At 63.7% G+C, this 56,827-nt stretch carries 50 protein-coding genes (1 of these 50 cut by a window edge); 35 read left to right on the top strand and 15 right to left on the bottom strand.

The features are described 5' to 3' along the window. The 3 genes in view from AX703_RS00425 to AX703_RS00415 are tightly spaced (at most 40 nt apart) and all read left to right on the top strand, a layout consistent with a single transcriptional unit that may run on beyond the window. Nucleotides 1–1,168, top strand: the 3' portion of a protein-coding gene (locus AX703_RS00425) for a bifunctional rhamnulose-1-phosphate aldolase/short-chain dehydrogenase (protein ID WP_062341835.1). 941 nt of this gene lie to the left of the window's left edge; the window shows 1,168 of its 2,109 coding nt (coding positions 942–2,109); its start codon lies off the left edge, out of view; its stop codon occupies nt 1,166–1,168. A gap of 22 nt (nt 1,169–1,190) precedes the next feature. After that, on the top strand, nt 1,191–2,483 hold the full coding sequence (rhaI, locus tag AX703_RS00420; RefSeq protein WP_062341813.1) for an L-rhamnose catabolism isomerase: 1,293 nt from the start codon (nt 1,191–1,193) through the stop codon (nt 2,481–2,483). A gap of 40 nt (nt 2,484–2,523) precedes the next feature. After that, on the top strand, nt 2,524–5,931 hold the full coding sequence (locus AX703_RS00415; RefSeq protein WP_062341833.1) for a glycosyl hydrolase: 3,408 nt from the start codon (nt 2,524–2,526) through the stop codon (nt 5,929–5,931). On the opposite strand, the gene AX703_RS00410 is transcribed toward AX703_RS00415, so the two are convergent. Continuing rightward, the gene (locus tag AX703_RS00410) at nt 5,891–6,895 is read right to left on the bottom strand and encodes a LacI family DNA-binding transcriptional regulator (protein WP_197423568.1); all 1,005 of its coding nucleotides are present in this window, start codon (nt 6,893–6,895) and stop codon (nt 5,891–5,893) included. The two genes, AX703_RS00415 and AX703_RS00410, sit on opposite strands and share 41 nt — an antisense overlap. Before the next feature lie 244 nt (nt 6,896–7,139). Between AX703_RS00410 and AX703_RS00405 the strand changes: the two genes are divergently transcribed. The 4 genes from AX703_RS00405 (at nt 7,140) to AX703_RS00390 (ending at nt 12,335) form a co-directional block, all read left to right on the top strand. Then, nucleotides 7,140–9,353: a glycoside hydrolase family 3 C-terminal domain-containing protein gene (locus AX703_RS00405; protein WP_062341809.1), complete on the top strand. Its 2,214-nt coding sequence runs from the start codon at nt 7,140–7,142 to the stop codon at nt 9,351–9,353. A 2-nt stretch (nt 9,354–9,355) separates the two neighbouring features. Further along, nucleotides 9,356–10,894, top strand: a complete 1,539-nt coding sequence (locus AX703_RS00400; RefSeq protein WP_231735282.1) for a carboxylesterase/lipase family protein — start codon at nt 9,356–9,358, stop codon at nt 10,892–10,894. A 148-nt stretch (nt 10,895–11,042) separates the two neighbouring features. Beyond that, on the top strand, nt 11,043–11,477 hold the full coding sequence (locus AX703_RS00395; RefSeq protein WP_039333968.1) for an Rrf2 family transcriptional regulator: 435 nt from the start codon (nt 11,043–11,045) through the stop codon (nt 11,475–11,477). A gap of 51 nt (nt 11,478–11,528) precedes the next feature. Beyond that, nucleotides 11,529–12,335 (top strand): outer membrane protein assembly factor BamD, encoded by an 807-nt coding sequence (locus AX703_RS00390; protein ID WP_039333970.1) that lies wholly within the window; start codon nt 11,529–11,531, stop codon nt 12,333–12,335. Between the two features lie 7 nt (nt 12,336–12,342). Here AX703_RS00390 and AX703_RS28620 read toward each other — a convergent pair whose 3' ends face one another. From AX703_RS28620 to AX703_RS00375, 3 genes are all read right to left on the bottom strand, one after another. Beyond that, nucleotides 12,343–13,281, bottom strand: coding sequence for a DUF481 domain-containing protein (locus AX703_RS28620; protein WP_062341807.1), 939 nt, complete (start codon nt 13,279–13,281; stop codon nt 12,343–12,345). A gap of 78 nt (nt 13,282–13,359) precedes the next feature. Then, on the bottom strand, nt 13,360–14,424 hold the full coding sequence (locus AX703_RS00380; protein WP_062341805.1) for a glycosyltransferase family 1 protein: 1,065 nt from the start codon (nt 14,422–14,424) through the stop codon (nt 13,360–13,362). Continuing rightward, complete coding sequence (locus tag AX703_RS00375) at nt 14,421–15,332, bottom strand: UDP-2,3-diacylglucosamine diphosphatase (protein ID WP_082734323.1); 912 nt, start codon at nt 15,330–15,332, stop codon at nt 14,421–14,423. The genes AX703_RS00380 and AX703_RS00375 overlap by 4 nt, the downstream gene beginning before the upstream one ends. 146 nt (nt 15,333–15,478) lie before the next feature. Here AX703_RS00375 and recN point away from each other — a divergent pair, with 146 nt between their 5' ends. Genes recN through AX703_RS00355 form a run of 4 tightly spaced genes read left to right on the top strand, consistent with a single transcriptional unit; the run spans nt 15,479 to nt 20,401 of the window. Then, nucleotides 15,479–17,143 (top strand): DNA repair protein RecN, encoded by a 1,665-nt coding sequence (gene recN, locus AX703_RS00370; RefSeq protein WP_062341802.1) that lies wholly within the window; start codon nt 15,479–15,481, stop codon nt 17,141–17,143. 14 nt (nt 17,144–17,157) lie between these two features. Continuing rightward, entirely contained in the window at nt 17,158–17,832 is a 675-nt protein-coding gene (locus AX703_RS00365) for a GNAT family N-acetyltransferase (RefSeq protein ID WP_062341800.1), read from the top strand. Beyond that, nucleotides 17,832–19,898 (top strand): NAD-dependent DNA ligase LigA, encoded by a 2,067-nt coding sequence (gene ligA, locus AX703_RS00360; RefSeq protein ID WP_369820976.1) that lies wholly within the window; start codon nt 17,832–17,834, stop codon nt 19,896–19,898. The genes AX703_RS00365 and ligA overlap by 1 nt, the downstream gene beginning before the upstream one ends. Next, entirely contained in the window at nt 19,898–20,401 is a 504-nt protein-coding gene (locus AX703_RS00355) for a CinA family protein (RefSeq protein WP_062341796.1), read from the top strand. The genes ligA and AX703_RS00355 overlap by 1 nt, the downstream gene beginning before the upstream one ends. Here AX703_RS00355 and AX703_RS00350 read toward each other — a convergent pair. The 3 genes from AX703_RS00350 to bla are packed head-to-tail and all read right to left on the bottom strand — an operon-like array spanning nt 20,386 to nt 23,054. Continuing rightward, the gene (locus AX703_RS00350; RefSeq protein WP_062341795.1) at nt 20,386–21,183 is read right to left on the bottom strand and encodes an enoyl-CoA hydratase/isomerase family protein; all 798 of its coding nucleotides are present in this window, start codon (nt 21,181–21,183) and stop codon (nt 20,386–20,388) included. The two genes, AX703_RS00355 and AX703_RS00350, sit on opposite strands and share 16 nt — an antisense overlap. A gap of 57 nt (nt 21,184–21,240) precedes the next feature. After that, nucleotides 21,241–22,197 carry a 50S ribosomal protein L11 methyltransferase gene (locus tag AX703_RS00345; RefSeq protein WP_062341793.1) on the bottom strand — a complete coding sequence of 319 codons (957 nt, stop codon included), beginning with the start codon at nt 22,195–22,197 and terminating at the stop codon, nt 21,241–21,243. Beyond that, the gene (bla, locus tag AX703_RS00340) at nt 22,194–23,054 is read right to left on the bottom strand and encodes a subclass B3 metallo-beta-lactamase (protein ID WP_062341791.1); all 861 of its coding nucleotides are present in this window, start codon (nt 23,052–23,054) and stop codon (nt 22,194–22,196) included. Before bla ends, AX703_RS00345 begins: the two co-directional genes overlap by 4 nt. 160 nt (nt 23,055–23,214) lie before the next feature. Between bla and sdhC the strand changes: the two genes are divergently transcribed. The 4 genes from sdhC (at nt 23,215) to AX703_RS00320 (ending at nt 26,733) form a co-directional block, all read left to right on the top strand. Continuing rightward, nucleotides 23,215–23,640: a succinate dehydrogenase, cytochrome b556 subunit gene (gene sdhC / locus AX703_RS00335; protein ID WP_039334091.1), complete on the top strand. Its 426-nt coding sequence runs from the start codon at nt 23,215–23,217 to the stop codon at nt 23,638–23,640. Nucleotides 23,641–23,679: 39 nt separating this feature from the next. Continuing rightward, a complete protein-coding gene (sdhD, locus tag AX703_RS00330; RefSeq protein ID WP_039333991.1) occupies nt 23,680–24,063 on the top strand; it encodes a succinate dehydrogenase, hydrophobic membrane anchor protein in 384 nt (127 codons plus the stop codon). A 3-nt stretch (nt 24,064–24,066) separates the two neighbouring features. Continuing rightward, entirely contained in the window at nt 24,067–25,881 is a 1,815-nt protein-coding gene (gene sdhA / locus AX703_RS00325; RefSeq protein WP_039333993.1) for a succinate dehydrogenase flavoprotein subunit, read from the top strand. A gap of 138 nt (nt 25,882–26,019) precedes the next feature. Then, nucleotides 26,020–26,733 (top strand): hypothetical protein, encoded by a 714-nt coding sequence (locus AX703_RS00320; RefSeq protein ID WP_062341790.1) that lies wholly within the window; start codon nt 26,020–26,022, stop codon nt 26,731–26,733. Nucleotides 26,734–26,757: 24 nt separating this feature from the next. Here the strand turns inward: AX703_RS00320 and AX703_RS00315 are convergent, their stop codons facing one another. After that, nucleotides 26,758–27,432 (bottom strand): hypothetical protein, encoded by a 675-nt coding sequence (locus AX703_RS00315; protein ID WP_197423567.1) that lies wholly within the window; start codon nt 27,430–27,432, stop codon nt 26,758–26,760. A gap of 74 nt (nt 27,433–27,506) precedes the next feature. Beyond that, complete coding sequence (locus tag AX703_RS00310; protein ID WP_062341787.1) at nt 27,507–28,364, bottom strand: neutral zinc metallopeptidase; 858 nt, start codon at nt 28,362–28,364, stop codon at nt 27,507–27,509. A 95-nt stretch (nt 28,365–28,459) separates the two neighbouring features. On the opposite strand from AX703_RS00310, the gene AX703_RS00305 reads away from it, so the two are divergent. From AX703_RS00305 to AX703_RS00285, 5 genes are all read left to right on the top strand, one after another. After that, on the top strand, nt 28,460–29,245 hold the full coding sequence (locus tag AX703_RS00305) for a 3-hydroxybutyrate dehydrogenase (protein ID WP_039333997.1): 786 nt from the start codon (nt 28,460–28,462) through the stop codon (nt 29,243–29,245). 119 nt (nt 29,246–29,364) lie between these two features. Continuing rightward, nucleotides 29,365–30,897 (top strand): M28 family peptidase, encoded by a 1,533-nt coding sequence (locus AX703_RS00300; protein ID WP_062341785.1) that lies wholly within the window; start codon nt 29,365–29,367, stop codon nt 30,895–30,897. A 91-nt stretch (nt 30,898–30,988) separates the two neighbouring features. Continuing rightward, nucleotides 30,989–32,446 (top strand): IMP dehydrogenase, encoded by a 1,458-nt coding sequence (guaB, locus tag AX703_RS00295; protein ID WP_039334097.1) that lies wholly within the window; start codon nt 30,989–30,991, stop codon nt 32,444–32,446. Nucleotides 32,447–32,456: 10 nt separating this feature from the next. Then, nucleotides 32,457–33,644, top strand: a complete 1,188-nt coding sequence (locus AX703_RS00290; RefSeq protein ID WP_062341783.1) for an RsmB/NOP family class I SAM-dependent RNA methyltransferase — start codon at nt 32,457–32,459, stop codon at nt 33,642–33,644. Nucleotides 33,645–33,710: 66 nt separating this feature from the next. Then, the gene (locus AX703_RS00285; protein WP_231735279.1) at nt 33,711–34,217 is read left to right on the top strand and encodes a hypothetical protein; all 507 of its coding nucleotides are present in this window, start codon (nt 33,711–33,713) and stop codon (nt 34,215–34,217) included. 12 nt (nt 34,218–34,229) lie between these two features. On the opposite strand, the gene AX703_RS00280 is transcribed toward AX703_RS00285, so the two are convergent. Then, nucleotides 34,230–34,715: an RNA pyrophosphohydrolase gene (locus AX703_RS00280; RefSeq protein ID WP_039334001.1), complete on the bottom strand. Its 486-nt coding sequence runs from the start codon at nt 34,713–34,715 to the stop codon at nt 34,230–34,232. Then, nucleotides 34,712–35,665, bottom strand: coding sequence for an alpha/beta hydrolase (locus AX703_RS00275; RefSeq protein ID WP_062341779.1), 954 nt, complete (start codon nt 35,663–35,665; stop codon nt 34,712–34,714). Before AX703_RS00275 ends, AX703_RS00280 begins: the two co-directional genes overlap by 4 nt. 203 nt (nt 35,666–35,868) lie before the next feature. Here AX703_RS00275 and AX703_RS00270 point away from each other — a divergent pair, with 203 nt between their 5' ends. The 4 genes from AX703_RS00270 to AX703_RS00255 are packed head-to-tail and all read left to right on the top strand — an operon-like array spanning nt 35,869 to nt 40,303. Further along, entirely contained in the window at nt 35,869–37,818 is a 1,950-nt protein-coding gene (locus tag AX703_RS00270; RefSeq protein ID WP_062341776.1) for a 2-oxoacid:acceptor oxidoreductase subunit alpha, read from the top strand. Next, a complete protein-coding gene (locus AX703_RS00265) occupies nt 37,815–38,867 on the top strand; it encodes a 2-oxoacid:ferredoxin oxidoreductase subunit beta (protein ID WP_062341774.1) in 1,053 nt (350 codons plus the stop codon). Before AX703_RS00270 ends, AX703_RS00265 begins: the two co-directional genes overlap by 4 nt. A 49-nt stretch (nt 38,868–38,916) precedes the next feature. Next, nucleotides 38,917–39,309 (top strand): GxxExxY protein, encoded by a 393-nt coding sequence (locus AX703_RS00260; protein WP_062341772.1) that lies wholly within the window; start codon nt 38,917–38,919, stop codon nt 39,307–39,309. Between the two features lie 55 nt (nt 39,310–39,364). Further along, nucleotides 39,365–40,303, top strand: a complete 939-nt coding sequence (locus AX703_RS00255) for a metal-dependent hydrolase (protein WP_062341770.1) — start codon at nt 39,365–39,367, stop codon at nt 40,301–40,303. Here the strand turns inward: AX703_RS00255 and AX703_RS00250 are convergent. Beyond that, entirely contained in the window at nt 40,300–41,040 is a 741-nt protein-coding gene (locus tag AX703_RS00250; RefSeq protein WP_062341767.1) for a phosphatase PAP2 family protein, read from the bottom strand. The genes AX703_RS00255 and AX703_RS00250 overlap by 4 nt on opposite strands. 53 nt (nt 41,041–41,093) lie before the next feature. Here AX703_RS00250 and AX703_RS00245 point away from each other — a divergent pair, with 53 nt between their 5' ends. Together AX703_RS00245 and AX703_RS00240 are read left to right on the top strand one after the other, a co-directional pair. Next, entirely contained in the window at nt 41,094–42,515 is a 1,422-nt protein-coding gene (locus AX703_RS00245) for a deoxyribodipyrimidine photo-lyase (protein ID WP_082734320.1), read from the top strand. Nucleotides 42,516–42,552: 37 nt separating this feature from the next. Next, on the top strand, nt 42,553–43,821 hold the full coding sequence (locus AX703_RS00240) for a cyclopropane-fatty-acyl-phospholipid synthase family protein (protein WP_062341825.1): 1,269 nt from the start codon (nt 42,553–42,555) through the stop codon (nt 43,819–43,821). A 3-nt stretch (nt 43,822–43,824) separates the two neighbouring features. Here the strand turns inward: AX703_RS00240 and AX703_RS00235 are convergent, their stop codons facing one another. The 3 genes from AX703_RS00235 to purF form a co-directional block, all read right to left on the bottom strand. Beyond that, on the bottom strand, nt 43,825–44,178 hold the full coding sequence (locus AX703_RS00235) for a PilZ domain-containing protein (protein ID WP_039334022.1): 354 nt from the start codon (nt 44,176–44,178) through the stop codon (nt 43,825–43,827). Nucleotides 44,179–44,269: 91 nt separating this feature from the next. Then, complete coding sequence (locus tag AX703_RS00230) at nt 44,270–44,977, bottom strand: SDR family NAD(P)-dependent oxidoreductase (RefSeq protein WP_062341766.1); 708 nt, start codon at nt 44,975–44,977, stop codon at nt 44,270–44,272. A gap of 1 nt (nt 44,978) precedes the next feature. After that, nucleotides 44,979–46,484, bottom strand: a complete 1,506-nt coding sequence (purF, locus tag AX703_RS00225) for an amidophosphoribosyltransferase (protein ID WP_230487632.1) — start codon at nt 46,482–46,484, stop codon at nt 44,979–44,981. Between the two features lie 348 nt (nt 46,485–46,832). Here purF and AX703_RS00220 point away from each other — a divergent pair, with 348 nt between their 5' ends. The 9 genes from AX703_RS00220 to AX703_RS00180 all read left to right on the top strand — a co-directional run bounded on the left by AX703_RS00220 (nt 46,833) and on the right by AX703_RS00180 (nt 56,611). Continuing rightward, on the top strand, nt 46,833–47,768 hold the full coding sequence (locus AX703_RS00220) for an MASE1 domain-containing protein (protein ID WP_062341764.1): 936 nt from the start codon (nt 46,833–46,835) through the stop codon (nt 47,766–47,768). Nucleotides 47,769–47,868: 100 nt separating this feature from the next. Further along, the gene (locus tag AX703_RS00215) at nt 47,869–49,110 is read left to right on the top strand and encodes a lipoprotein-releasing ABC transporter permease subunit (protein WP_062341762.1); all 1,242 of its coding nucleotides are present in this window, start codon (nt 47,869–47,871) and stop codon (nt 49,108–49,110) included. Then, nucleotides 49,103–49,792: an ABC transporter ATP-binding protein gene (locus AX703_RS00210; protein WP_039334028.1), complete on the top strand. Its 690-nt coding sequence runs from the start codon at nt 49,103–49,105 to the stop codon at nt 49,790–49,792. The genes AX703_RS00215 and AX703_RS00210 overlap by 8 nt, the downstream gene beginning before the upstream one ends. A 52-nt stretch (nt 49,793–49,844) precedes the next feature. Continuing rightward, a complete protein-coding gene (locus AX703_RS00205) occupies nt 49,845–50,108 on the top strand; it encodes a hypothetical protein (RefSeq protein ID WP_052242298.1) in 264 nt (87 codons plus the stop codon). Nucleotides 50,109–50,172: 64 nt separating this feature from the next. Next, entirely contained in the window at nt 50,173–50,406 is a 234-nt protein-coding gene (locus AX703_RS00200; RefSeq protein WP_039334029.1) for a hypothetical protein, read from the top strand. Then, nucleotides 50,403–50,891 (top strand): glutathione peroxidase, encoded by a 489-nt coding sequence (locus tag AX703_RS00195; protein WP_062341760.1) that lies wholly within the window; start codon nt 50,403–50,405, stop codon nt 50,889–50,891. The genes AX703_RS00200 and AX703_RS00195 overlap by 4 nt, the downstream gene beginning before the upstream one ends. Before the next feature lie 74 nt (nt 50,892–50,965). Next, nucleotides 50,966–54,556, top strand: a complete 3,591-nt coding sequence (gene dnaE, locus AX703_RS00190) for a DNA polymerase III subunit alpha (RefSeq protein ID WP_062341758.1) — start codon at nt 50,966–50,968, stop codon at nt 54,554–54,556. A gap of 19 nt (nt 54,557–54,575) precedes the next feature. Next, complete coding sequence (locus AX703_RS00185) at nt 54,576–56,195, top strand: long-chain fatty acid--CoA ligase (protein ID WP_062341756.1); 1,620 nt, start codon at nt 54,576–54,578, stop codon at nt 56,193–56,195. Further along, nucleotides 56,192–56,611, top strand: coding sequence for a DUF1330 domain-containing protein (locus AX703_RS00180; RefSeq protein ID WP_052242300.1), 420 nt, complete (start codon nt 56,192–56,194; stop codon nt 56,609–56,611). Before AX703_RS00185 ends, AX703_RS00180 begins: the two co-directional genes overlap by 4 nt. Nucleotides 56,612–56,827 lie beyond the last annotated feature (216 nt).

Here is a 56,827-nt window from a genome sequence, read left to right as displayed (position 1 = left end):
AATCGCACCGCTCACTCTCGATCCGGCGCGCCTGCAGGACGATGCCTATCTGGCGCAGAAGATCACCGACTATCGCGAGATGTATGCGGCGTATTATGAGCGCTGCAAGCGGCCCAACTCGCCTGCGATGCGTGATTCCAACCCGGTCGTAGTGCTGGTGCCCGGCGTCGGTCGCATCACCTTTGCCACCGACAAGACGACTGCCCGCCTCGCGGGTGAATTCTACGGCAATGCCATCAACGTGATGCGCGGCGCCGAGGCGATTGGCGACTACATCGCGCTCGATGAGCAGGAAGCCTTCGATATCGAGTACTGGCTTCTCGAGGAAGCCAAGCTGCAGCGCATGCCGGCGCCCAAGCCTCTGGTCGGCAAGATCGCGCTGGTCACCGGCGGGGCAGGGGGCATCGGCGCCGCCTCTGCCGCTCGCCTGCTGCGCGAAGGTGCCTGCGTGGTGCTGGCGGATCGCGCGGCCGATGCGGTGGAGGAAGTGCGCGCCGGTTTTGCCAGGCAGTTCGGCAAGGACGTCGTACGAGCGGCAGTATGTGACGTGACCGATGAAGCGCAGGTCAAAGCTGCAATCGATGTGGCGGCGCGCGAGTTCGGTGGTCTCGACATTCTCGTCGCCAACGCCGGCATCGCCTCGTCCGCACCGATCGAGGAAACCACTATCGAGTTGTGGAACCGCAACTACGATGTGCTGGCGCAGGGCTACTTCCTTACCGCCAAGGCGGCCTGGCCGCTGATGAAGCGGATGAAGGAGCAGGGCGGTGCGTCGGTCGTCTTCATCGGTTCGAAGAACGGCGTTGCTGCGGCGACAAATGCCAGCGCTTATGCCTCGGCCAAGGCCGCCGCGAACCACCTCGCGCGCTGCCTTGCGCTGGAAGGTGCGCCTCACGGCATTCGCGTCAACACCGTGAACCCGGACGCCGTCATCAAGGGCAGCAAGATCTGGGACGGCGACTGGCGCAAGGAGCGCGCAGGGGCCCACGGCATCGACAGCGGCAAGGAACTGGAAGAACACTACCGCCAGCGCTCGATGCTAAAGCGCGACGTGCTGCCTGAAGACATTGCCGAAGCCGTCTATTTCCTCGGCTCGGACATGAGCGCAAAGTCCACCGGCAACATGATCAATGTCGACGCGGGCAACGCGCAGGCCTTCACGCGCTAAGTCTCCGGGAGAGGATGAAGAGATGACCAAACTGCCCATCTCGGCGGACCTGATCGCCGAACGCAATGCCCTTCACGCCGAGGCGCTGGAGGAGGATTACGCAGCACTTGGCCGCAAGCTGTCGCGCACAGGTATCGACATCGACGCGATCAAGGACCGCGTGGCGGGCTTCTCGGTCGCCGTGCCGTCGTGGGGCGCAGGGCGCGGCGGCACGCGCTTTGCCAAGTTCCCGATCGCCGGTGAGCCGACCAACATCCACGAAAAGCTGGAAGACTGCGCGGTCATCCAGCAGCTCAGCCGCGTCACCCCTCGCGTGTCCCCGCACTTTCCATGGGACAAGGTCAGCGATTTCACGGCGCTCCGTGAAGAAGCAGCGGCTCTTGGCCTTGGCTGGGATGCGGTGAATTCCAACACCTTTCAGGATCAGGTGGGGCAGGCGCACACTTACGCCAACGGCTCGCTCTCCGCGCAGGATGCTGCCACGCGCCAGCAGGCGGTGGATCACAATATCGAGTGCATCGAGATCGGGCGCCAGCTCGGCTCTACCGACCTGACGGTGTGGGTAGGTGACGGCACCAACTTCCCCGGTCAGCAGGATCTGGGGCGCAGCCTCGACCGCTATCTGGAAGCCGCCTCGAAGATCTATGCGGCGCTTCCCGATGACTGGCGGATGCTGCTCGAGCACAAGATGTTCGAGCCGGCATTCTATTCGACCGTGATCAGCGACTGGGGTTCCTCGATCCTTGCCGCGCAGGAACTGGGCCCGAAGGCAAAGTGCCTTGTCGACCTCGGCCATCATGCGCCGAACGTGAACATCGAACAGATCGTTGCCCGTCTGCACCGCTTCGGCAAACTCGGCGGATTTCACTTCAATGACAGCAAGTATGGCGACGACGACCTCGACAGCGGCTCGATCAACCCGCACCAGCTGTTCCTGGTGTTCAACGAACTGGTCGAGGCTGAGCTGAATCCGCGTGATGGCTTTAACCCCAGCTACATGATCGACCAGTCGCACAATGTGACTGACCCGATCAAGTCCATGCTTTCGAGCGCCGAGACGATCACCCAGTGCTTCGCCAAGGCGCAACTGGTGGACCGCGAGGCGCTCCATGCGGCGCAGGAAGCCAACGACACGATGATGGCCTTCCAGGCCCTTCGCCGCGCCTACAATGTCGACGTTGCGCCGATCCTGGCAAAGGCGCGGATGGAAGCCGGTGGCGCCATCGATGTGCTCGAAGCCTATCGCCTCAGCCAGTACCGGGGCCGCAAGGCGCAGGAGCGCAAGGCCGTGGGGCTGGGCGCCGGCATCGTCTGATTTGCTATTCCATAAAAAGAACAGGTCTGGAGAGAAGATGATGAACATTCGCAGGCGCATTTCAGTCGCAGCGATCCTTGCCTGCAGCACGCTGCTCTCTCCGGTTGCCTTTGCCGAGGCGCCTACGGCCGAGCAGGGGGCAACGAATCCTGATCCGCTTGCCCAGCAATTCCAGGATCCGCCAATGGAAGCGCGCCCGCGCGTATGGTGGCACTGGATGAACGGCAATGTCACCAAGGACGGGATCGCCAAGGATCTCGATTGGATGAAGCGCGTCGGCATTGGCGGCCTGCAGAACTTCGATGCAGGACTCCAGACCCCACAGGTCGTGGGCAAGCGTCTCGTATACATGACGCCGGAATGGAAGGACGCCTTCCGCTTCGCCGCCAGCGAGGCCGACCGATTGGGCCTTGAACTTGCCATTGCAGCCTCGCCGGGCTGGTCGGAAACGGGTGGTCCTTGGGTAAAGCCGGAAGACGGTCTGAAAAAGGTCGTTTGGGCTGAAATGCGGCTCAAGGGTGGAAAGCGTTTCACGGGCAAGTTGCCTATGCCCCCGGTCACGACCGGCCCTTTCCTCGACATGCCCGATTCAGACCCGCTGGCTTCGATCACCGGCGAACATGGCTTCGAGGCCCCCGGGCTATATAGCGATATTGCAGTGCTCGCACTGCCGGATACGGCAGCGGAAGATGTGCTTCCCTCCTTCAGTTCAGATGGCAAGCCGATCTCCGCCGCGGCACTGGCGGATGCCAGCCTGCAGACTGGCGTGACCTTGCCGCGCGGTCCGGCGGAGGCGCCAACCACTCTGGTGGCGAGCTACGCCAAGCCACAGGCGATACGCTCTGCGACGATCGCCATTCCCGGTGCGAAAAGCATGTTTGCCGGGCCGACTCTCGACATTCGCCTCGAGGCCAGCAACGACGGCACCACATGGCAGCCTGTTGCAAGCATGCCGGTGACCGGCGCCCCGTCCACAGTCAGTTTCGAGCCGGTAACCGCGCGGCATTTCCGTCTGGTTTTCGTACCCCTGCCATTCAATGGCTCCAATTTGGGCGATCCCACACCCGGTGTCGTCGTTGGCGGTTTTGTCGACATGATCGCGGCTAGCGCGAAGGCGCCGCTCGAGATCAAGCAATTCCGCCTGACCTCCGAAACCATAATCGATCAGTTTGAAGCCAAGGCAGGCTATGCGATCGCACGGGATTACGACGCGCTCGGCGAACCAGACAGGGCGGCCGTTGGCGTTGACCCTTTGAGGATCGTCGACCTGACAGGCAAGATGCGTCCTGACGGCTCACTCGATTGGACCCCGCCCAAGGGGAAATGGCGCGTGATCCGTCTTGGATCTAGCCTGCTTGGCACAACCAATCATCCCGCGCCGCCCGAGGCGACGGGCCTCGAAGTCGACAAGTTCGACGGTGCTGCCGTTCGTCGCTATCTCGAGCACTACATCGGCACGTATAAGGATGCGGCGGGCGAGGATCTCGTCGGCAAGCGCGGTGTTCGCGCTCTGCTGACGGATTCCATTGAAGTGGGGGCGGCCAATTGGACGCCGCGCATGATCGAGCAGTTCAAGCGCCTGCGCGGCTATGACCCGATGCCTTACCTGCCGACGCTTGCCGGCATATTGGTCGGCACGCGCGAGCAGTCGGACAAGTTCCTGCGCGATTACCGCCAGACTCTCGCCGATCTCATGGCATCGGAACACTACGGAACGGTTGCGCAAGTGGCGCACGAGAACGGCCTGAAGGTCTATGGGGAGGCTCTCGAGGACAACCGTCCTTCGCTTGGCGACGACATGGCAATGCGCAGTCATGCAGATGTGCCGATGTCCGCCTTGTGGACCTTCGGCCGCAAGGCCGGGCCCAACCCCAGCTACCTTGCCGACATGAAAGGCGCTGCCTCGGTGGCGCATGTCTATGGCCAGAACATCGTCGCGGCAGAATCGATGACGTCAGCCTTGGCGCCTTGGGCCTACGCTCCCAACGAATTGCGCCGCATCATCGATCTGGAATTCGCCAGCGGCGTCAACCGCCCGGTCGTGCACACCTCGGTGCATCAACCGGTTGACGACAAGGTGCCGGGCCTTTCGTTGGCCTTCTTCGGCCAGTTCTTCAACCGCCATGAGGCGTGGGCTGAACTTGCCCGGCCTTGGGTTGATTACATGGCGCGGTCCTCTCTGCTGTTGCAGGCAGGCCGCAACGTTGCAGACGTCGCCTATTTCTATGGCGAGGAGGGGCCGCTCACTGCGCTTTATGGGCGCAAGCCGATCGGTGACGCACCATTGGCACATGCCTATGATTTCATCAACCGCGACGCGCTTTTCGATGCGATCGAGGTCCAGGATGGAGAAATAGTCGCCAAGGGCGGGGCGCGTTACAAGGCGATCCAGCTTGGCGGATCGAGCCGGCGCATGACCGTCGCAACCTTGCGGCGCCTCGCCACGCTTGTTGAAGCGGGCGCAACCGTCGTCGGCCACGCACCCGAAAGCTCGCCTGCACTGGCGGACGGCAAGGCGGACTTCGCCGCGCTGGTCGCGAAGCTGTGGTCCGGGGCACCGGTGACGCGGCTTGGGGCAGGGCAGGTCATCGCCTCTGCCGATATCGACGCTGCGCTTGCGAAAGCAGGTGTGTCGCCCGATTTCAGAATGTCCGGAGCAAGTGCGGATGCTCAGGTACTGTTCGTTCATCGCGCCCTGGGTGACGGCGATCTGTGGTTTCTGAACAACCGCAAGACGGTGGATGAGCGCGTAGAGGCGCGTTTCCGCGTCACTGGAAAGCAACCAGAGTTGTGGTACGCGGATAGCGGGCGTTCCGAGCCTGTATCCTACCGCATCGAGAACGGTGAGACGATCGTCCCGCTGACGCTCGGCGCAGAGAGTTCCGTCTTCGTCGTGTTCCGTAAGCCCGCCAAGGCCAACTCGCTGATGATCAAGAAGGCGGTGCCTACGGCTGTGGCGACGCTGGACAGGCCCTGGCAGGTCGCTTTCCAGGCAGGCCGTGGCGCACCGGCAGGCATCACCTTGCCGAAACTGGCATCGCTGAGCGATCAGGCTGAACAGGGCGTCAGGTACTTCTCGGGCATGGCGACCTACACCAGCAGCTTCACCTTGCCCAAGAGCGTGAACGCTGGCGCGCCACTTTGGCTAAATCTCGGCGAAGTGGGCGAGATCGCCGAGGTGTCGGTCAATGGCAAGCACGTTGGCTATGCCTGGCACAAGCCCTACCGGGTCGATTTGTCCGGTGTGGTGAGGAAGGGCGTGAATTCGGTGGAGGTGAAGGTCGCCAACCTCTGGGTCAATCGCCTGATCGGCGATGCGCAACCCGGTGCGGAAAAGGTCACGTGGACGTCGTTCCCAACCTATCGTGCCGACACCGCGCTCCGCCCTTCGGGCCTGATCGGCCCGGTTACACTTGAGTCTGCGGGGGTGGGGCAGTCGAATCCCTGATCACCAACTGGAACCCAAGCTGGGAAATCTTGCCTTCCTGCTCATCTCTCCTGAGCAGGAGGGCGGCGGCAGCCTGGCCCATTTCCTCGATCGGCTGATACACGGTCGTCAGATAGGGCCAGACTGACCGCGCAATCCAGCTGTCGTCGAAGCCGCAGACAGAGATGTCGTCCGGCACCTTCAATCCTGCCTTCGAACATGCGGCCATCACGCCAGCAGCGCTGTCGTCATTGCAGGCGAAGACGGCGGTTGGCCTGGGGCTCTGAGCGATCAAAGTTTCGCCTGCAGCAATACCGCCTTCAAAAGAAAACCCGCCATCGGCGTCGATGATCGGGGTGGCGCTGCCCAGCCGTTCCAGTTCCGCGATGAAACCGTCGCGTCTCCGGGCAGCGGCCATGTGCGATGCGGGGCCCCGCATGACTGCGAAGCGGCGGTGGCCAAGATCCCACAGATGCTGGGCCATTGCCGCCGCCGCAGCAGCGTCGTCGATGGCAATTCCAGGGCCACGAGCATTGTCGAGCGCGGGGGCGATCCGGACATAGCGGATCTTGCGCGCCTCAAGAAAGTCCAGGAGAAGCAGATTGTCCGACAGCGGGGGCGTCAATACGAACCCATCGCAGCGATTGTTACGAATAAGGGCTTCCAACTGCGCGGAAAATTGTTCGTCCGGTACGGTGGAATCGACATTGTCGATGCGCAGGTGATACTGGTGGGAACGTACGACGTCGTAGACGCCCTTCTGGATTTTCATGGTGTAGTGCGGGCTGGGATTGTCCAGCAGCAGGCCAATGATGAAGGTGCGTGATCCGGCCAGCGAACGAGCAGCGGCATCAGGGACATAGTTCAGTTCTGCAATTGCAGCCTCGACCTTGGCGCGCAGGTTTGCCGACACGTGAGGCTCGCCATTGATGACGCGAGACACGCTTTTCAACGACACGCCTGAAAGACGTGCCACATCGTCCATGGTGGCCCGCGCGGAATTCGCCGGAAAGGTCAGGGGGGTCATGCTTCTCTTTGTGACAATAGAGGGATGGAAACCGCTCTGCGAACATTCTCAATTTGAAACCTAGTCTGTGCGTGTGCGCATCACAAGGACCCTATTTTACGCATCGAGGTTTCTACGTGAGCCGCTTGACAGCGCTGCCAATACTCTGGCACGTCCACGGCTATCGAGTGGTCAATCCGCTGTGAAATTCAGGAGACAATGGATGTCGAAGGTGTGGCGCCTCTTGGTGGCGGCGAGCACGATGGTGGTTGCTGGCACGACGGACACCCGGGCCCAGCAGGCGCCAGTCGTGGACATGAAGGCGGCCGACGCGCGCGCTGCGGCGACGGTGAAACAGATGACGGCGGACGAGAAGGTGGTGCTGACGCATGGCATCATGCCGCTGCCCTTGGGCGGGCCGACCCCTCCGATCCCTTCCGATGCGATTGCCGGTGCCGGCTATATTCCGGGGATCGAACGCCTTGGCGTGCCGGCGCTGAAGGAAACCGATGCCAGCCTTGGGGTGTCCTACGTCATGGGCATCCGCAAGGACGGGGCGACGGCGCTGCCCTCTGGCGTCGCGCAGGCGGCTTCGTGGAACCCGGACCTGATGTATCGCGGCGGCGCGATGATTGGATCGGAGGCGCGGGCCAAGGGCTTCAACGTGCTGCTGGCAGGCGGTGTCAACCTGATGCGCGATCCGCGCAATGGCCGGACTTTCGAATATCTTGCCGAAGATCCGCTGCTTTCGGGCATTCTGGTAGGCGCAGCGATCCGCGGCATCCAGTCGAACAACATCATCTCGACGATCAAGCACTTCGCGCTGAACGGGCAGGAGACCGGGCGCAAGTATGTTGACGTCAAGATCAGCGAAGGCGCCGCGCGCGAGAGCGACTTGCTCGCCTTCCAGATCGGTATCGAACAGGGCCAGCCCGGCTCGGTGATGTGCGCCTACAACCGCGCGTGGGGCGAACAGGCTTGCGCCAACGACTGGCTGCTCAACAAGGTGCTGAAAGGGTCGTGGGGCTACAAGGGCTTCGTGATGTCCGACTGGGGCGCGGTGCCGAATATCGACGCGGCGCTGAAGGGGCTTGACCAGCAGTCGGGCGAGCAGCTCGATCCGGCCGTGTTCTTCGGTGACAAGCTCAAGGACAAGGCGGCGGCAGACCCCGCGTGGAAAGCGCGGCTCGATGACATGAACCGCCGCGTGCTAACCGCGATTTATGCCTCGGGCCTCGACAGGAGCCCGGTCAAGGCCGGCGGCAAGATCGATTTCGCAGCCAATGGCGCGGTGGCGGAGGAAGTTGCCAAACAGGGTATCGTGCTGCTCAAGAACAACGGCGCACTCCCGCTGGCCAAGTCGGCAAAGTCGATCGCGATCATCGGTGGCTATGCCGATGGCGGCGTGCTTTCGGGCGCAGGTTCGAGCCAGGTGCATGGCGAAGGCGGCCCTGCCGTGACCCGTCCTATTGGCGGCAAGGGTGTGTGGGCCGGTTTCATTGCCCAGCAGTACCACCGCTCCAGCCCGATGGACGCGATTCAGGCCCTGGCCAAGGACGCCAAGGTGACCTTCCGTGACGGGCGCTACATTGCCGATGCAGTGGAGAAGGCCAAGCAGTCGGAAGTCGCCATCGTCTTTGCGACGCAGTGGACCACGGAAGGCCTCGACGTCCCCGATCTGTCGCTGCCTGACGGTCAGGATGAACTCATCGCAGCGGTCGCCGCCGCCAATCCCAACACCATCGTTGTCCTGGAAACAGGCGGGCCGGTGAAGATGCCTTGGCTGGACAAGGTCGCGGGCGTCATCGAGGCTTGGTATCCCGGCGCACGCGGCGGGCCGGCGATCGCATCGGTGCTGTTCGGTGACACCAACCCTTCGGGCCGCCTGCCTCTGACCTTCCCGGCCAGCGAAGCGCAATTGCCACGGCCCAAGCTAGATGGCAGCGATTGGGTCGAACCCGACTTTTCCGGCGGGCCATCTTCGGGCAGCGACAAGCTTAATGCCGACTATGACATCGAGGGTTCGGACGTCGGCTACCGCTGGTTCGCGAGGCAAGGGGCGAAGCCGCTGTTCCCGTTTGGCCACGGCCTTTCGTACACGACCTTCGAGAGCGCTGGTCTGAAGGTGAAGGGCCTGACCGCAAGCTTCACGGTGAAGAACACCGGCAAGCGCGAGGGCGCCGACGTGGCGCAGCTTTACCTTGTCGACCGTGCAGGACAGGCCAAGCGCCGCCTTGCCGGGTTCCAGCGGGTGAACCTCGCCGCAGGCGCATCGCAAAACGTCAGCCTGACCATCGATCCGCGCATCCTCGCTGACTGGAAGAACGGCGGCTGGACAATGCCGGCTGGCGAATACACCTTCGCCCTAGGCAAGGACGCCGAAACGCTGGGAACGCCGGTGAAGGTCAGAATGCCGGCCAAGACGTGGAAGGATTGAGGATGCGTGTCATCACAACGCTCGCCTTGGGTGCCGGAATTTTCGCCCTGTCATCAGGTGTCGGCCATGCTGCCAAGCCGCGAGCCGGGTCTTCAGACATGACGACTGAAGTGATCGTTGAAACCGCCTCAGGGCCGGTTCGCGGCGTTCAGGCGGCAAACGGCGTCTCGGCCTTTCTTGGCATTCCCTATGCCGCACCTCCGGTAGGAGAAAACCGCTGGCGCGAGCCACAGCCGGTGGCGACATGGAGCTCGGTGCGCGATGCCACCAAGTATGGGGCGGATTGCCTTCAGGCACCATTCCCGCCCGATGCAGCGCCGATCCGCACCACGCCATCGGAAGACTGCCTCTTCGTCAACGTCTGGAAACCCTCATCGGCCAAGCCGGGGGCCAAATTGCCAGTGATGGTGTGGGTCCACGGTGGAGGGTTCGTCAACGGTGGCTCGTCCCCTGCGGTCTATTCGGGCGAAAACTTTGCGCGCGATGGCGTCGTGCTGATCAGCCTGAACTATCGCCTGGGTCGCTTTGGCTTCTTTGCCCATCCGGCCTTGGCGGCAGAGGGGTACGGCGGCAACTTCGGCTATCTCGACCAGATCGCGGCGCTCCGCTGGGTAAAGGCCAATGCCGAGAGATTTGGCGGTGACCCGGCGAACGTCACTGTCTTTGGGGAAAGCGCAGGCGGCATGTCGATGCACATGCTGTTGCAGGCTCCAGAGGCGCGTGGGCTGTTCCAGAAGGTGATCATCGAAAGTGGTGCCGGGCGCGAACGCTCCTTGCCGACGCCAACCATAGCCGGTGCAGCAAAGGCCGGGGAAACTTTCGCAGCCGGTCTCGACGCAGCAGGGCTGCGCGCCTTGCCGGCGGAGAAGGTGACCGGCGATCTTTCCATGATGACGATGGCGCAGCCGTCCTATTCCGGACCGATGGTCGATGCCCGTACGATTTTCGGCAGCCCGGTCGAGGCAATCGCCGCCGGACTTTATGCCAAGGTTCCGATCATGGTCGGCGCAAACTCTGCCGACGGACTTCCGTTTGGGACCGACAAGGCCAAGATCTTTGCCAGCTATGGCGAACGGGAAGCAGAAGCGCGAAAGCTTTATGATCCGACTGGCGATGGTGCACCTTTGCAGGTTGCGGTCATGACCAGCGCCGATCGCACGTTCATCGAACCGGCACGTGCCGTGGCAAGGGCCCTGGCAAAGCGGGGACAGGCGGCTTTTCTCTATCGCTTCGACTATGCCCATCCGGATTTCCGCAAGGCAATGGGGGGCGCGCCGCACGCCAGCGAACTGCCCTATGTCTTCGACACCGTTGCAGCCCGGACGCAGTGGAAGATGGTCCCTGGCGAGCAAGCGGTCGCAACCACCACGCACAAGCTGTGGATCGATTTCGCAACGCACGGAACGCCGGGACCAGCGTGGCCGGCCGCCACCTCTGACGACACCCGGGTCATGCTTATTGCCGAAGGTGGCGCGAAGCATGTCGAGGACCCCTACCGCGCCCGGCTCGATTTCGTGGAAAGCACTGCCGAAGCAAAGTGAACTTTGCGCTGACGTATTGGCGGGCTTGAGTCAGGCTGGCCCGGTTCCCGCGGGGAACCGGGCCGGACTATCGGCAAAGTGCAAAAGACCCCACCAGTAATTCTACCAAGGGCGTTGACATTCGCGTTCGAGTGTTCATGTCTTTCTCATGCTCTCGCAAAAGACGCGATATACGATCCGGGCGCTTCAGCATCTCTCCGACCTGTTCGGACAAGGCCCCGTGCGTCTGGATGCGATTGCCGAGGCGCAGAACATCCCGCGCAAGTTCCTCACTGTCATCCTTTCCGAAATGGCGAGGGAAGGGATTGTCATCTCGCACCGGGGGCGGGACGGCGGATACGAACTGGCGCTTCCGCCTGTCGATATTCGCTATGGTGACATCATCCGGTTGACACGCGGAAGCCTTGCCCTGGTGCCTTGCGCAGCGCGCAATGCCCATGAAACCTGCAACAATTGCCTGCCCGAGGCGGAGTGCCGCTTGCGCGGATTGATGCTGCAATTGCGTGACGAAACGGCCGCCATTCTCGATCGCATGACCCTGGCCGATCCGATTGCGGTCGAGCCTCCTTTCACCGAGGCGTAAAACACCGCAACTTCACTTGGCGTTCAGGAACCGGCTGGCTATAGGGTCGGCATGACCGTCCTCGATATGCGCCGCCCGCTGCGCTTCGCCGTCCTCGCCGCCGCTACCGTCGCCATGGGCGTGACTGCCGGTTGTGCGGGCGGAGGAAACAAGAAGAAGGACGTGGCCTACGTCGCGCGCGACGTCGATACGCTCTACACGGCGGCCAAGGACCGGCTTGATCGCGGCGATTCGAAGCAGGCCGCCGCACTGTTCGACGAGGTCGAGCGTCAGCATCCCTATTCGCCCTGGGCCCGCCGCGCTCAGCTGATGAGCGCATTCAGCTATTATGTCGCCCGCGACTATTCGAAGTCGGTCCAGTCAGCCCAGCGCTTCCTGTCGATCCACCCCGGCAACAAGGATGCGCCATACGCCTATTACCTCGTCGCGCTCTGCTATTACGAGCAGATCTCTGACGTCACGCGCGACCAGAAGATCACGCAGCAGGCGCTGACCGCGATGAACGAGCTGGTTCGCCGCTATCCCAATACCGATTATGCTGCCGACGCACGGCTCAAGATCGACCTGATCAACGATCACCTTGCCGGCAAGGAAATGGAGATCGGCCGCATGTACCAGCGTAGCGGCAAGTGGCTGGCCGGTACGCTCCGCTTCCGCACCGTGGTTGAAAAGTATCAGAGCACCAGCCACACGCCCGAGGCGCTATACCGCCTGGTCGAGAGCTATCTCTCGCTTGGCTTGCCGCAGGAGGCACAGAAGGCTGCGTCAGTGCTGGGTACCAATTACCCGGGCAGCAAATGGTACGAGCGCTCCTACGATCTGATGAACAAGTACGCGCCGGGCACAACTGCCGCCTGAACGCGCTTCAGAACCCGTAGACTAGCGTCAGCCGACTCGTCGTATCCGTGCCGAGTCGGCCGAGTTCAGGTGCAGTTTCGTGCTGCACCATGTACGAAAGCCGGGCCTTCAGCTTGCCGATCAGTCGTGAATCGAGAGCCGCAAGGGTATAGAACGTGCTGCCCTGCGCATCGAAATAGGCGCTGGCATCCTGACTGTATTCCAGGCTCGGCGTCAGCTTGATCTTGGCCTCCAACGATGCCAGCCCTGCCACGACGGATTCGCGATCGCCATCCACCGGGTTCGTCACGCGCCATGCTGGTCCGGCCTTGACGCTCAGCTTGGCATCATCGGCTTTCAGCAGACTGTAGCCCAACCCGCCCGAGATGCTGTAGCGCGAGGCAAAGCCCTGAAAGCGGTCCTGCTCGAACTGCCCGAGACCATAGAGATAGCCTCGGCTGTCGAACTTGTAGTTCGGCTCTGCAGAGAAGCGATATTGTTCGCGGGTGACCACGTCAGCCGTTTCCTGGTAATCTGCACGGGCAGTCGTGGCGATGCGCCAGTTTGCACCTTCCGCCAGCAGCTTGAAGCCGCCCACCAGACCAATTCCCGGGGCATTGCCGGTGTTGGCAAATGCTCCTGCTTCCCCTTCGCCGGTAACTTTCGGTTCTTTCGCGGGTGTGCCTGCGGCTTCTGGCCTTTTGGGTTCGCTAGCGTTCCTCGCTTGTGCCGGAACCAGGGCGAAGCCGGACGATTTGCGTGTGGCGACCCTCTTGTCGATCGCTTCTGCGGCATTTGGGAACGCAAGCTTGGCAGAACGAATAACAGCTTCGGCATCGGCGCGATTGCCTGATGCCAGTGTTGCGTCAATCAGATCTGCCACACCGGCCGGCAACTCCCGCGAGGCTGCGGCTTCGTTCGTTTCCGATGCGATTACAACAGGTTGGGGCGGGGCATCTGCAAGCATTGGGGCGGGTCTCCGTGGCCGCGCCCATAGCATGGCACTCCGGATAGATGCCACCGCCTTTTGTCTGATTACATGACTTCAGGCGAACTCGCGTGCAGTGGGCTCGCGTATGGCGTCGCCCACGGCCTCGAGGAACTGATCGGTCGCTCGATCCCAGTTGTATCGCGCGCCTTGGACGGCCGCGCCGATCCGGTCGCAGCGCAAGGCCTTCTGGATCGCCAGGCCAAGGTCTTCGTCCAGAGCGCCGATTTGCATGGGCAGGTCACCGGACGGGCCGCGCCCCTCACGCCCGATGATGTCGAGTGGACCCGGCACGGGATAGGCTGCAACCGGAACTCCGCAGGCAAGAGCTTCGATCATGACAAGACCGAATGTGTCGGTCCTGCTCGGAAAGACGAAGACATCGGCCGAAACATAGGCTCGCGCCAATTGCTCGCCATGGCACGCGCCCAGGAAGATCGCTGCGGGATACTGGGTCTGCAGTCTTGCCAGGGCGGGGCCGTCTCCCACGACCACTTTCGTGCCGGGCACATTTGCATCGAGGAAGGCGATCAGGTTCTTCTCGATCGCCACGCGACCGACATTGAGCATGATCGGGCGTGGCAGATCTGCCAGTTCAGGCAATGGATCATGATCAGGATGGAACAGGTCCCGATCGATGCCGCGCGTCCAGAGCCGCGTCTGCGTCACGCCGTGGCTCGCCAGTTCACCGGCCAGCGTTGGCGTCGACACCAATACCGCTCGGCTCGCACCATGAAAGCGGCGCATGACTGGCCAGAAGCGCTCGGTTTTCAAGCCGGTACGGACAGCCGCATACTCGGGAAAACGGGTATGAAAAGCGCTGGTGAACGGCACGTCATTGGCCTTGCACCAGCTCCTTGCGCTCCATCCGATCGGGCCTTCCGTGGCAATGTGCACAACGTCGGGAGCGAAGTCTGCCAGGGTGCGCCGCGTGCCGAATCGGGGCAGCATGGCGAGGCGTATCTCGCTGTAGCCAGGCAGCGGCATCGTCAGGAACTGGCTCGGCGTGACCAGTTCGATTTCGTGACTTCGCCTGATCAGGCGGTCGACAGTTGCCGCAAGGGTCCGGACGACACCGTTCACCTGCGGATGCCAGGCATCCGTGCAGATCGCGATCCTCATGCCGGTTGCTCCTCCAGCTGCGGAATGGGCTTGAGCGCTGCCTTGACTGCAGCCGCGCGCCGCGTGTCCTCGGCCCAGTCGATGATCGACATGCTGCCGTCGAACTCTTCGGCAAGCGCCGTGCAACTCTCCACCCAGTCACCATCGTTGTAATAGGTCATGTCGCCGATCTGGCGGATCTCGGCGCAGTGGATATGGCCGCAAACCACACCATCCACGCCTATGTCGCGTGCGGCATGGGCAACCGCCTCCTCGAAGTCGCAGACGAACTGGACTGCGTTCTTGACCTTCTTCTTCAGGTAGGCCGACAGGGACCAGTAAGGCATCTTGAGGTGCCGACGCGCGATGTTGAACAGCACGTTGGCGCGCAGCAGCAGCGAATAGGCCTTGTCGCCCAGAAACGCCAGCCAGCGCGCATAGAGCACCACGCCATCGAACCCGTCACCATGGGTCACCAGCAGGCGGCGTCCATCGGCGGTTTCATGAATGGTCTCGAGCGCCAGTTCCACCCCGCCAAAGCTCATGCCGGCATAGGGGCGCAGCATCTCGTCGTGATTGCCGGCTATCAGGATCACGCGCGTGCCTCGGTGCGCCATCTTGAGGATGCGCCGGATCACTTCGTTGTGCGCATCGGGCCAGTACCAGCCCTTGCTCAACCGCCAGCCGTCGACAATGTCACCGACAAGGTACAGCGTCTCGCATTCGATGGCTGCGAGGAAATCGAGGAGCATTGTTGCGTTGCAGCCGCGCGTGCCGAGGTGGACATCGGAAATCCACACGGTGCGCAGGCGGCGCTTGGGTCGAAAGCCGCGCGGTTCGGGCAGGTCGAGCCACGCTGGAGCAGACGAAATCAGATCTGCGGCGGATTTGAACGGCCTCGAGCCCTCGAGTTTCGCATGCGATGCCATGAGCGAACCTTTCTCCATCTGGAGCCGCCAATGGCGGATTCGCATTGCGGGCGTGTGGCATGCTGTCACTCGAATGAAACAAGTGGAGAACGAAAGGCTTCTCCGTGCGTGGACGAGCGCGCCACAACCGGCTAGAGAATCGCGCGATGCTCACCAGCCTGTCGATCCGCAATGTCGTGCTCATCGAGGCGCTCGATCTCAGCTTTGCCAGCGGGCTTGGCGTGCTGACGGGCGAAACCGGCGCCGGCAAGTCGATCCTGCTCGATGCGCTGGGTCTAGTTCTGGGCGATCGGGCGGACAGCGGGCTCGTCCGGGCCGGCGAAGATCAGGCCAGCGTCACCGCCACGTTCGAGTTTGACCGGATGCCCGTAGCCATTCGCTCGGCTCTGAATGACGCAGAAGTCGACATTGAACCGGGTGAGCCGTTGATCATCAAGCGCCGCGTCCGTGCCGATGGTGGGTCGAAGGCGTTCGTCAACGATCAGCCCGTCGGCGTTGCTCTGCTTCGCGAACTGGCCCGCAGCCTTGTCGAACTTCACGGCCAACACGATGATCGCGGCCTCGTAAACGCGCGCGGCCATCGTGCCCTGCTTGACCGTTATGCCGGGGCCGATGTCGCAGGCGTGGACAGCGCATGGATCAAGTGGCGCAAGGCAGAGGATGCGCTTCAGTCGGCCCGTGCCGCAGTCTCGCGCGCTGCCGAAGAACAGGACCTTCTGCTCGCCCACTTGGCCGAACTCAATGCCCTCGCTCCGATCATCGGCGAGGAGGACGAACTCGCCGGTCAGCGCGCCGATATGCAGAAGGGTGAGCGGCTTTCTGGCGACCTCGTCGAACTGCAGCGCCTGTGGGAGGGCTCCGACTCCGCCCTCGCCACGCTGCGCAGCGCCGCCCGCCGGCTTGACCGCATCGCCACCGAGCACCCGCTGCTGGCCGAAGCGCTCGAGGCGCTTGACCGGGCGGTCATCGAGGCAAGCGAGGCCGAGGACAAGCTGGCACGCGCCGCCGAGGTCCTGGCCCACGATCCCGCTCTGCTCGACCGCATCGAGACGCGGCTGTTCGACCTGCGCGCGGCTGCCCGCAAGCACGGCTGCACCGTCGATGAACTCCCCCACAAGATGACCGAGATGCGCGCTGCGCTTGACGCCATCGAAGGGGGAGAGGCCCAGATCGCAGGTCTCGAACGGACCGCGCGCGATGCGGCGCTGGACTATCAGGCGAAGGCCGAGACGCTCTCGGTCCAGCGCGCCGAAGCTGCCCGCAGGCTCGACAAGGCAGTGGCGGCTGAACTGGCCCCGCTTAAGCTTGATGCTGCCAAGTTCCACACAGCGGTCCTACGACTGCCCGATGATCGCTGGGGCGCTGGCGGAATCGATGCTGTCGAGTTCCTGATCTCGACCAACCCCGGCGCGGATTTCGCCCCACTCGGCAAGATCGCCTCGGGCGGCGAACTTTCGCGTTTCATCCTCGCGCTTAAGGTCGCGCTTGCTGAAGAGGGCGGCGCTGCAACGATCATCTTCGACGAGATTGACCGTGGCGTCGGCGGTGCGGTGGCGAGCGCGATCGGCGACCGGCTGGCGCGCCTCGCCAGTGGCGGGCAGTTACTTGCCGTCACGCACAGCCCGCAGGTCGCCGCGCGCGGCGACCGCCACTACATGATCGCCAAAAGCTCGGATGGCACCGTCACCCGCACGTCGGTCGCTTTGCTCGATGCAGCGACGCGCAAGGAGGAAATCGCGCGCATGCTTTCGGGCGCTGAGGTTACCGCCGAAGCTCGGGCGCAAGCCGATCGCCTGCTGGAGCGGGCGTGATCGAAATTTCGCAAATGGTGCAACTCAATTTGCTCGACCGCCCAGTCTGGCACTCGCTTGGCGGGCCACAGAACGCACTCGACGTGGGGACGGGCTCGGTGCGTCGTCTTGATCCTGCTTATGGACCGTTTGCCGCAGCAGATCCCGGCAATGAGGGAGACCTGGCGCAGCATCTGCACGGGGGTGAGATCTGGCTTGTCGAGCCCGAAGCCTTGCCTGCGCCCGTGGGCCTGCAGGTCTTGCGCGAGGCGCCGCTCCTGCAGATGATCGCCGATGCTCCCATCGCCCCGATCCAAGATGCCGAGATCGTGGCACTGGGCGAAGCCGATGCAGCCGAGATGGCGGAACTGGCTCTTGCGACCGAGCCGGGACCTTGGGCACCGCAGACTTGGCGCTATGGCCAGTTTCACGGCATCCGCATCGATGGCCGCCTCGCCGCGATGGCAGGCGAACGCATGCGCCCCGCAGCTCACCTTGCCGAACTCAGCGGTGTCTGTACCTGGCCGGAATTCCGGGGCAGGGGCCTTGCCGCGCGTCTGATCCGGAAGGTCATGGCCGGCATGGCAGCGCGGGGCGAAGTGCCGTATCTGCACAGCTACGCCAGCAACGCCTCGGCGATCCGCCTTTACGAAAGCCTGGGCTTCCGCGCCCGTCGCCCGATGGTTGCCACGCTCCTTGGACCAGCATGATGATCGAGATAACCGAAGCCGAAGCCGCCAACGAACTCATGCGGCTGGCGCGGCAGATTGCAAAGCATAACCGCCTTTACCATGCGGAGGATTCGCCCGAGATTTCCGACGCCGAGTACGACGCGCTGGTGCGCCGCAATGCCGAGCTTGAAGCCGCATTCCCGCATCTGATCCGGCCCGATAGTCCCAGCGCGCAAGTCGGGCACGAAGTTGCAGCCTCGCCGCTAGGCAAGGTCACCCACGAGGTTCGCATGATGAGCCTCGACAACGCCTTCACCGATGAGGAAGTCGAGGAATTCGTCGCCCGCGTCCGCCGCTTCCTCGCGCTGCCGGAAAGCGCCGAAGTGGTGATGACTGCCGAGGACAAGATCGACGGCCTGTCCTGCTCGCTGCGCTACGAGAACGGCAGGCTGGTCCGAGCAGCGACGCGCGGTGACGGGCAGGTCGGCGAGGACGTGACCGCGAACGTGGCGCATATCACCGATATCCCGCAGGAGCTGAAGGGTGCAGGTCTTTTCGACGTGCCCGCAGTCTTCGAGATTCGCGGCGAGGTCTACATGGCCAAGGCCGACTTCCTCGCGCTCAATGCCCGGCAGGCCGAAGCAGGCGACAAGGTCTTCGCCAACCCGCGCAATGCCGCTGCGGGTTCGCTGCGCCAGAAGGACGCCAGTGTCACCGCCGCCAGGCCATTGCGCTTTCTCGCCCACGGTTGGGGCGCGGCAAGCGAGGTGCCCGCGCCCACGCAATTCGAGATGATGCGCAAGATTGCGCAGTGGGGTGTGCCGGTTTCGCCACTGCTGGTGCGCTGCTCGTCCGCTGCCGAGATGGTCGCGCATTACCGCACGATCGGCCAACAGCGCGCCGATCTGCCCTATGACATCGACGGCGTCGTCTACAAGGTTGACCGGCTCGACTGGCAGGAGCGTCTTGGCTTCGTCGCCAAGGCCCCCCGCTGGGGCATCGCCCACAAGTTCCCCGCCGAAAAGGCCGAGACGACTCTTGAGGCTATCGACATCCAAGTCGGCCGCACGGGCAAGCTGACGCCGGTGGGCCGTCTCAAGCCGGTACTTGTCGGCGGCGTCACCGTCACCAACGTCACCCTGCACAACCGCGATGAGATCGGGAGGCTGGGGCTTCGCGTCGGCGATCGCATCGTGCTTCAACGTGCGGGCGACGTGATTCCGCAGGTGGTCGAGAACCTCACGCGCGACGAGCCGCGCGAATCATACTACTTCCCGGACCATTGCCCCGAGTGCCAGTCCGAAGCGGTGGCGGAGGAGGGGGAGGTCGACGTTCGCTGCACCGGTGGCCTCATCTGCCCCGCCCAGCGAGTCGAACGCCTCAAGCACTTCGTCAGCCGCGCCGCGCTCGACATCGAAGGGTTGGGGGAAAAGACGATCATCGAGTTCTTTCAGCTCGGCTGGCTTGAAAGCCCGGCCGACATTTTCCGCCTGAGAAAGCGCCGCAGCGACATCGTCGGGCGCGAAGGCTGGAAGGACAAGTCTGTGGACAACCTGTTGGCAGCCATCGAGGCCAAGCGCGAGCCCGACGCTGCGCGCCTGATCTTCGGCTTGGGGATTCGCCACGTCGGTGCTGTCACGGCACGCGATCTGATGAAGCGCTTCGTTACGCTTCCCAACTTGCGCGACGCCGCCATTGCTGCGCGGGAAGGCGGCGATGCGACTGCAGACCTCCTCTCCATCGAGGGCGTCGGCCCAGTGGTAGTCGAAGCGTTGGGCGACTTCTTCCACGAACCGCATAACATCGCGGTGTGGGAGGACCTGCTCTCGGAAGTCACCCCGCCACCCTACGTGGTCGAGACAAAGGACAGCGCGGTGGCCGGCAAGACCATCGTCTTTACCGGCAAGCTCGAAACGATGAGCCGTGACGAGGCCAAGGCCCAGGCTGAAGCCCTGGGCGCGCGCGCGGCCGGTTCCGTCTCTGCCAAGACTGATCTCGTAGTGGCGGGACCCGGCGCAGGTTCCAAACTGAAGCAAGCAGCCGCGCTTGGCATCGACGTGATAGATGAAGCGGCTTGGGCCGAGATCGTCCGAAGCGCTGGTTGATGCTCCAGGACTTGGCCGCCATCGCCGCTGAGGCAGGAACCCTGCTCAAGGCGCACAACCAGACCATTGCCGTCGTCGATGGCTCGACCGGAGGCCTCATCTCTGCGAGCTTGCTCGCCATGCCCGGCGCATCGGCGTTTTACCTTGGCGGCGGGGTGATCTACACGCTCAAGGGGCGGCGCATGGTGCTCGGCCACCCGCCAGGCTCGCTACGCGGTTACACTTCGGCGCAGGAGGACTATGCTCTGGCGCAAGCGCGGCTGATGCGCGAACGCTACAGTTCCGATTGGGCCATCGCCGAAACCGGCGCTTCCGGCGGTAGCTCACATCCCTTGGGCGTCGCTTCCGGCACCAGCGCGATTGGCGTCGTCGGGCCGGACGGGATCGAGGCGTCGGTGCGGGTTATGACCGACAGTGACGACCGTCTTGCCAACATGCAGGCTTTCACCCGCGCCGCGCTGATCCTGTTGCGTGATACCTTGGCCGCTCACTCCGGCACGTAGTTCGGCTTTCGCTTCTCCAGAAACGCCTGCATTCCCTCGCGGAAATTGGGGCTGGTCGCCGTCATCAACTGATTGCGGTTCTCGATCGCCATTGCCGCCTCCAGGCTTGGCGCGTCGATGGCAAGGTTGAGGCCCTCCTTGGTCATCCGCAGACCCATAGGCGAGGCGGCAAGCAGGTCATCGACATACGTCTGGCCGACCGCTTCAAGTTGCTCGTCGGGTACGACTTCCGACACGAGCCCGGTCGCCAGGGCGCGAGGGGCGTGGATGAAACGCCCCGTCAGCATCAGTTCGCTCGCTACCGAAGTGCCGACCAGACGTGGCAGGAAATAGCTGCAGCCCATGTCGCAGGCCGAGAGTCCGAGCTTGATGTAGGCGGCGTTCATCCTTGCGCTTGTCCCCGCAATGCGAATGTCCGAGGCCAGCACGAACGAGAAGCCACCGCCACAGGCCGCACCATGGACTAGGCTGACAATCGGCTGTGGGCAGCGCCGCATCTTTATATAGACGTCGGCCAGATAGCCCTGAAAGCTGAACCCGCCCGCAAACGGGATATCCTCGCGGTTCTCGGCGCGTTCCTTGATATCCAGCCCTGCGCAGAAGGCCTTGCCCGCGCCGCGCATCACAACCACGCGGGTATCACGGTCGTGGAACAGCTTGCCAAAGTAGTCGGATAGCTCGCGCACCATCTGCAGCGAGATAGCGTTGAGCACTTCCGGCCGGTTGAGAGTCAGCCACTCTGCGGCATCCCGCTTTTCGATCGTGAAGGTCTCGTATTCCATCGTGCGTCTCCTGGCTTAATCGAATGATTAAGTGTGTCGGCACGATGCACAAGCCCCTTACCAGCGCTTCGACCACTCCGGCAGAGTGCCAACCCGGCTTGCGCGCACACCGCCTGCCGCGCGCCGTCGCAACCACAGGATTGACCAGTCGCCGCGCACCATCCGCGCCGCCAGCCTCAGGCCCGCCTTGCGATAGGCTGCCCGGACAGTGGCTTCCTGCGTTTCAAGCAGTCCTGCCAGCAGCACGCTACCACCCGGCACAACGGCGCGGGCGAATTCCGGTGCCAGTTCGACCAGCGGCCCGGCAAGGATGTTGGCGATCAGCAGGTCATAGGGCCCGGCCGCCTGGAGCAGGGGATGGTCCATTCCGGCGGCGATGACCATGGCCATGCGTCCTACGCCATCGCCCAGCGGAATGCCGTTGTTGGCCGCGTTCTCTGCCACGACCGGGCCGCAAACGGCATCGATGTCACTGACGATGGCCCGGGCGGTCGGCCACAGATGCAGCCCGGCGAAGCCGAGCAGACCGGTGCCGGTGCCGATGTCAGCCAGGTTGCGCACGGTCACGCCTTGCCGCTTCATGTGGCTCAGCATGGCGAGGCAGCCTGCGGTAGTTGCATGCTGGCCGGTGCCGAAGGCCTGGCTTGCAGGGATAACGAAGTCTCGAACGCCACGCTCGAGGAGCGGCGGATATTCGGGCGTGTGAACATGAAAGACGCCCTCCCGGATCGGCTCGACGCCTTGCTGGCTCAGCGTCACCCAGTCGGTATCGGGCAGCTTCTCGATCTGCAGCGTGGGCGGTGCCCCTTCGAACAGATCGGCGATGGCGTTCTGGTCGGCCTTGGTCGGCTTGCGGTCAAGCCAGGCTTCGAGCTGCCAGTCCTCGGGCTTGTCCTCGGCGATCTCGCTGCCTGCGATGACGATGTCGTGGTCCCAGTCCCAGGCATCCTCATGCGCGATCAGGGCGGCCTGAACCACATCGCGCGGGGCAAAGACGGTGACTTTCCAGCTCATTTCTCAAGCGCCTTTTCCAGACGATCCCGTGCCCCCGCCGCCAGCGCCTTGCAGGCATCGGGATCCGCTAGCGGTTCGGATCCACTCATCCGCTCAAACATGGCGCTGGCCGAAGGATGCGGCGTCAGCAGGATGCCGCATTCCAACGCTTCGACTTGCGCGAAGGTCTTGCGGAACATCGCCACACGTTCGGGATGATCGGCAAAACGATAGGTACCGAGCGGGAGTGCGGTGAGGCTGTCGACGTAGGTGATCGTGCGGCAGTCAGTTCCCTCGCACGATTTCCAGTACCAACTGGTCGAACCCTCGGTATGGCCGGGAGTCTGGAAAGCCGTGATCTTGAGCGGCCCGACGCTGAACACGTCCCCGGTCTTCAAAGCGAAGTCTACTCTTGCAGGGCGACTGCCATGAATTTCCTGCACTTGCGGGTCAGCGGGGCTGACTTTGCCGCTGCGTATTACCTTTGCCGCTTCTGCCGTGGCGACGAAGCGCGCACCGGTTGCCTTCTCCAACGCGGCGAGACCGCCAACGTGGTCGAAATGCTCATGGCTTGAGACGATCAGGCCGATGTCCTTCGGGTTGAATCCCAGCTTGCGGATAGTGGCAAGGATTTGCGGCACTGCCTCTTCCACCGCTGCATCGACCAGGATGTGCCCCTGCGGGCCGGTGATCAGCAGGACCGAGACGTTGCAGGTGCCGACATACCAGACATTGCCGAAGATCCGGGCAGGCGGGGCGGGATCGGAGAAGTTCTCCTTGCCCTCGCACTGGCGAATGATTGCACGGGCTGCGGCAGCATCGGCCGGGGCGGGCGTCACCGCAGTCGCTGCGGCCAGGACGGCGAGTGTCATGCTCATGAGGGTCGTCTAGGGACCGAGCTGAACAAGCGCAACCGGCTGTCCTTTTTTACATCCCGCATACGCTTGCGCAGGCGGTCTTTTCGACTAATAGGACTCGCAATCCGTCGCGGGGGCTGTCCTTTCCGCGATCCTTGTACCTAGTCGAGGGGGTATGTTCATGGCGCAGGCGCGCAAGGCACGGCCGATTTCTCCGCATCTCCAGATCTGGCGCTGGGGCCCGGCCATGCTGGTTTCGATCCTGCACCGCATCACCGGCAACGGCCTTGCGTTTGCAGGTCTGGGGCTTCTGCTGTGGTGGATCGGTGCGCTGGCAAGCGGGGCAGGGGCCTATCAGACGTTCCTGGACTACGTGTGGCTCGGCACTGGCGGTGGCCTGCAGACGGTTACCGCGATCCTCGGCAAGATCGTGCTTGTCGGCCTGACCTGGGCCTTCTTCCAGCACGCCGCTTCGGGCATCCGCCACCTGATCCTCGATATCGGCGCGGGATACGAACTGGAAACCAATGCCCGCTGGTCGAGCCTGACAATCGTCATCTCGGTCCTCCTCACCATCGCATTCTGGGCTTTCGTGCTGCTGCGCTGAGCGCCGGCACGAACCGTCAAGCAAGGAAGGCTTACTCCAATGGGTAACGGCACCTCCATCGGTCGCGTGCGCGGGCTGGGCTCCAGCCACGAAGGCACCCATCACTGGCTCACGCAGCGCCTCACGGCGGTGGGCAACCTCGTCCTGATCACGTTCCTGATCGTCAGTCTCGCGCTGCTGCCGGACTACAGCTATGCCACCGTGCGCGGTTGGGTCGCGCGGCCGCTGCCGTCGATCGCGCTCATCCTGATCATGATCAACACCTTCACCCATGCCCGTATGGGCGTGCAGGTCATGCTCGAAGATTATGTCCATGAAGAAGGCGGCAAGGTTGTCGCCTGGCTTCTGGTCAATGCAGTGCCCTTCGCGGCCGCTGCCTTCGGCATCCTTTCGGTTCTGCGCATTGCGCTCGGGGGCGCATAAGACATGACTTCGACTCAGCCTGCCTACAAGATCATCGACCACACCTACGACACCGTCGTCGTCGGTGCCGGCGGTTCGGGCTTGCGCGCCACCATGGGTTCTGCCCAGGCCGGCCTGCGCACCGCCTGCATCACCAAGGTCTTCCCGACGCGCTCGCACACCGTGGCAGCGCAGGGCGGTATCGCCGCCTCGCTCGGCAACAATTCGCCCGATCACTGGACCTGGCACATGTACGACACCGTCAAGGGGTCGGACTGGCTGGGTGACCAGGACGCCATCGAATACATGGTGCGCGAAGCTCCGGCTGCGGTCTATGAACTCGAGCACGCCGGCGTGCCGTTCAGCCGCAATCCCGAAGGCACGATCTACCAGCGTCCGTTCGGCGGCCACATGCAGAACATGGGCGAAGGCCCGCCGGTGCAGCGCACCTGCGCCGCGGCTGACCGTACCGGCCACGCCATGCTTCACGCGCTGTACCAGCAGTCGCTGAAGTACGACGCGGACTTCTTCATCGAATACTTCGCGATCGACCTGATCATGGAGAACGGTGAATGCCGCGGCGTGATCGCGCTGTGCATGGACGACGGTTCGATCCACCGCTTCCGCAGCCACGCCGTCGTGCTGGCCACCGGCGGCTATGGCCGTTCGTACTTCACGGCCACGTCCGCCCACACCTGCACCGGTGACGGCGGCGGCATGGTCCTGCGCGCAGGCCTTCCGCTGCAGGACATGGAATTCGTCCAGTTCCACCCGACCGGTATCTATGGCGCCGGTGTGCTCATCACCGAAGGTGCACGTGGTGAGGGCGGCTACCTCACCAACTCCGAGGGCGAGCGCTTCATGGAGCGCTATGCTCCCTCGGCCAAGGACCTCGCCTCGCGTGACGTCGTGTCGCGTTCGATGGCCATGGAAATCCGCGAAGGGCGCGGCGTCGGCCCGCACAAGGACCACATCTATCTGCACCTCGATCACATCGATGCAGGCGTCCTGGCTGAACGTCTGCCCGGCATCACCGAAAGCGGCAAGATCTTCGCGGGCGTTGACCTGACCCGCCAGCCGCTGCCGGTGGTCCCGACCGTGCACTACAACATGGGCGGCATCCCCTGTAACTACCACGGCGAAGTCGTCACCATCGGTGCCGACGGCAACCCCGAGACGGTCGTCCCCGGCCTGTTCGCAGTGGGTGAAGCCGCCTGCGTTTCGGTCCACGGCGCCAATCGCCTCGGCTCGAACTCGCTGATCGACCTTGTCGTGTTCGGTCGTGCCACTGGCCTGCGCCTCAAGGAACTGATCAAGCCGGGCACCTCGCACAACTCGCTGCCCAAGGACAGCGCCGACCTTGCGCTGACCCGCCTCGATCACTTCCGCCACGCCAAGGGCGGCTCGCCCACGGCCGAGGTTCGCGTCGAAATGCAGCGCACGATGTCGGCCCACGCCGCAGTGTTCCGCACCGACGAACTGATGGCCGAAGGCAAGGTGAAGCTCGCCAACACCTACAAGCGCATGGAGGACATCCACGTGTCCGACCGTTCGCTGATCTGGAACTCGGATCTCGTCGAGACGCTCGAACTCGACAACCTGATTAGCCAGGCCTCGGTCACCATGCATTCGGCCTACAACCGCAAGGAAAGCCGCGGCGCCCACGCGCACGAGGATTTCCCCGAGCGCAACGATGCCGAATGGATGAAGCACACCGCAGCCTGGTTCAACGGCTGGGGCGGCAAGGGCGGCGAAGTCCGTCTCGACTATCGCCCGGTCCACGAATACACGCTGACCGACGACGTCGAGTACATCAAGCCGAAGAAGCGCGTGTACTGATCCGACGCCAAACCGTCGACACTGGTCCATGCGGACCGGCGGTTCGTCGAACCTGAGATGATCTGGTGCCGGGGTAGGAATACTCCGGCATCACTCATTTTCGGCCCGGTGATACGGGCAGCCCGGGGAGGCAGTTCGATGAAGAGCGGTTGGAAGCATTCGAAGCTGACGCTGATGGCAGGGGTTGCACTGGTCATCAGCGCAGCGGGGGCCATGGCACAAGGCATTACGGACATGCCGCCGCCACCTGCTCCGCCCGCGCCGCCCTCACCTCCGGCTGCTCCGCCACCTCCCGCACCGCCTGCGCCAGGCATGGAGCAGCAAACCGTCATCATCGAAAAGCATGGCAGCGAGGATGGGCAAGAGCACGTCCGCACCGTCACCCGCGATGGCAAGACCTTCGTGTTCAAGAGCGACAAGCCATTGTCTGACGCGGACGTCGAGGCGAAGATCGCCCGTGCCGAGGCTGGCATTCCGCCGGTCCCGCCCATGCCGCCGGCTCCGCCGCTGGCCGGCAAGGGCGAGCGCCGCATGCAGCGCGTGATCGTGATCAACGGCGAGAACGAAGGCGTGACCGACATCGTTTCCGAGGACGGTCCGCACTGCCGGGGCAAGAATGCCTACGCCAACGTCGATGCCTCCGAGGAGAACGACGGCAAGGTCACTCGCGTGCGAATCCGCACATGCGGCAGCGAGGCAGACATCGAGAAGCATGCCATGGCCGAAGCGCTCGCCGGCATTCGTCAGGCGCGCGAGGAAATCGCCCGCGACAAATCGCTGTCAGACAGCATCCGCAAGCAGGTCCTCAAGGAACTCGACGCTGAAATGGCCAAGCTCAAGGCGAAGGGATAAGCGGTATCTGGCCGAGAAGGTCTTTCAGTCAGCCTTCTGGACGACCGGCTTGCTTTCGAAGCGGATCGGATCGGCGTTGCCCGGCTTCGATTTTGCGGACTTCTTGTCGTCGTCCTTCTTGCTGTCGTCTTTCTTTTCGCGTTCCGCCTTGGCCTCTGCTGCTTCGCGTGCGGACCACAGGGCTGAAACATCCTTTGGCGTTGCCGCGCTCGCCGGGTATTTGCAGCCGCGCTGTTCGCCGACGCCCTTAAGATAGGCGCGGCGCACCGACCCTGCGTAGATCGCCTCGTTCCACTTGCGCTGCTGGGCATTTGCGCCACTGATTTCGCGGATTACGCCGCCGAACGGAATCAGCGAGCCGACGAGTGACTTGGCAATATTGCCCATCTTGAGCGTCGAATTGCCATCGTCCCGTGCCACGTCGATGTCGTCACCAAGAACAGCGTCAAGCTTGGTGATCTCTGCGGCGATGGCCGGACACTTGCGCATGCCGGCAAGATCATAAGGCTTCTGCCGCGCAGCGACGAGAATTTCCGGCACTTCGTCCTTCTTGATGTTCAAGTCCGACAAAGGCTTCGTAACCACATCACTCGCCGTCACCTTTTCCTCCGAAACCGCAGTCTGTGCGGCGAGAGGGAAGGCAACGGCAAGCGTGCAAGGCAGTATCGTTGCGAACCGAAGGGGCTTGGTAAACTTCATTGTCTGCTCCCCGTTTAACGGATGAAGTCTTCAGGCCCTTCGCGGTTCCGTGAATTAATGTTAACAAACACTCATCACAGCGCGGCGAACGTGTCGCACTGGTCCTCGTCCGCTGTCTCGATTCCCTTGCGCAGCCACTGCATCCGCTGCGCGGCGCTGCCGTGTGTGAACGCATCCTCCACCGGACGGCGGCCTGCCGCCTTCATCAAAGTATCGTCGCCGATCTGGTGTGCTGCACGCATGCCTTCCTCGATGTCGCCCGCTTCGATGCGATCCCGATTGCGGCCTGCCCAGACGCCGGCATAACAGTCGGCCTGAAGTTCGAGAGCGACCGAGTAGCGGTTGGCCTGGCTCGGACTGCTCTGCTGCAACTGCCGCACCTTGGCTGACGTGCCGAGCAGGCTCTGGATATGGTGGCCGTATTCGTGCGCCATCACATAGACACGGGCAAAGTCGCCGCCGGCACCCATTTGACGGTCCATTTCCGTGTAGAAATCGGTGTCGATATAGATGCCGCTGTCGCTCGGGCAGTAGAACGGCCCCATCGCGCTCTGTGCCGCGCCGCAGCCCGACCGGCCGTTCTGCGAATAGAACACCAGCGTCGGGGCTTCGAACGGGATATTGGCTTGGCGGAACAGCGGCGCCCACGTCTTGTTGAGCGAGGACAGCGCGTTGCAGCTTTCCTTGCTGAATTCGTTGACCGTGCAGCTTTCGGCAAGCGATGCGCCACCCTGCTGTTCAACTGGTGCCGAAACCTGCCCTTGCTGCATCGAGCCCAGCATCTGCATCGGGTCGACGCCGAACACCACTGCCGCAATCAATGCGATCACGATCGAGCCGCAACCCACCTTGCCGCCGCCGCCGAACGGGAAGCCGCCGCCGCCGCGCTGGTCCTGGACATTGATGGAACTGTCGAAATCGTCGAGCCGCATGGGCAATCCCCTTTTTTGCGTTTGCGACTGGACAAGCGGCGAGCCGCCCGCGATGCCAGCGCGATCAATCCATCCAGAAACCCCGGAGTAATCGAATGTTCCTGAAGGGCAAGTGCGCGCTCATCACCGGCTCCACCTCGGGCATCGGCCTCGCCTATGCGCGGGCGCTGGCCGCAGAAGGAGCGGACATTGTTCTCAATGGCTTCGGTGATGCCGAACAGATCAAGGCGCTGTGCGAAGAACTTGCCTCTGTCAGCGGCGGCCGGGCGATCTTTGCCGCAGGGGACCTGACGAAGCGCGAAGGCACCGAAGCGATGGTGGCGACGGCGTTGGCGGAGTTTGGCGCGGTCGACATCCTGATCAACAACGCGGGAATGCAGCACGTCGCCCCGGTCGAGGAATTCCCGGTCGACAAGTGGGACACGATCATCGCGCTCAACCTCACGGCCGCGTTCGACGCCTGCCGCCTGTGCATTCCGGGCATGAAGGCCAAGGGATGGGGTCGCATCCTGTTCACGGCCTCGGCCCATTCGCTCACGGCTTCGCCTTACAAGGCCGCCTATGTAGCGGCCAAGCATGGCATTGCCGGGCTGACCAAGACACTTGCTCTGGAGCTGGCAACCGACGGCGTGACTGCGAACTGCATCAGCCCCGGCTACGTCTGGACGCCGCTGGTCGAGAACCAGATTCCCGATACGATGAAGGCAAGGGGCCTGACGCGCGATCAGGTCATCAACGATGTCCTGCTGGAGCGGCAACCCACCAAGCAATTCGTCCAGCCGGAAGATTGCGCGGCGCTCGCATTGTTCCTGTGCCGTCATGAAGCGCGCAACATTACCGGGGCGAATTACAACGTCGACGGTGGCTGGGTGGCGCAATAAAGGGCAACCACCAACCTCCTATGTAAAGTTCTGTTCATCATCCACGCCCCAATTGGGAACTTGCGCCTCGCTCCCGCTTTTGAGAGCAAGGGTCTGCGACGAGGCGTTTGGGGTCGGCGATGAAGCGTTACGGGGGCTGGACAGTAGCGATAAGGGGGGGCTTGGTCCTCAGCGCGCTGCTCCTCGTCTCCGCGCGGCCGGCACCGAAGAAGCCTGGCCCGGTGGAGATCGCGCTCAAGGCCCACGTCGAGACCCTGGCGAGCGACGCCTTCGATGGACGCGAACCGGGCACCGAGGGTGAAACCAAGACCCTGCGCTATCTCGCGCGTCAGTGGTTCGACATCGGGCTGTCTGCCGGGACCAATATGCCTGGCAATGGCTGGTTCGCCCCAGTGGAACTTGTCGAGCGCGAGCCGGTGCTGTCACGTGCCAGCTTCATGCGCGGTCGCAAGCGGGTGAACCTGCCGATCGACAGCGTGTTCGTGGTAACGTCTGGCCTGCGCAGCCTTGTGCAGGATGCGCCACTGGTGTTCGTCGGGCAGGCCACGTCACCCGTCACGTCGCGCGCGGAACTTGCCGGCCGGGTTGCCGTGATGCTCGACAGCCTGCCCGACGGCCTTGCGCGAGATCGGGCAGGTGATCGCGCGGGGCGGTTGCTGGATGCCGGCGCGCTGGCGGTTGTCACCGTACTTGATGATGAGCGGGGCCTGGAAGATGTGATCGCCCGCCGGCGTCGCGCCGGCTATGCGGTCGCAGGCGAAAGAATCGGAAATGAGATCGAGGCATTCCTGTCGCCGGCAACGGCCGAGACGCTGCTCGCCGGAACGGCACGGCCGACCGTGGCCCGGCTTCAGGCAGATGCCCGGGCAGCAGACTTTTCGCCTTATCTTCTCGGGATTTCCGGCACTTTCGAGGCAACTAGCCGCGAAACGCGGATCAAGACCCACAACCTGATCGGCAAGCTGGAGGGGCGCAATCCTTCGGCGGGGGCCGTCCTGATGATGGCGCACTGGGACCATTTCGGCGAGTGCGGCAGCGCGCCGGCCGAGGACCTGATCTGCAACGGCGCGATCGATAATGCATCGGGCCTTGCGGTCATGACCGAAACCGCGCGCATTCTCTCGCGCGGCAAGCCTCTGGAGCGCGACGTCTATTTCCTTGCGACTACGGGGGAGGAACTTGGCCTGCTCGGCGCGATGGCCTTTGCCGAAAACCCGCCGATCCCGCTCGATCGGTTCGTCGCCGCGTTCAATGTCGACAGTACCGGGCTGGTCCCGCCGGGCGGGCCGATCGGCGTGGTCGGCAAGGGGCTGACGCCGCTCGATCCGCTGATTGCCGATGTCGTTAAGCGCATGAAGCGCAAGCTCGCGCCGGGTGATGCGCCCAACGCCTATATCCGGCGGCAGGACAGCTTCATCCTGATGCAGCACGATGTCCCGGCGGTGATGGTCAGCAACTCCTACGGCGACATGGAGCGGACCGAGCGGTTCATGGAGGATACCTATCATCGTCCCAGCGACCAGCCAGGGCCGTGGATCGACTACGCCGGGATGGCCGACGACGTGAACCTGCAGGTCGAACTGATCCGCGCCTTTGCCGATCCGAAACGCTACCCGGCGCGCGCTTCGGCCCCGTCTGCAAAGCGCCCCTGATTTCGGGAACCAAACCCTCTAGCGGAACTGCCCCTTCCTGTTTACATGGGCCGCCACGAATCTCCCCGGACCTTTAGAAGTGGCGCGCATCATGGACATCCCTCTCGGCCTTACCTTCGACGACGTGCTGTTGCGTCCTGCCGAGTCGGATATCGTGCCTTCAATGGCCGACACGCGCACGCGGCTGACCCGGGGTATCAATCTCAACATTCCGGTCCTGTCGTCGGCGATGGACACCGTGACCGAGGCCGACATGGCAATCGTCATGGCGCAGCTGGGCGGGATCGGCGTGCTCCACCGCAACCTTTCGATCGAAGAGCAGTGCGCCGCGGTGCGGGCCGTCAAGCGCTTTGAAAGTGGCATGGTCGTCAATCCGATTACCATTTCGCCCGATGCGCCGCTGGGCGAGGCACAGGCCCTGATGCGCCAGCACAAGATCAGCGGCATCCCGGTGGTCGAGGCTTCGGGCAAGCTTGTCGGTATCCTCACCAACCGCGACGTCCGCTTTGCCGACAATCCGCAGCAGCCCGTGCGGGAACTGATGACGCACGAAAATCTCGCCACGGTAAAGCTCGGCGCCAGCGGCGATGATGCGCGCCGCCTGCTGCACCAGCGCCGGATCGAGAAGCTGCTGGTGGTTGATGATGCGTTCCACTGCATCGGCCTGATCACGGTCAAGGACATCGAGAAGGCCGTAACCTTCCCGGACGCCACCAAGGATGCTGCCGGCCGCCTGCGCGTTGCTGCCGCCACCACCGTGGGCGAGAAAGGCCTGCTGCGCACGCAGGCGCTGGTCGAGGCCGAATGCGACGTCGTCATCATCGACACCGCTCACGGCCACAACCGTGACGTCGCCCGCGCTGTCGAAGCGGCGAAGAAGCTGTCGAATTCGGTCCAGGTGATCGCCGGCAACGTCGCCACGGCCGAAGCCACCCGCTCGCTGATCGATGCCGGCGCCGATGGCGTGAAGGTCGGCATCGGTCCCGGCTCGATCTGCACCACGCGCATCGTCGCGGGTGTTGGCGTGCCGCAGCTGACGGCCGTTATGGAGTGCGCCGAGGAAGCCGAGAAGTCGGGCGTTCCGGTGATTGCCGACGGCGGCCTGCGCACCTCGGGCGACGCTGCCAAGGCGCTTGCCGCCGGTGCCAGCTCGGTGATGATCGGCTCGATGCTGGCCGGCACCGAGGAAGCGCCGGGCGAGACGTTCCTGTACCAAGGCCGCGCCTACAAGTCGTATCGCGGCATGGGTTCGGTCGGCGCAATGGCGCGCGGCTCGGCCGACCGTTACTTCCAGCAGGACATCAAGGACCAGATGAAGCTGGTGCCTGAAGGCATCGAAGGCCAGGTGCCCTACAAGGGGCCGGCCAAGGACGTGGTCCACCAGCTCGTCGGCGGCGTGAAGGCTGCGATGGGCTACACTGGCAGCCGCACGATCGAAGACCTGCGCAAGCGAGCGCAGTTCGTGCGCATTACCAATGCAGGCCTTCGCGAGAGCCACGTCCACGACGTGACGATCACGCGCGAGGCGCCGAACTACAAGGTCGGCTGAGGGCGGCTGAATGACGCCTCCGGCGCGGGTTCAGGCCGCGATCGATCTGCTTGATGCAGTGATTGCGGCAGCCAGGGCGCAAGGGGCTTCGGCAGACCGGATTGCGGCGGACTGGTTCCGGGCGCGGCGCTATGTCGGCTCGAAGGACCGACGCGCCATTCGCGAACTGGTATGGAATGCGATCAGGGCATGCGGCGAAGTGCCGGTGTCCGGGCGCGCCGCGATGCTGCGTCTGGCGCAAGCGGACGCAGCTGTGGCCGGGTTGTTCGATGGATCGAACTATGGGCCAGCGCCGATTGAGGCAGGTGAGCCGGTGGCGTCCCGTGGCGTTGCGCCCATGTGGCTGGCAGAACGACTTGCGGCTTCGGGTCTCGATCATCAGGAACAGGCCGCGCTGCTGGGAAGGGCGCCGCTCGATATCCGGGCCAATACGCTCAAGACCACGCGAGACGAATTGCGTTCGCGCCTGCCTGTCGAGGCCGACCTAGCTATCGCCCCGCAGGGCTTGCGGCTGCCATCGGGTACGGCAGTCGAATCGTGGCCGGAATTCGCCGAGGGGCTGTTCGAAGTGCAGGACGCCGGCAGCCAGATCGCCTGCATGGCGCTTGGCGTGCAGCCCGGCGAAGCGGTGGTCGATCTGTGCGCGGGGGCGGGCGGCAAGACGCTTTCGCTGGGGGCAGCAATGGGCAATCGCGGCAAGCTCCTCGCCTGCGACATTGACCGGCCCCGCCTGTCCCGCCTTCCGGAGCGCGCCAGCAGGGCAGGGGTCCTGGTTGAAGCGCGCCTGCTCAACCCCGGACGTGAGGCTGAGATGCTGGCCGACTGGCAGGGCAAGGCCGACGCGGTGATGATCGATGCGCCGTGTTCGGGCACAGGCACCTGGCGCCGCAATCCCGAGGCGCGCTGGCGGCTCGATGCCAGGGCGATCGAGCGCTACTGCGCGATGCAGGCCAATGTGCTCGATATCGGGGCTTCGCTGGCAAGGCCGGGCGGTCGGCTGACTTATGTGGTCTGCTCCCTGCTCGATGCTGAAGGTGCAGACCGGATAGAGGCATTCCTTTCGGCCAATCCCGGCTGGGATGTCGCGCTGCCCCCGCTGCCTGCGGGCCAAGCGCGGGGCAGCGGCTGGCGGCTTACACCCTTTAGGGATGGCACCGACGGGTTTTTCTTCGCAACGCTCGTACGCCGTGTTAACTGAAGCGTCATGGACGCGGGTTCATTCAATGATGGTCCTTCAAAAGGTAATCGGACCAAGGAGCTGTTGATGCGTTACGCCCCCATTGCCCTCGCTCTGTCACTTGTCGTTGGCGTGACCGGCAGCATGGGCGTGGCGAAGAACACGGCGGCGTCCGACCCGCGCGTCGAAGCCTTGCTCAAGGACGGTCGTGCATCACTCGCCAAGGGCGACGTTTCGGCGGCGACTGACAGTTTCGAAGCGGCGCTCGCCCTTGATCCCGCCAGCAATCCTGCGCTGCTGGCGCTGGCTGATGCCGCCCGGCGCGATGGGCTGCAGGGCAAGGCGATCCACTATTACCGCCAAGTGCTCGAACGCGATCCCAATAATGTCGTCGCCATTTCCGGCGAAGGCGGCGCGATGGTCGAGAAGGGCGCTCTTGAGAAGGCCCGCCGGAACCTGACACGGCTCGAAGGCCTGTGTGGCAAAGCTTGCGCGGAAACCGCCGAACTCTCGGCGGCCATTGCGCGCGGACCTGCCAAAAAGGTAATGTCGGCCGAAGCTGTCATCCCAGCCGAGAAGGTCGAGACGAACTGACGCCAGCGAACGTCAGATCAGTTCGCGGAATTCCTCGACCACCTGCCGGTAGACGCGCTTCTTGAACGGCACGATCAGTTCCGGAACCTGTTCCGGTTCAACCCAGCGCCATGCCTCGAACTCGGCATGTTCATGGGCGTTGAGGTCGATGTCGGTATCCTCGCCTGAAAAGCGCATCAGCAGCCACTTCTGGCGCTGGCCTCGAAACTTGCCGCCCCACATCTTGCCCATCAGGAAATCGGGCAGGTCATAAAGCAGTTCGTCGCGCGTTTCCGCGATGATCTGCACGAGGTGGGAGGAGACGCCGGTCTCCTCCTGCAGCTCGCGCAGGGCGGCGGCGTGGAGATCCTCGCCGTCGTCGATCCCGCCCTGCGGCATCTGCCAGGCGTCCATCTCCTTGTTGTCGATCCGCTTGCCCACGAACACGCGCCCGGCGCTGTTCACGAGCATGACCCCGACACAGGGACGGTACGGAAGCCCGGCAAATTCGTCTGTCATTTCGACCTTTCCAGTAGCAGCCGGACCGCCTTGAAGATCGACTGCATGTCGGCCTGCGCGCTCGGGATTGCCTTGCGCACCTGCGTAAACCCGTGCATCGTCCCTTTCATTTCAAGAAAGACGACTTCTGCTCCAGACCGGATGAGTTCCGCCCCATAGACCCGCCCGCTGTCGCGAATCGGATCGAGCCCTGCCGTCACTAGCACCGTCGGAGGCGTGGTCGAGTGGTCGCCATAGATCGGATAGGCGCGCTTGTGGCCGGTGACCGCCTGATAGGCATTGGCGAACCAGTTCATCGAATCCGAGGTGAGGAGGAAACCCTCGGCGAAATCGAGGAAAGACTGGTGATCGGGCTTGTCGTCGGAAAGCGGGTAGATCGGCACCTGCATGACCACCGGCACCGCCGCGGGGCTTTCGACCAGCGCCTGGGTCACGACGATCGTCAGGTTGCCGCCGGCGCTGTCGCCCATGGGGATCAGGCCGGTGATTTCGCGCCCCAGCGTGGCCGAGTTCGCAGCGATCCAGCGTGCCGCGGCCTCGCAGTCGTCCGGCGCGGCGGGGAAGGGGTGTTCGGGCGCCAGGCGATAGTCCACCGCGATGACCGGCAGATCGAGTTCCGCGGCGATTTCGGTGCACAGGCTGTGATGGCTTTCGAGATCGCCGATCACGAAGCCGCCGCCGTGGAAGAACACCACCGCCGGACCTGCCTCGCGGGTTTCGCGCAGATCATAGAGGCGAAGCGGGATGTCTCCTGCGGGGCCGGGGCAGGTCAGGTCGCGGATCACCGCCAGTTCACGCGGATCGGCTTCGGCGAGTTGACCCATCGCAATGTAACTGGCGCGTGCTGCCTCCAGGCCCATCTGGCTCATCGGCGGGGCGTCGGTGCTGTTGAGGAAAGCCAGGAAGGCTTGAACGTCGGGGCGTACGTAGTGGGTCTTCTGATCGGTCATGACAGTTCCTCGTCCCGCAAACAGGATTCGTTATAAACACCGTGGTAAGTTGGCTTTTGCAACTTGACTGGCAAGCGCGATGGGAATCAAGAGCGCAGGAGGATTTTTCGCCCTGCGCAGATTTTCTTCTTTGCGAACGGAACACGAGGGGCATAGGCGCGTGTCAGCACTGGGTGAAACTCCCGGGCGCAGCAGAGGACGATATGGCTACACTAGTTGATGGACCGGACGCGCTGACGGGCGGCAAGGAATCACCGACCCCTGAGGCGGTGGTTGTGCGCTTTGCTGGTGACTCGGGCGACGGCATGCAGCTGACCGGCGGTCAGTTCACCCTTTCTACGGCGCTGGCGGGCAACGATCTTGCCACCTTCCCGGACTTCCCGGCGGAAATCCGCGCGCCGCAAGGCACGCTGTTCGGCGTCTCTGCCTTCCAGATCAACTTCGGCTCGACCGAGATCGACACTGCGGGCGACCAGCCCGACGTGCTCGTGGCAATGAACCCGGCAGCGCTCAAGACCAACGTCGGCGCGCTCAAGGCCGGGGGCCTGATCATTGCCGACACCGGCGAGTTCAACAAGCGCAACCTCGAGAAGGCCAAGTACGAGGTCAACCCGCTTGAGGATGGCAGCCTCGAGAAGTGGCAGCTGCTCGCGTTCGACATCTCGGCGCTGACGCTCGAAGCGGTAAAGCCCTTCGGCCTTGGCAACAAGGAAGCGCTGCGCTGCAAGAACATGTGGACGCTGGGCCTTGCCCTGTGGATGTTCGATCGTGACCGCCAACCGCTGGTCGACTGGTTGAACGCCAAGTTCGCCAAGAACCCGGTTCTGGCCCAGGCCAATATCGCTGCGCTGAACGCTGGCCATGCCTATGGCGAAACCGCCGAACTGGCAGGGCCGCTCAAGCAGTACCACATCGCTCCGGTCGAGAGCGAGCCGGGCCTCTACCGCACGGTCACCGGCGCCGAAGCGATCAGCCTCGGCCTCGTAGCGGGCGCGCAGCTGGCCGATCTGCACATGTTCTTCGGCGGCTATCCGATCACGCCTGCCTCGGCGATCCTGCACAACCTTGCCCGGCTCAAGGAATACGGCGTTACCACCTTCCAGGCGGAAGACGAGATTGCCGCAATCGCCTCGGCCATCGGCGCGAGCTATGCGGGCCAGCTGGGCGTGACCTCGTCGTCTGGCCCCGGCATTGCGCTCAAGGGCGAGGCGATGGGCCTTGCCATCATGACCGAGCTGCCGCTGGTCATCGTCAACTCGCAGCGTGGCGGCCCGTCGACGGGTCTGCCGACCAAGACCGAACAGTCGGACCTCTACCAGGCGGTCTATGGCCGAAACGGTGATGCGCCGATGCCGGTGATCGCGGCACGCAGCGCTTCGGACTGCTTTGAAGTCGCCATCGAGGCCTGCCGCATCGCGGTGGAATACATGACCCCGGTCATGCTCCTGACCGACGGCTACATCGCCAACGCGGCGGAGCCGTGGAAGGTGCCCGATCCCGAAAGCTTCAAGCCGTTCCCGGTGACGTTCCTCGAAGAGAAGAACGGCCCCAACGGCGAACTGTTGCCCTTCGCGCGCGACGAAAAGGGCGCGCGTCCGTGGATCAAGCCCGGCACTCCGGGCCTGATGCACCGCATCGGCGGCATCGAGAAGAACCCCGGCACCGGCAACATCGACTACAGCCCGGCGAGCCACCAGATCATGACCGACGCACGCAAGGCCAAGGTCGAAGGCGTGGCGAACTCGATCCCCTTGCAGGAAGTCAGCCATGGCGAGGCTTCGGGCAAGCTCGTGGTCGTCGGCTGGGGCAGCACTTATGGTCCAATCTATCAGGCCGTGCGCCGCGCCCGTCGCAAGGGCCTCGACGTCAGCCACGTCCACGTCCGCCACATCTGGCCGATGCCGTCGAACTTGGGCGACCTGCTCAAGTCCTACGACAAGGTGCTGGTGCCCGAGATGAACACCGGCCAGTTCAAGACCGTGCTGCGCGACCAGTTCCTGATCGACGCCCAGCCGCTCAACAAGACCAGCGGCCAGCCCTTCACCATCGCGGAAATCGAAGCCGCGATCGTGGATGCGCTTGGCGGCCACGCCGGAGGCGAGGTCGATGCCGACAAGACGCAGCTGCCCAGCATCAAGAGTGACAATCCATGAACGAGATGACCAAGATCGCGGTCCAGACCACGCTCAAGGACTGGGAAACCGACCAGGAAGTGCGCTGGTGCCCGGGTTGCGGCGACTACGCGATCCTCAAGGCGGTGCAGCGCACCCTGCCTGAAATCGGCGCCGATCCTTCGAACACCGTGTTCGTTTCGGGCATCGGCTGCTCCAGCCGCTTCCCGTACTATGTGGAAAGCTATGGCTTCCACACGATCCACGGCCGTGCGCCCGCCTTTGCCACCGGCATCAAGCTCGCCAATCCGGAACTCGACGTCTGGCTGGTGACGGGCGATGGCGATGGCATGTCGATCGGCGGCAATCACACGATGCACATCCTGCGTCGTAACGTGAACGTGCAGATCCTGCTGTTCAACAACGAGATCTACGGCCTGACCAAGGGCCAGTTCTCGCCGACGAGCCGCGAAGGCACCAATTCGCCGACGTCGCCGCTCGGCTCGGTTGACCGTCCTGCGCTCCCCTGCGCCTTCGCGCTGGGTTCGGGCGCGCGCTTCATCGCGCGGGCCTATGACGTCTCGAAGAACCTGCCCGGCGTGCTCAAGGCGGCTCATGCCCACAAGGGCGCGGCCTTCGTGGAAATCTTCCAGAACTGCATCGTCTACAACAAGGACCGCTTCGACGACTTCGTCGCCAAGGGCGTGGCCGACCAGAACCAGCTGTGGCTGACCGATGGCGAGCCGATGCTGTTCGGTTCGGAGAAGTCGGGCGGCGTGAAGGGCATTGCGCTCGACATGGACACGCTGACGCTCAAAGTCGTCGATGTCGTGGACGGTGATTGGCAGGCGGCGGGCGTGATCGTCCACAACGTCAAGAACCGCGCGCTGGCACACATGCTCGTGGAAATGCCGTTCGGTCCGTTCCCGATGGCGCTGGGCGTGATCTACGACGATCCGCGGCCTTCCTATGAGGACGTGCTGCTCGGCCAGGACGAACAGGCCCGCAAGGGCAAGGACGCCAACCTCGCCAAGCTGCTTGGCAAGGGCCAGACCTGGACCGTCAGCGGAACAGCTGCCGATCCGGTCTGAGCGGTGTGCTTGATCCGATATTCTCACGCAAAGCCGCAAAGACGCCAAGATGTCGCGGCTTGATGAGATCGAGGCTCTCGCGCGTATAGCTGTTGATTGTGGATTCCAGTTGCACCGGAATATTGGCCCGGGGCTTCTGGAATCTGTCTATGAGTCGCTTATGTTTGCGGCTCTGACGGAACGAGGGGTAAGCGTTGCCCGGCAGGTTTCTGTTCCGATCACCTACAAAGGCGTTGTCATCGACAACGCATTCAAGGCTGATCTGATTGTTGGCAATGCGCTGCTGATCGAACTCAAATCCACGGAGCGGACCGCGGCAGTCCACGGCAAGCAGGTACTGACCTATTTGCGCTTGTTGGGTCTTCCTCTTGGCCTGCTGATGAACTTTGGTCAGGCAACCTTCAAAGATGGCCTGCAGCGCATTGTAAACAATCATCAATGATCTGTAGGCCCGCGCAACATCTTCGCGTCTTTGCGGCTTTGCGTGAGATAACGTTATGGACAACCTGACGCACAGCCTTGTCGGTTGGGCACTGGCGGAAACGGGTCTGAAGCACCGGTCGCGCAAGGGCCTTGCCGCGCTGGTGCTGGCGGCGAACATGCCGGATATCGACATGTTCTTCGGCTGGGCGCCGTGGGCGCCGCTCGCCATGCATCGCGGGTTCACGCATGGGCTGGTGGGTGGCGTGGTGTTGATGCCGCCGTTGCTGGTAAGCCTTCTGTGGCTGTTCGATAGCTGGCAGGCTTCGCGCGGGAAGATCGCGCGGGAGGCGCCGCCGCTGCGCCTGGGCTGGCTGGTGTTGCTTAGCTACCTCGGTGCGATCACGCATCCACTGCTCGATCTGCAGACTGTCTATGCCGTCCAGCTGCTGTCGCCGTGGAGCGAACGGTGGTTCCACTCTGATGGCCTGTTTATCGTCTCGCCCTGGGTTCTCGCGATGCTGGGCGGTGGCATATGGGCAACGCGGCGTTTTGCCTCCGGCGCGATCGCGGTGGCTTGCCTGGGACTGGTGGCAGCGTTCATCCTGCTCAATGTCGGCATATCCGCGCTGGCCTGGCAGGCACCGCGCAGCGACGCCCCTTATGCCATTCCCGACCGCGTGTTTGCCGCGCCCGAGGCGATCATGTTCTGGCGGCGCGATGTGGTCTGGCGTGAGCGCGGCAGGATCACTTTCGGCCAATACGATCCACTCCGGCGGCTTGGCGGTCTTTTTAGCTTCGGCGCTCCGATCGCTGACAACATGAGCCATCCGCTCGTCCGCAAGGCAGCGAACGCAACGCCCGAGGCGGTCAAGTTCCTCGCTTGGTCGCAGATGCCGGTTGCGAAAGTGCAGCGCTCCGGCTGCATGGCGAGGGTGACTTTCGCGGATGCGCGGTTCACTGGCCCGACGATGGCGCGAAACTTCAACACGGTGGTTGAACTTCCGACCTGCTAGGCGCCGGGCGTCAGTGTCTCGAGCATGTCGTCGGCCTGCTCGGCGACGGCTTTCGCTGGATTGTGCAGCAGCGCCGAGGCGAGGAACGCCCAGCCTGCGCCGCCAAGCCATCCCGCTGCAACGTCAGTCGGAAAATGGACGCCGAGCCAGACCCGGCTGATCGCAATGGCAATGCTCAGGGCGATGGCGCTGATGATCAGGGTCCAGCGAATCGAGCGGCGCGGGCTCATGGCCGCGAAGGCCAGCGCGATGGCAATGTAGATCACCGCGGAATTGAAACTGTGCCCACTGGGAAAGCTCTGCCCGCCCGCCTCGGTCAGGTGCGGCACGATCATCGGGCGGGGGCGGCCGACAGCAATCTTGACCAGCGAGTTGACCAGCCATCCGCCCATGACTGTCGCAGTCAGCAGCACTGCCTCGCGCTTCAGGCGCAGAAAGAGCAGCGCGGCCAGCACGCCGATCAGGATGAGGTTGCGCAGCAGGACCCCGCCAAGCGCCGTCAGATCCCGCACCGCCTCGAGCAGCCATTGCGGACCGGCGGGAACAAGGTCTGCCCCGCGTCGCCAGAACAGCAGGCCGGAACTGTCGATCTCGCTGCCGTGCCCTGACAGCACGAGCGAGGCGACCAGGACAAAGCCGATCCAGCACAGCGCCGACGCGATCAGGGCATGGCGCGGAGATATTCTCCAGCTGCGCGCCCTTTGGGGCAGGTGGCGTTCGGGGGCGGCTTGGACCATCGGTTGCTTGGAACGAGATTGCCGCAAACCTTGTTCCCGAACAACGGTTTGTGATGCCGGCTTGCAAGGGCCGCATAACAGGAGAAAGGGAACTGGTGTCTGCATCGACGCAGGCCGAACCGACGATTGTCTGGTTCCGCCGCGATCTTCGACTGGCCGATCAGGCGGCGCTTCTGGCAGCCGCCGAGGCCGGGCCCGTTATCCCGGTCTACGTGCTTGATGACGAGACGCCCAGGCACTGCCGCATGGGCGGTGCCTCGCGCTGGTGGCTGCATCACAGCCTGGCCAGCCTGGATGCCGCGCTTCGCAAGCTGGGATCGCGACTGATCCTGCGCCGGGGCAAGGTGCATGAGGAACTGGCGGCGGTGCGCCGCGAAACCGGGGCGCGGGTCGTCCATGCGTTGCACCATTACGAGCCGTGGTGGCGCAACGCGGAGAAGGCCGTCGCCAAGGGTATGCAGCTTGTCCTTCACGACGGCAACTACCTGGCCCCGGCCGGTGCGGTGAAGACCGGAAGCGGCGCGCCCTACAAGATCTTCACGCCATTCTGGCAGGCCCTTAAAGAGCGGATGCCGCCCGCGCACCCAGCGCAAGCACCACAGCAGCTGGTCGCGCCGGAGCACTGGCCGACGAGCGACACGCTCGACGACTGGAAACTGCTGCCCACTTCGCCGGACTGGGCGGGCGGGTTCCGCAAAGAATGGACCCCCGGCGAAGCGGGTGCGCACAAGCGGCTGGAAGCCTTTGCGGCGCGGGCGGCGCGGTACGAGCAATGCCGCAATCTGCCGTCGATTGAAGGAACTTCGCGCCTGTCGCCGCATCTCCACTTCGGCGAGATTTCGCCGGCGACGGTGTGGCAGAAGGTGGCCGATGCCGGCGGATCGGTGGACGTATTCCTCAGCGAGCTGGGCTGGCGCGACTATGCCCAGAACGTGATCGTGCAATTCCCAGACTATGGCTCGAAGAATGCGCGGGAGGCCTACGACCGGCTGCAATGGCGTGACGATCCCGAGGGGCTGCGGGCATGGCAGCAGGGGCGCACTGGCTACCCGATCGTCGATGCCGGGATGCGCGAGCTTTGGCACACCGGGTGGATGCACAACCGCGTGAGGATGATTGCGGCAAGCTTCCTGGTGAAGCATCTCCTGATCGACTGGCGTGAAGGCGAGCGTTGGTTCTGGGACACCCTGGTTGATGCGGATTACGGTTCCAACGCGGTCAACTGGCAGTGGACGGCAGGGACGGGCATAGATTCCAACATGTTCGTGCGAATCATGGCACCACTCACCCAGTCGGCGAAGTTTGACGCAGCAGGCTATATCCGCAAATGGGTGCCGGAACTGCGCCATCTGTCCGACGCCGAGGTCCACGATCCCACGTTCCCGCCACCGGGCTATGTCCGCAAGATCGTGCCCCATGCGCAAGGCCGGGCGCGGGCTTTGGCGGCACATGAAGCAATGAAGGCGCATGGCTGACCTTGCGCGTTACGCTGCGGAGCCGCATATCCCGCCCATGACTGCACAGACGCCATCGAGGGGACGGCATCTGGTGGCCGGTGGCTGGAACATGTCTGCCGTCGGCCGCTGGGTCGCACACCTGTTTGCCGGACCGTTCGAGCGCGTTGTCGAAAGGATCGACCGCGGTCTCGTTCTTGGCACGATCCACGCTATCTTGCCGGACGGCAGCCAGCGCACTGTTGGCGGGCGGGGCGAGGGGCCTGTCGCGCGAATTCACCTGCATAGCTGGAATGCGCTTGTGCGGCTGGCTACGGCTGGCTCGATCGGCTGGTATGAGGCTTGGGTCGAAGGCGAATGGGATAGCCCCGATCCCGTGCCGATCTTCGATCTGTTCATGCGCAACGCCGCCACCTTGGGCGACGTCGGCCGGGCTAAAGGTCCGTGGCGTCTGGCTGGCCGGGCGCTCAACTTCCTGCGCAAGAATTCGCGAGCGCAGGCGCGGCGCAACATCGCGGCGCACTATGACCTTGGCAATGACTTCTACCGCCAGTGGCTGGACTCGACCATGAGTTACTCGAGCGCGTTGTGGGACGGCATTTCGGCAGATGCACCCTTGGCCGAGGCTCAAGCCAACAAGGTTGACCGGTTGGGGGCGCGTCTGGCGCTCACACCTCGCAGCGAAGTGCTCGAGATCGGTTGCGGCTGGGGCTTTCTGGCGCGGCGCCTCGCCGAGACGACCGGGGCGCGGGTGACCGGCATCAGCCTATCGGACGAGCAGCTGGAGTGGGCGCGCGAAGCCCTCACTTCATCAGGGCTGGGCGGGATCGAGTACCGTCATCAGGATTACCGCGATGTCGAAGGAACATTCGACGCTATCGCCAGCGTCGAGATGGTCGAGGCCGTGGGTCGCGAATATTGGCCGTCCTACTTCGACTGCCTTGCCCGCTGTCTGAAGCCCGGAGGGCGTGCGGCGCTGCAATACATCACCATCCGCGATGACCTGTTCGATGCCTATGCCGCCAGCGCCGACTTCATCCAGGCCTATGTCTTCCCCGGCGGCCTGCTGATCAGCGAGCGGGAGTTTGCACGACTGGCGCACGAGCGCGGGCTCACATGGCAGGATCGCCAGGACTTCGGCCTCGACTATGCCCGCACGCTCAAGCTGTGGCGCGAGGCGCTTGATCTTGCCGTAGTCGAAGGGAGGCTGCCTGCCGGGTTTGACGAGCGGTTCGTCAACCTGTGGCGCTATTACCTGATGTATTGCGAAGGCGGGTTCCGCGGTGGCGGCATCAACGTCAGCCAGGTGACGCTGGTAAAGCAGTAAGCTTCAGGGACGCCTGAAAACTCCGTCCCCGCGATATCGCGCGAGGATGTTGTCGTGGACGATGGGGCTGAGCAGGTTGGCGAAGGCGCAGCCGACGCGACCGGAATCCCACCACACCACCTCGGCCTGAAGGGATTCCATGCCGGGCAGGGTCAGCCAGCAGCGGTTGCCGGCGTGCATGCGTTGCAGCGCATTTGCGCAGAAGCCGCCTAGCGAAAGGTCAAGCACGACGGTCTGAAAGCCCTTGCCGCCGGATGGCCTGAGCGTTGCCGGAATGTTGACACGCTGGCGAGGCGCACTGCGGTCCTCGAGCGCGGCCTGCCCATAGATGTTGGTATTCCAATCCGTCGTCGTCATGCCGGGCGACCTCGACCCATTGCGTTTCCGGTCTGCCGACGGATCGGCAAACCTTTGCAAAGAATCGCGCGGCTACGTTAATTAGGCGCTATCAGTCCTGGTTAACGCGAATGCGGTGCGGACTGGCAAACTGTTCACCAAGAAGCGTAACGATCCGGTCAGCAACGACTTCCGGAGCCTTGACCGTCTGCGGGTCTTCTCCGGGGTAGGCGCGGGCGCGCATCTTGGTGCGGGTTGCGCCCGGATCGACCACGGCAACTCGGATGGCCGCGGTGTTGCGCACTTCCTGCCCATAGCTGCCCAGCAGGTTGTCAAACGCCGCCTTCGAAGCGCCGTAGGCACCCCAGTAGGCGCGGGGGGTGGCGCCGACGCTGCTCGTCACGCCGATGACGCGGGCGTCCTGGCTCTTGCGCAGCATGCCGTCGAAACCGGCAAGAAGTGCCTGCGTTGCCAGCACGTTGAGAGTCAGCGCTTGGTTGAACTCGCGCGCGTCGATCTGCCAGACCGGGGTGAGGGTGGGCAGGACGGCGGCGTTGATCACCAGAATGTCGAGCGCCTTCCAGCGGCCCGAGATGGCGGTGGCGAGACGGGCGATGCTGTCAGCCTCGGCGAGATCGACCGGCGCAATCGTGGCGCTGCCACCGGCCTCGAAGATATCTTCCTCGATCTTCTCGAGGTCCTTGGCGTTGCGCGCCACAAGAACGACGTGCGCTCCGGCAGCGGCCAGTGCCTTGGCCGTGGCCGCGCCAATGCCGCGGCTTGCGCCGGTAACCAGCGCGACCTGACCCGCAAGGCTCATCTTACGCGACCTTTCCGACCGGCAGCGAAAGCTGATCGGGGCTCTCGCGATCGGCAAGATCGGTCAGGCGTGTGGGGTATTCGCCGGTGAAGCAGGCATCGCAATACTGCGGGCAAGACTTCTTGCGTTCGGCCTCGCCCACGGCGCGGTAGAGGCCGTCGATCGAGACGAAAGCAAGGCTGTCGGCGTGGATGAACTCCGCCATCGCGGCGACATCCATGCGTGCAGCGAGCAGCTTCGAGCGTTCGGGCGTGTCGACGCCGTAGAAACACGAATGCTCGGTCGGCGGGCTGGCGATTCGCATGTGCACTTCGGCGGCCCCTGCATCGCGCATCATCTGCACGATCTTGAGGCTGGTGGTGCCGCGCACGATCGAATCGTCGATCAGGACAATGCGCTTGCCGGCGACCAGCGCACGGTTGGCATTGTGCTTGCGCTTCACGTCGGCGTTGCGGGCACCGTCCGAGGGCTGGATGAAGGTTCGGCCGACATAGTGCGAGCGGATGATGCCGAGTTCGAACGGGATACCGGACTGCTGGGCGTAGCCGAGCGCAGCAGGCACCCCGCTGTCAGGCACGGGGATGACGAGATCGGCGTCTGCCGGGCTTTCCATCGCCAGTTGCGCGCCGATGGCCTTGCGTACCTGGTAGACCGAGCTGCCACCCATGACCGAGTCCGGGCGGCTGAAATAGACGTGTTCGAAGATGCAGGGGCGCGCGTTGGGCTTGCCGAACGGCCGGTGCGTGCTGAGGTTGCCGTCGAGATCGACCTGGATCAGCTCGCCGGGCTCCACTTCGCGCACGAAGTCTGCGCCGACGACGTCAAGCGCAACGGTTTCGCTGGCGAAGACCACCGCGTCACCGAGCTTGCCCATGACGAGCGGGCGGATACCGAGCGGATCGCGGCAGGCGATCATGCCCTCGGGCGTCATGCAGATCAGCGAATAGGCGCCCTCGATCAGGCGCAGGGCATCGACGAACCGGTCGAGCAGGGTGGGGTAACGGCTCGTCGCAACGAGGTGAATGATCACCTCGGTGTCCGACGTCGACTGGAAGATCGCGCCCTTGCGGACGAGATCGCGCTTGAGGAACATCGCGTTGGAGATGTTGCCGTTGTGGGCGATCGAGAAACCGCCCGAGGCGAGGTCTGCGAAGAGCGGCTGGACGTTGCGCAGGCCTGCACCGCCCGTCGTCGAATAGCGGACGTGGCCAGAGGCCATCATCCCCGGCAGTTCGGCAATGGCCGAGCCGGTCGAGAAATTCGCCGCCACATGGCCAATGCCCTTGCGCGAGTAGAATTCCTGTCCGTCGAAGCTGGTGATGCCCACGGCTTCCTGCCCGCGGTGCTGCAGGGCATGGAGACCTAGCGCGACTGTCGCCGCAGCGTCACGTACGCCGAGTACGCCGAAGATGCCGCACTCCTCGCGCAGCTTGTCGTCATCGGCGCCGATATCGCCCCGCCCGATATCCCAGGGCGTTGCATCGAGAAGTTCGTGATCTGTGGTCATGGGTCCCGTGGACTCGCGTGGGCGCGTGCGCGCCGGCCGGTTTCTGGCGCCCAAATGGCGACGTTTGCGCACAATGGCAAGGGCAAGGTTCGCAATGCATCGCTTGAGGCCGTTCCCGGCCCGGGGAACCGCGAGTCTTCTGGGGCGTAGTTGGGGCCACGGACAGGCGGAGCATGGAGTGGCTGGTGAGGATAATCGGTATCGGGCTGTTGGCTCTGGGGGCGCTTTTCGTGATTGGGGGGACGATTTCCTACCTGCTCAACGTGGTTTTTCACTGATCTGCGCAGTCGATGATTGTGCGTGATTTGCGCTGGGAAAAATTAACCAGGGCAGTGTTAGGGCAGGGCAATGCGCGTTGCCCGTACTCTTGCCGATCCGGTCTGTACCGCCGTCGCATACTTTGCGTTGGCCTATGGCGCAGTGGCGTTCGGTCGGTTCACCGGCGGCGTTGCCATGGTCTGGATCGCCACAGCGCTCCTGGCGGGGCGGCTGGTGCATCTTCCGTTCCGCCTCTGGTTGAAGTGGGTGGTCCCGTGCTGGTTCGCGAGTACCATCGCAACCGGGTACTTCGGGTTTGGCTGGGTCCTGGCGGTGCCACTGGCTTTCATAAATATGGCCGAAGCTATCGCCGTCGCGTTCGTCTGGCGGCGGATCACCGATGCGTTCTGGCCGCACGACATCCTCGAATGGGTGACGTCCTTCTACCTCGGCATCGGTCTGACCATCCCATTGGTGACCGGTTGCATCGCATCGTTCCTGGCCTGGTTCTCCTTTGGTCAGCCGCTGGTCGAGAATTTTACCCGATGGATCATCGGCCACGCTCTCGGGCTGGTCGCGTGCCTTCCGGTGTTCCACTATGTCTACCATCGCCTGGCACGCGGACGAAGCTTCCTGCCGCCAGCGCGCCAACTGCCCTTGGCAACGCTCGTGTTCGGGTCGTTCACGGGCCTGACCGCGCTGGTATTCCTGCTCGACATGCGCGCGCTGCTGGTGTTCCCGCTGGTATTCCTGATGGTTTCCTCGGCCCTGGTGCCAGCTGCGATCACCACCTTGATGCCTCTGCTGCTGATCGCCATCGGCGGCACGATGACTATCCTGGGGTTCGGGCCGATTGCCGGCATGGACATCGAGTTCGGCGACCGCATCCAGTTCTTCCAGCTCTATGTCGGCGTGACGGTGCTGGCAGCCCTGCCGCTTTCGTGCGAGCGCCATCGGCGCATCATAGAGATGCAGCAGATGCAGCACCGGATTGCGGAACTCGAACGGACAAGCGCGGGACTCTAAACGTCCGGTTTTTGCAGCCATTGCCGTTTGCTGCGCTCCAGCCTACATCCGCAGCCGTCTCCGGGAACCCGGAGGCGCATTCCTGCCAGGGGACTTCTGCTTGATCCTGTCGCCATTCGAATGGACCATCGCCAAGCGCTACATGCTGCCCGGGCGAGGCGAGGCATTCATCGCGCTCGTCGCGGGCATCAGCCTTGTCGCGGTAATGCTCGGCGTGGCCGCGCTGGTCATCGTGATGAGCGTGATGAACGGTTTCCGCGCCGAACTGCTCGACAAGATCGTGGGCCTGAACGGCCATGCGATCATCCAGGCCTATGGCGGGCGGCTGGACAACTGGCAGGACATCCTCAAGAAGGTTGAGGCGACGCCCGGCGTTACCCATGCCTCGCCGCTGATAGAGCAGCCGCTGCTCGCCAGCTTCAATGGCAGGGTCGAGGCGATTCTCGTGCGCGGCAATACTGCGGGCGATATCAAGCGGCTGGAGGACAAGCGCGTCGATGGCGTGATCGCCTCGCTGCGGCCAGAGTCAGGCAATGTTGCCATCGGTTCGCGCCTTGCCCAGAACCTTGGTGCGCGGGTGGGCGACAGCATCACGATCATCAACCCGCAAGGTCGAGCTACGCCGTTCGGCACTGTCCCGCGCGAGATTGCCTATACCGTATCGGCAATCTTCGAAGTCGGCATCTACGATTATGACAACGCCTATGTGGTCATGCCCATCGCGGATGCGCAGACATTGTTGCTGACCGGCGATTCCATCGGCATGATCGAGGTCACTACGACTAATGCCGATACCGTGTCCGAGACCCTTGCTCCCATTGCCAAGCAACTCGAAGGCACGGCGGTCGTCACCGACTGGAAGACCATCAACGCCAGCCTGTTCGAGGCACTGGCGGTGGAGCGCGTGGCGATGTTCATCGTGCTTTCCATCATCGTGCTGGTCGCGGTGTTCAACATCCTTTCGTCGCTGATCATGCTCGTGCGCGCCAAGACGCGGGACATCGCGATCCTGCGCACGATGGGGGCAACGCGGAAAAGCCTGCTCAAGATCTTCGTCACGATCGGCTTCGTGATCGGTGCTCTTGGCACCGTTTCCGGACTTCTGCTGGGCTTCGTCTTCCTGTTCTTCCGCCAACCTATCGTGAATGCGATCCAGTGGGTGACGGGGCAGAACCTGTGGGACCCTTCAATCCGCTTCCTTACCGAGCTGCCGAGCCGTTCGGACCCGGTCGAGATCACGACCATCTGCATGATGGCCTTGCTGTTCTCGTTCCTTGCCACGCTTTATCCGGCGCTGAAGGCTGCCAGCACGGACCCGGTTCAGGTGCTGCGTTATGAGTGATCCCGTCGCCAAAAATCCTGTGGTTCGATTGCGCGACCTGCGCCGCTCGTTCAGCCAGGGCGGGGTGACCATCGACGTGCTGCGCGGCGTGAACCTCGAGATCCGCCCCGGCGAGATCGTTGCGCTGCTGGGGCCTTCGGGTTCGGGCAAGTCGACCATGCTGCAGGCGATCGGACTGCTGGAAGGCGGTTTTTCGGGGCTGATCGAGATCGCCGGGACGAATGCCTCGCAGCTTTCGGGCGATGACCGGACGGCGCTGCGCCGCGATCACCTGGGCTTCGTCTACCAGTTCCATCATCTTTTGCCCGATTTCAACGCGATCGAGAACGTGGTGCTGCCGCAGATGGTGGCAGGCAAGACGCGGGGCGAGGCAGAAACCCGGGCGGCCGAGTTGCTGACTGCGCTGGGGCTTGCCAAGCGTCTCGATCACCGGCCCAGCCAGCTTTCGGGCGGCGAGCAACAGCGTGTCGCCGTGGCGCGTGCGCTGGCCAACCGGCCGGAAATGGTGCTGGCCGACGAGCCGACCGGCAACCTTGATGAGGCCACTGCCGACCGCGTGCTCGAGGAGTTCCTCAAGCTGGTGCGTGGCGAGGGCAGCGCGGCGCTGATCGCCACGCACAACGAGCGCCTCGCCCTGCGCATGGACCGCGTTGTGCGGCTGCATGAGGGCGTGCTCGAATAGGGATACATCGTTCTCCTGAAGCGTTTTCGTGTGCAAAAGGAGATCGTACCTCATGAACACCACGATCCGCGCCGAAGCTGCCGATGCGGCTGCATTCTGGAACGACCACGCCGTTGTCCTGCGCCGTGAGGCTGCGGACGGCGTGTTCCACGGCTTTGCCTCGCTGCATTCCGGAACCTTCGCCGACATGGTGCGAATGGTTGCGCGCATGTCGGAAAGCGAGCGGGCGAACCTGGTCATCGAGAAGTCGGGCGACCGGCAGTATTCCCCGGCCGAAATTGCGGCACTGGCCCACCGCATCGATTTTCCCGCCTAAGCCCATTTGCCGTTGATCAGCTTCCCTTGTCGTGCGAACCATTTGCATGACAAGGGGAGAAGTCATGTCCGGTCTTGATTGGAATGCCGAAGCCACGTTGCATGAGCGCGACGATGCCGGCTCTGAGATGCAGTACAATTTCAGCGTCCTCAAGAAGGCTCCCTTGCGGGACCTGGTGGCGGAAGTGGCTGGCATGGATGCCGCCCAGCGCGCCCGCCTGGTGATCGACGTGGCGGGAGGCAAGTCGCTCAACGTCGGCGAAATCCTCGAACTTGCGGATCGGGAGGGCCTGACATGAGCGAACCGACCACGATAGCCGATTTCAAGGCGAAGAAGCCCAATGGCGAGGTGATCGATCTGGCCGAGAAGAAGAGCAAGGTCTTGCTGGTGGTCAACACCGCGTCGAAGTGCGGATTTACCCCGCAGTACGATGGCCTCGAGAAGCTGTGGAAGGACTATGGCGACCGGGGCTTCGAGGTGCTGGCTTTTCCCTGCAACCAGTTCGGCGGGCAGGAGCCGGGCTCGGCCGACGAGATCGAGAGCTTCTGCAAGGTCAACTTCGGCCTGAGCTTCCCGCTCATGGCCAAGATCGAGGTCAACGGCGACAACGCCGACCCGCTCTACGACTGGCTCAAGAAGGAAGCGCCGGGCGTGCTCGGGACCAAGGCGATCAAGTGGAACTTCACCAAGTTCCTGATCGGCCGCGACGGCAAGGTGGTGCGCCGCTATGCGCCGACCGATAAGCCGGAGAGCATCGCGAAGGATATCGAGAAACTGCTCTGACAGCAGCATTCGGTTCGGGGGAAAAACAGGCCGCGCCTCTCGCAAGAAGGCGGCCTTTTTCCTACCTTGGCGACATGCCCCACGCCCCTTTCGTTCCCTTGCGCATCTTCTCGTCCTACACGATGCTCGACGGAGCGATCGATCCCAAGGCGATTGCCAAGACGGCGGCGGAGCGGGGTTTTCCGGCGGCGGCGATTACCGATCGCAACGGGCTCTATGGCAGCGTCGCCTATGCCAAGGCATGCAAGGACATGGGCGTGCAGCCCGTCATCGGCACGATGCTGGCGGTGGCGCGGCCCGAGCGTGATGGCGCGGCGACGGGGTTCGGGCCTGCTGCACCGACCGTCGACTGGCTGGCGCTCTATGCGCAGGATGCACGCGGCTATGACAACTTGTGCCACCTCGTCAGCCGCGCGCATCTTGAGCGGCCTCTGGAGTTCGAGGCGCATGTCGTGCTGGCGGACCTCGTTGGCCACACCGATGGGCTGATCTGCCTGACCGCGGCGGGCGAGGGCGCGCTGGCGCGGCTGCTTGCGGGGCAGCAGCAGTCTGCGGCCGAAGCTTACCTCGATCGCTTGCAGGAACTGTTCCCCGAGCGGCTCTACATCGAGATCGCGCGGCGCAACGAGCCGGTGGAAGAGGCGTCTGAAGAGGCGCTGATCGATCTGGCCTATGCTCGAAACCTGCCGCTGGTGGCGACCAATCCCGCCTGTTTTGCCGAGCGCGGGTTCTACGACGCGCACGATGCCATGCTGTGCATCGCCAGTTCCACCCACGTTGACAGCACCGACCGTCCGCGTTCCAGCAAGGAGTGGTGGATCAAGCCTGCGCCGGTAATGGAGGAAATCTTCAAGGACCTCCCCGAAGCGCTCGCCAACACGCTGGTCGTAGCACAGCGCTGCGCGGTCATGCCACCCAAGCGCAAGCCGATCCTGCCGAGCCTCGCCGGCGATCAGGAAGGCGAAGCCCGGATGTGTGCCGAGGACAGCCGTAAGGGCCTCGTCCTGCGGTTGAAGCCCTATTACCCGGAAGCCGCCCACGCCGAGCTGGAGCGCGTGCTGTGCCTTGGCCCGGATGCCGAGCCGGACGCTGCCGATTATCCGCAGCTCAACGTCGCGGGCGTGTGGGAGGAAGTGCTCGACTACCGCAAGCGGCTCGAGTTCGAGATCGCGATCATCAACCGCATGGGCTTCGGCGGCTACTTCCTGATCGTGGCCGACTTCATCAAGTGGGCCAAGGAAAACGACATTCCCGTGGGGCCGGGGCGCGGTTCGGGCGCGGGCAGCCTTGTGGCATGGGCGCTGACCATCACCGACCTCGATCCGATCAAGCTGGGCCTGCTGTTCGAGCGCTTCCTCAACCCGGAACGCGTCTCGATGCCGGACTTCGATATCGATTTCTGCGAAACCCGGCGCGGCGAGGTGATCCGCTATGTCCAGCGCAAATACGGGCTGGATCACGTCGCGCAGATCATCACCTTCGGCAAGCTGAAGGCCCGCGCGGTGCTGCGCGATACCGGGCGCATCCTGCAGATGAGCTATGGGCAGACCGACCGCCTGTGCAAGATGGTGCCCAACCATCCGACCGACCCGTGGCCGCTGCCGCGCGCGCTGAACGGGGTGGTGGAACTCAAGCGCGAGTATGACCGCGATCCCGAGGTCAAGCGCCTGATCGACCTTGCGATGCAGCTGGAAGGCCTGCCGCGCAACAGCTCGACCCATGCGGCCGGCGTGGTCATCGGCGACCGCCCGCTGGCGCAGCTGGTGCCGCTCTACCGCGATCCGCGCTCGGACATGCCGGTGACGCAGTTCGACATGAAGCATGTCGAGGATGCGGGCCTCGTGAAGTTCGACTTCCTCGGCCTCAAGACGCTGTCGGTGCTGCGCAAGGCGGTCGACCTGATGGCCAAGCGCGGCATCAGCATCGACCTTTCGGCGCTCGCCTGGGATGACGAGCAGACCTACAAGCTGCTGCAGTCGGGCGATACGGTGGGCGTGTTCCAGCTGGAATCCGAAGGCATGCGGCGCACGCTGGCGGCAGTGAAGCCGACCAACTTCGGCGACATCATCGCGCTCGTCTCGCTTTACCGTCCGGGCCCGATGGACAACATTCCGCTGTTCGGGCGCCGCAAGAACGGTCTCGAAAGCATCGAGTATCCGCACGAGAAGCTGGCGGGCATCCTGGCAGAGACCTACGGGATCTTCGTCTACCAGGAACAGGTCATGCAGGCCGCGCAGATCCTGGCGGGCTATTCGCTCGGCGATGCAGACCTTCTGCGCCGCGCGATGGGCAAGAAGGTGCAGGCCGAGATGGACGCGCAGCGCCAGCGCTTCGTCGATGGCTGCAAGACGGTGTCCGACATTCCGGCGGCCAAGGCCAACGAACTGTTCGACTTGATCGACAAGTTCGCAGGCTATGGCTTCAACAAGTCGCACGCTGCCGCTTACGCGCTGCTGGCGTATCAGACGGCGTGGCTGAAGACGCACTATCCGCATGAGTTCTATGCGGCATCGATGTGCTTCGACATGCATCAGTCGGAAAAGCTCTCGGTCTTCGTCGACGACATGCGGCGCAATGGCGTGGCGCTGGCCGGGCCGGACATCAACCATTCCGAGGCCGAGTTCACCGTCGAGCGGACGCAGGACGGCTTTGCCGTGCGCTATGCACTGGCGGGCCTGCGCAATGTGGGCGAGAAGGCGATGGAGCAGATCGTCGAGGAGCGCGAAGCGAACGGGCCCTTTGCTTCGCTCGACGACCTGTTCAAGCGCATTCCGGCAGGATCGATGAACCGGCGGCAGCTGGAAGCGCTGGCTGCGGGCGGTGCGCTCGATTGCCTTGAACCCAACCGCGCGCAGGTGATTGCCAATGCCGAACTGCTGATGGCGGTGGCGGACGAAGCGGCGCGCTCTCGCACGTCGGGGCAGGGTGGCCTGTTCGGCGGGGACGATCATGCCACGCCCGCCACGCGCCTTGCCGAGACGAAGCCGTGGAGCCGGGCCGACCAGATGGCGGCGGAGCGCGAGAACTTCGGGTTCTATTTCGCGGCGCATCCGGTGGAAGAATATCGCGCCGTGGCTTCGGCCAACGGGGCGAGATCGTATGGCAGCCTGATGACCAGCAGTGGCGAGCCGGGCGGGCGTTCCGGCGCGGTCATGGCGGCGCTGGTGGAGAACGTGCAGAAGCGCAAGACGAAGAAGGGCAAGGACTTCGTCATGGCCGACTTCTCCGACAGTTCGGGGCTGTTCTCGGCCTCGTGCTTCGAGGAATCGCTGGTCGAGCCGTTCCAGCAATGGGCGAAGGACGGGACCTGCGTGCTTCTCAATGTCGAACTTGACCGGCCCAATCCCGACGAGCCGCCGCGCGTGACGGTGCGGGGGGCAAGGCCGCTGGCTGCGGTGACAAGCTCGTCGCGGATGATGCTCAAGCTCGAGGTGAGCAAGCCCGAGGCGATCTCGGAGCTGGCGATGCTCCTGCCGCGTGGGTCTGGCGGGACGGGCGAAGTGCTGGCGCGCCTTCGGACTGGCGGACCCAAGGAGCCGCTCGTGCGGCTCGGCAATGATTTTAAACTGGACAGCGACTTAATCGAGCGATTGATTCCGATAGAAGGACTCGCCAATGTCGCCCTAACCGCAAGACCGGAAAGGCATCTGCGGCTGGTCGAATAAGAACCGAACGGAGAGAGAGATGACTCAGCAGCTTGGCGCAATGCAGGACTGGAAGCTGCGGGTCACACATCTGATAGACCACACCGCGCGCGAACACGGTGCGCGCGAGATCGTCAGCCGCTGGGCCGATGGCAGCGAGACGCGGACCAACTGGGCCGGCATACGCCACGATGCGCTGCGCATGACGCAGGCCTTGCGCAAGCTTGGCGTGCAGCCCGGGGATCGGATCGCAACGCTGGCGATGAACCATCATCGGCATCTGGTTTCCTGGTACGGCGCGGTGGGCGTTGGCGGCATTCTCCACACGCTCAATCCCCGGCTGTTCGACGACCAGCTCGAATACATCGTCAATCATGCCGAAGACCGGGTGATGCTGTTCGACAAGGTCTGGGCGCCGATCGTCGAGCGGATGAAGCCGCGCTGGCCGACGGTCGCACACTACATCTGCTTTGACAGCAGCGAACCGGCGCTTCACTTCGAGGAATGGATTTCGGGCGAGGACGGCGTGGCCGAGTGGCACGACGGTGACGAGCGCGATCCCTGCATGCTGTGCTATACCAGCGGCACCACCGGCAATCCCAAGGGCGTGCTCTATGAGCATCGCTCGACCATGCTCCATGCGCTGAGCGCGATCAGCCCGCCCGTGTTCGGGATGGACTGTCGCTCGGTCATGCTGCCGATCGTGCCGATGTTCCATGCCGCCAGCTGGGGCCTGCCCTGGGCCGGCGCGGCGGCAGGGGCCAAGTTCGTCTATTCAGCGGTGAACGATGGCGCAGTGCTGTGCGACCTGATGAACCGCGAAAAGGTGACCTGTTCGGCCGGGGTGCCCACCGTGTGGCTGGCCCTGCTGCAGCATGTCGACACCCACAACGGTGGCGAAATCCCGCCGAGCTTGCAGACCATCGTCTGCGGCGGTTCGGCGATGCCGCGCGCGATGATCGAGCGCTTCATGCGCGCCGGGCGCCGGGTGGCCCATGCCTGGGGCATGACCGAGACATCACCGATCGGCACGACGGGGGCCGAAACCTGGAACTGGGACGAGCTTTCGTTCGACGAGCAGGTGACGGTCAAGGCGATGCAGGGGCGGCCGCCGTTCGGCGTGGAAATTCGCTGTGTCGATCTGGGCGATCCGGAGAAGGTCCTGCCGCGCGATGGCGTGACGGCGGGAGCCTTGCAGGTGCGCGGGCCGTGGATCGTCAAGCGCTACTTCAAGGCCGAGGCCGATGCGGTGGTGGCAGGGCAATGGTTCGATACCGGAGACGTAGGCCTGATCCATCCGGACGGAACCCTGCAACTGACCGACCGCACCAAGGACGTGATCAAGTCCGGCGGCGAATGGATCAGTTCGGTCGAACTGGAGAATGCTGCGATCGGTCATCCGGCTGTGGCGGAGGCGGCAGCGATCGGCGTGTATCACCCGAAGTGGGATGAGCGGCCGTTGCTGGTGGTGGTGAAAAAGCCGGGCGCCGAGTGCAATGAGGAAGAAATCCGCAGCTTCCTTGCGCAACATGTCGCCAAGTGGTGGGTGCCCGATGCGGTAGCTTTCGTCGAACAGATCCCGCACACGGGCACCGGCAAGATCAGCAAGAAGGACCTGCGCGAACAGTTCCGCGACTTCGTGTGGGACAAGGTGGCGTGAGCGAGCGCCCCGTCTACATCGATCCGAGCCGCGAGAACTTCGAGGTCTTCAAGTCGCTGCCGCGGGACCGGCCGATCCACATGCTCAACCTGATCAAGTTTCGTGATCTGGCGGAGTATCCCGAAGGCCATCCCAATCACGGCAAGGGCCTGACCGGGCGCGAGGCCTATGCGATCTACAAGGACGCGTTTCAGGCGCTGGTAAGGGATTCCGGGGCGGCGATGGTGTGGCACGCGCCGATGGAATGCGTTGTCACCGGGCCGCAGGGCGAGTGGGACGAGGCTTTCGTGATGGGCTACCCCGACGCCGGGGCATTCTTTGCGATGGTGAAGGACGAGGCTTATGTCCGCGATGCGCTTCCGCATCGCACAGCGGCGGTGGCGGACAGCCGGTTGATCCGGTTCAACGGGGCTTAGCGTTTCCTTGGCGTGGAGCCGGGTGCCCACCCCGCTGCGACTAGCTTCACTACGTTCAGCAAGTCTCACGGCCCTCCCGCCTGGGGGAGGGCATCGCATCGAGGAACCCCGGTGCGCCCCCGCGAAGGCGGGGGCCTCAGTCGGTTTACTGTGAGGTTCCGTAAGAACACCGAGGTCCCCGCCTGCGCGGGGACACAGGGGTGTTATGAGTAGGCA

The sequence above is a fragment of the Novosphingobium sp. CCH12-A3 genome (assembly GCF_001556015.1).
Classification (GTDB): domain Bacteria; phylum Pseudomonadota; class Alphaproteobacteria; order Sphingomonadales; family Sphingomonadaceae; genus Novosphingobium; species Novosphingobium subterraneum.
Note: the sequence above shows the minus strand (reverse complement) of the source record. Positions and strands in the feature narration are given on the sequence as shown.

Bases quoted from the DNA above. Each gene is read 5' to 3' on its own strand.
- rhaI (WP_062341813.1), top strand. From the start codon at position 1,191: ATGACCAAACTGCCCATCTCGGCGGACCTGATCGCCGAACGCAATGCC.
- AX703_RS00415 (WP_062341833.1), top strand. From the start codon at position 2,524: ATGAACATTCGCAGGCGCATTTCAGTCGCAGCGATCCTTGCCTGCAGC.
- AX703_RS00410 (WP_197423568.1), bottom strand. From the start codon at position 6,895: ATGGACGATGTGGCACGTCTTTCAGGCGTGTCGTTGAAAAGCGTGTCT.
- AX703_RS00405 (WP_062341809.1), top strand. From the start codon at position 7,140: ATGTCGAAGGTGTGGCGCCTCTTGGTGGCGGCGAGCACGATGGTGGTT.
- AX703_RS00400 (WP_231735282.1), top strand. From the start codon at position 9,356: ATGCGTGTCATCACAACGCTCGCCTTGGGTGCCGGAATTTTCGCCCTG.
- AX703_RS00395 (WP_039333968.1), top strand. From the start codon at position 11,043: ATGCTCTCGCAAAAGACGCGATATACGATCCGGGCGCTTCAGCATCTC.
- AX703_RS00390 (WP_039333970.1), top strand. From the start codon at position 11,529: ATGACCGTCCTCGATATGCGCCGCCCGCTGCGCTTCGCCGTCCTCGCC.
- AX703_RS28620 (WP_062341807.1), bottom strand. From the start codon at position 13,281: ATGCTTGCAGATGCCCCGCCCCAACCTGTTGTAATCGCATCGGAAACG.
- AX703_RS00380 (WP_062341805.1), bottom strand. From the start codon at position 14,424: ATGAGGATCGCGATCTGCACGGATGCCTGGCATCCGCAGGTGAACGGT.
- AX703_RS00375 (WP_082734323.1), bottom strand. From the start codon at position 15,332: ATGGCATCGCATGCGAAACTCGAGGGCTCGAGGCCGTTCAAATCCGCC.
- recN (WP_062341802.1), top strand. From the start codon at position 15,479: ATGCTCACCAGCCTGTCGATCCGCAATGTCGTGCTCATCGAGGCGCTC.
- AX703_RS00365 (WP_062341800.1), top strand. From the start codon at position 17,158: ATGGTGCAACTCAATTTGCTCGACCGCCCAGTCTGGCACTCGCTTGGC.
- ligA (WP_369820976.1), top strand. From the start codon at position 17,832: ATGATCGAGATAACCGAAGCCGAAGCCGCCAACGAACTCATGCGGCTG.
- AX703_RS00355 (WP_062341796.1), top strand. From the start codon at position 19,898: ATGCTCCAGGACTTGGCCGCCATCGCCGCTGAGGCAGGAACCCTGCTC.
- AX703_RS00350 (WP_062341795.1), bottom strand. From the start codon at position 21,183: ATGGAATACGAGACCTTCACGATCGAAAAGCGGGATGCCGCAGAGTGG.
- AX703_RS00345 (WP_062341793.1), bottom strand. From the start codon at position 22,197: ATGAGCTGGAAAGTCACCGTCTTTGCCCCGCGCGATGTGGTTCAGGCC.
- bla (WP_062341791.1), bottom strand. From the start codon at position 23,054: ATGAGCATGACACTCGCCGTCCTGGCCGCAGCGACTGCGGTGACGCCC.
- sdhC (WP_039334091.1), top strand. From the start codon at position 23,215: ATGGCGCAGGCGCGCAAGGCACGGCCGATTTCTCCGCATCTCCAGATC.
- sdhD (WP_039333991.1), top strand. From the start codon at position 23,680: ATGGGTAACGGCACCTCCATCGGTCGCGTGCGCGGGCTGGGCTCCAGC.
- sdhA (WP_039333993.1), top strand. From the start codon at position 24,067: ATGACTTCGACTCAGCCTGCCTACAAGATCATCGACCACACCTACGAC.
- AX703_RS00320 (WP_062341790.1), top strand. From the start codon at position 26,020: ATGAAGAGCGGTTGGAAGCATTCGAAGCTGACGCTGATGGCAGGGGTT.
- AX703_RS00315 (WP_197423567.1), bottom strand. From the start codon at position 27,432: ATGAAGTTTACCAAGCCCCTTCGGTTCGCAACGATACTGCCTTGCACG.
- AX703_RS00310 (WP_062341787.1), bottom strand. From the start codon at position 28,364: ATGCGGCTCGACGATTTCGACAGTTCCATCAATGTCCAGGACCAGCGC.
- AX703_RS00305 (WP_039333997.1), top strand. From the start codon at position 28,460: ATGTTCCTGAAGGGCAAGTGCGCGCTCATCACCGGCTCCACCTCGGGC.
- AX703_RS00300 (WP_062341785.1), top strand. From the start codon at position 29,365: ATGAAGCGTTACGGGGGCTGGACAGTAGCGATAAGGGGGGGCTTGGTC.
- guaB (WP_039334097.1), top strand. From the start codon at position 30,989: ATGGACATCCCTCTCGGCCTTACCTTCGACGACGTGCTGTTGCGTCCT.
- AX703_RS00290 (WP_062341783.1), top strand. From the start codon at position 32,457: ATGACGCCTCCGGCGCGGGTTCAGGCCGCGATCGATCTGCTTGATGCA.
- AX703_RS00285 (WP_231735279.1), top strand. From the start codon at position 33,711: ATGCGTTACGCCCCCATTGCCCTCGCTCTGTCACTTGTCGTTGGCGTG.
- AX703_RS00280 (WP_039334001.1), bottom strand. From the start codon at position 34,715: ATGACAGACGAATTTGCCGGGCTTCCGTACCGTCCCTGTGTCGGGGTC.
- AX703_RS00275 (WP_062341779.1), bottom strand. From the start codon at position 35,665: ATGACCGATCAGAAGACCCACTACGTACGCCCCGACGTTCAAGCCTTC.
- AX703_RS00270 (WP_062341776.1), top strand. From the start codon at position 35,869: ATGGCTACACTAGTTGATGGACCGGACGCGCTGACGGGCGGCAAGGAA.
- AX703_RS00265 (WP_062341774.1), top strand. From the start codon at position 37,815: ATGAACGAGATGACCAAGATCGCGGTCCAGACCACGCTCAAGGACTGG.
- AX703_RS00260 (WP_062341772.1), top strand. From the start codon at position 38,917: ATGTCGCGGCTTGATGAGATCGAGGCTCTCGCGCGTATAGCTGTTGAT.
- AX703_RS00255 (WP_062341770.1), top strand. From the start codon at position 39,365: ATGGACAACCTGACGCACAGCCTTGTCGGTTGGGCACTGGCGGAAACG.
- AX703_RS00250 (WP_062341767.1), bottom strand. From the start codon at position 41,040: ATGGTCCAAGCCGCCCCCGAACGCCACCTGCCCCAAAGGGCGCGCAGC.
- AX703_RS00245 (WP_082734320.1), top strand. From the start codon at position 41,094: ATGCCGGCTTGCAAGGGCCGCATAACAGGAGAAAGGGAACTGGTGTCT.
- AX703_RS00240 (WP_062341825.1), top strand. From the start codon at position 42,553: ATGACTGCACAGACGCCATCGAGGGGACGGCATCTGGTGGCCGGTGGC.
- AX703_RS00235 (WP_039334022.1), bottom strand. From the start codon at position 44,178: ATGACGACGACGGATTGGAATACCAACATCTATGGGCAGGCCGCGCTC.
- AX703_RS00230 (WP_062341766.1), bottom strand. From the start codon at position 44,977: ATGAGCCTTGCGGGTCAGGTCGCGCTGGTTACCGGCGCAAGCCGCGGC.
- purF (WP_230487632.1), bottom strand. From the start codon at position 46,484: ATGACCACAGATCACGAACTTCTCGATGCAACGCCCTGGGATATCGGG.
- AX703_RS00220 (WP_062341764.1), top strand. From the start codon at position 46,833: ATGCGCGTTGCCCGTACTCTTGCCGATCCGGTCTGTACCGCCGTCGCA.
- AX703_RS00210 (WP_039334028.1), top strand. From the start codon at position 49,103: ATGAGTGATCCCGTCGCCAAAAATCCTGTGGTTCGATTGCGCGACCTG.
- AX703_RS00205 (WP_052242298.1), top strand. From the start codon at position 49,845: ATGAACACCACGATCCGCGCCGAAGCTGCCGATGCGGCTGCATTCTGG.
- AX703_RS00200 (WP_039334029.1), top strand. From the start codon at position 50,173: ATGTCCGGTCTTGATTGGAATGCCGAAGCCACGTTGCATGAGCGCGAC.
- AX703_RS00195 (WP_062341760.1), top strand. From the start codon at position 50,403: ATGAGCGAACCGACCACGATAGCCGATTTCAAGGCGAAGAAGCCCAAT.
- dnaE (WP_062341758.1), top strand. From the start codon at position 50,966: ATGCCCCACGCCCCTTTCGTTCCCTTGCGCATCTTCTCGTCCTACACG.
- AX703_RS00185 (WP_062341756.1), top strand. From the start codon at position 54,576: ATGACTCAGCAGCTTGGCGCAATGCAGGACTGGAAGCTGCGGGTCACA.